Genomic DNA, 57,671 nt, shown 5'->3' with positions numbered 1-57,671 from the left:
CCGGATGACGCTCGAGCTATCCCGGAAATATAATCTAACCGTAGATCCGCATGCCAAAGTAGAGCACTTATCGGTCGGCATGAAACAAAAGGTGGAGATCCTGAAAGCGCTTATTCGCGGTGCCAAAATTCTCATCCTGGACGAGCCGACTGCCGTATTGACTCCGCAGGAAACGGAAGAGCTGTTCCGCGAGCTGAAGGGACTGAGGGCCGAAGGACACACGATTGTCTTCATTTCTCACAAGCTTAAGGAAGTCAAGGAGATTTGCGACCGGATTACGATCATGCGCAGCGGCAGAACCGAGGGCGTGTTCGATACAAATTCGGTAACGGAAAAAGAAATTTCCCGGCTGATGGTCGGGCGGGACGTCGTCTTGAAATATGAGAAAGACATGAAACCTTACGGGGAACCCATTCTTCAAGTTAAAAATGTCTCTAGCGGGGATGAGCAGGGTAAGCAGGTATTATCCCGCGTTCAATTTTCGGTAAGAGCCGGGGAAATCGTCGGCATTGCGGGAGTGGAAGGCAACGGACAAGCCCAATTGGTCGAAGTGTTAACGGGAAGTTTGCCTGCTTCAAGCGGAATGGTCCTCATCAGCGGTAAAGATATTGCCGCGAACAATATTCGGGAAATCCGGAAGATGGGCGTTTCCTATATTCCGGAAGACCGGATGCGCCAAGGAGCCGCCAAAGAGGCAAGCATTTCGGACAACCTGATTTCGACTCGATATAGAAGCAAGGAATGGAACAAAAGAGGCTTTATGGACGGGCGAAAGATCAGGAAGCTGGTCGATGATTTGATTTCCGATTACAAGGTTAAATGCTCGGGGCCAGCCCAGGAAATCGGGATGCTGTCCGGAGGCAACATGCAGAAGGTCGTCGTGGCCAGGGAATGTTCGACGAATCCGAAGCTGCTCATCGCGGAACAACCGACTCGTGGCGTTGATATCGGAGCCGCGCAGTTTATCCATCAGAAGTTGATCGAAATGCGGCAGGAAGGCTGCGCCATCGTGCTGGTCTCGGCTGATTTGAACGAAATCATGGAGCTGAGCGACACACTGTTGGTCATGTACGGAGGAGAGGTCGTAGCCTATATCGATCGTCCTTCGGAAGTGTCGGAAGAAGAACTTGGACTTTATATGCTGGGGTTGCAGAAACAGTCCGAGGAAGAGGTAAGGAGGGCTTCTCATCTTTAAGTCAAAATATTTCGAAATGTTCCGAACATCAGCCGTCATTCTGATCGCTCTGATCGTTGCGTTTCTTATCATTTCGCTAGTCAGCAGCCAACCCTGGCATACGATTCAGATTTTTATGTTCGAGCCGGTGTCCTCCAAAGCCCATATCGGCAACGTGATTGAAATGGCAATACCGCTCATGTTCTCGGGACTGGCGCTTTCCTTATTGTTCAAAGCCAATTTATTTAATCTGGGAGCGGAAGGGATCTTCTATTTCAGCGGCGTTGTGGCCGCTTCGATCGCCATTCACGCGCAACTGGGAAACTGGCTTCATCCAGCCGTTGCCGTCCTCGCGGGCGGACTGGTCGGTGCGCTGCTCTCTGCCATTCCAGGCATTCTGAAGGCCAAATGGAACGCAAGCGAGCTCGTAACCTCGCTCATGTTCAATAGCATTCTTTTCGGTGTCGGACTGTACCTCCTTAATTATAAATTAAGAGATGCCAAGGCGTTCGCGACCGTGTCCTACAAATTTCAACCGACCGCCATACTGGACAAGCTCGTACCCGGAACCCGTATTCATACCGGTTTGATTGTAGTGCTAGTGTGCATCGTGGCCGTACACTTCTTCTTATACAAGACGAAGTGGGGTTACGAGCTTAGAATGACCGGCATCAATCGGAATTTCGCCGAGTACTCGGGCATTAAGACGGCCAAGGTTATCATTCTCGTCCATCTGATCGCAGGATTCATCGCGGGTATGGGCGGTTCCATCGAAGTGCTGGGGATGTATAATCGATTTCAGTGGACGGCATTGCCGGGTTACGGTTTCGACGGGGCGCTCGTGGCGATGCTTGCCAAGAATAAACCGTTCGCCGTCATCGGCGGCGCTTTCTTCCTAGCCTACATTCGGATCGGCGCAGACCAGATGGCTAGAATGTCCGATGTGCCTTCCGAGATGATCGCGATCATTCAAGCCGTCATTATTTTGCTGATCTCGGCCGAACAATTTTTGAAATTTTTCAAGAACAGGATGCTGTTAAGGGAGGCGGCCAAAGATGCATAGCTTGCTGGATGTCATACTGACGACGGATTTCGCTTTTTCCGTTCTTCGTGTCATGACCCCTATTTTGTTTGCCGCTCTCGGCGCTCTCATCTCCAACCGCGCGGGTATTATCAACATCGGATTGGAAGGCATCATGCTCGTATCCGCGTTAACCGGAGTCGTCGTAAGCGCCTATACCCACAGCGCTTGGGTCGGATTGCTGGCCGCCGCGATGGGGGGTACTCTCATCGCCGGTATACTTGCCTTTTTCACGCTGCAATTCAAGACGCACATCATTCTCGGAGGTATCGCCATTAACCTTTTCGCTTCGGGCGGAACGGTGTTCATTCTTTATTTGCTTAGCGGAGACAAAGGCTCGTCCACTTCGCTGCCAAGTAAAGTGCTTCCCTCGATCGACATTCCGTTAATTAAGGATATTCCCGTTCTCGGACCGATCTTGTCCGGACATCATGTGCTGACTTACGCGGCGATCCTTGCTGTCTTCGTGGTTTACTATTTGTTGAACAAGACGCCGCTTGGCCTTCGGATCAGATCGGTGGGCGAGAACCCGCATGCGGCTCAGTCCGTAGGGGTAAGCGTTATGAAGACGCAATACATCGCGCTGCTGCTGAGCGGTTTTTTCGCAGGGCTGGGCGGCGCCTACATGTCCATGGGATATCTCTCGATGTTCAGCCGGGACATGACCGCCGGCAGAGGATGGATTGCGTTAGCCGCGGAAGCGATGGGAAGAGGAACTACGCTCGGAACTAGCCTGACATCTTTGTTGTTCGGAGCCGCTGACGCCTTGTCCAATGCGTTGCAGGTGTTGAAAATACCGGCTGAGCTTATTGGAACCGTTCCGTATATCGCCACGTTGGTCGGACTCGTGGTCTATGCGATCAACGAGACTCGGCGCAAAAACAATAAGAAACTCAAGTCCAAGTCGCAACCTTCTGCGAAATGAAACGAGGAGATACCGTGAGACAAATTATTATCGACTGCGATCCGGGGCATGACGATGCCATCGCCATTTTATTGGCCCTTGCCCATCCGGACGAGCTGAAAATATTGGGTATGACTACGGTTGGCGGAAATCAGGTGCTGGACAAAATTACCGACAACGCATTAAAGCTGCTCAGCTACGTTGACGCACCTATTCCGCTTGCGAAAGGCGCTGCCGGACCTTTATTAGGCAAGCTAGTCACAGGCGAGGAGGCGCACGGGGAAACGGGGATGGACGGTCCGATTCTTCCGTCTTCCCGCTATAAGCCGCTTGATGTCCATGCCGTGGAATTTATGCTGAACCTGATCCGCAACGCCGAGGGCAAGGTGACGCTCGTTCCGTTGGCGCCGCTCACTAACATTGCATTGCTCTTGACCGCATATCCTGAGGTAAAAGACAAGATCGATTGCATCTCTTTGATGGGCGGCGGAATTGGAGAGGGCAACGTAACCGCAACAGCCGAATTCAACATCTACGTCGATCCCGAGGCGGCACAAATCGTATACCAGTCGGGAATTCCTATCGTAATGAGCGGTTTGGACGTCACCAACCGGGCACAGATCCATGCTGTGGAAATCGAGGAGCTTAAACGGCGCGGCAAAGCATCCGTCCTTGTCGGAGAACTGCTAGATTTCTACTCGATCTATTCGAAAGTGCTAGGCTATGATGGAAGCGCCCTTCATGATCCTTGCGCGGTGGCATGGCTGTTGAAGCCTGAAATATTCCGTTCCGAAGCGTACCATGTCGAGGTCGAGACGAAAGGGGATTTAACCCGTGGCATGACTGTCGCCGATCGCCGGAAAAAACCGACGCAAGAGGCCAATGTCCGAGTGCTGCTCGATGTGGACCGGGATGCTTTTATCCGGATGATTACGGAAGCATTGGACGTTCTGGACCGAAGGCTCGCCGCGACGAACTAATATCTTCTTTTTGAAAGGAACGCAAGGATGACAAAGCCTAATATATTGGTTGTCGGAAGTTTGAACATGGATATTGTCGTACAGGCGCCGCGATTTCCGAAACCGGGAGAGACGCTGACCGGCAAGGACAGCCATTTCATTCCGGGCGGGAAAGGCGCTAACCAGGCAGTGGCCGCTGCCCGCCTCGGGGCGCAAACCTCGATGCTGGGAGCGGTCGGAGACGATTTGTTCGGACAAGCGCTGCTTGAATCATTGCAAATAGACAAGGTTGGATTTCAAACGGTCAAGAAGGTCAAGGAAGTTCCGACCGGCATAGCAGCCATTACGCTGACCTCTACCGATAATCAAATAATCGTAGTGCCCGGTGCCAATGAATGGTTAACGATTGCCGATATCGCTGCCAATGAGGCCATATTCGCCGAAGCGGATGTAGTACTGCTGCAGTTGGAGGTACCGCTGCCGACCGTTATGGCCGCTGCCTCGATGGCGAAGAAACACGGGAAAATCGTAGTTCTGAATCCTGCGCCAGCGCAAAAACTGCCGGATTCCTTGCTTCGGAACGTGGATTATATAACTCCTAATCTAACGGAACTGGAACAACTGACGGGAATCGATTCGAGCAAGCACGGCTTGGAGAAAGCGGTCGATGAATTGCTGCGGATGGGACCTCCTCAAGTCGTTACGACATTGGGCTCGGAAGGCACGGTGTATAAGCAGGCGGGCGGTTCCCTCGTGCAAGTTCCCGCTTACCGGGTTCCCGTGGTGGATACGACCGGAGCCGGAGACTCGTTCAATGCTGCATTGGCGGTGCAATTAGCCAAGGGAGCTGATTTGCACGAGTCCATCCTTTACGCTGTCAAAGTATCCGCGCTAGCGGTTACCCAATTCGGGGCGCAAAGCGGAATGCCGACAAGTGAACAAGTAGACACTTTTGAAGCTTCTTTACGCGATAAAGAACAAACAAATTGAGACGAATCGGGAGATCGGGATGCCAAACAACATTGTTCGAGTAATCATTGACGTCGATACGGGCATCGACGATGCGCTTACTATTCTTTATGCATTGAAGTCTAAGGAAATCCGCGTGGAAGGGATTACGACCGTTTTCGGAAATATTGATGTGGACCAGGCTACGGATAACACGCTGCGAATCATTCAATTGGCGGATCCGGGATACGACGTTCCGGTCGCGCGCGGTGCCGACCGCCCATACAAACGTTCTTTGACCGGATTCGCCGATTCCGTTCATGGGGAGAACGGCATCGGCAACGTTAAGTTGCCTCCTGCCTCTCAAACTGCGGTTGCTGAATCCGCCGCCGAATTTATCGTCCGTATGGTCAATGAAAATCCCGGAGAAATCGTTCTGGTCGCGACAGGCAGAATGACCAATTTGGCGTTTGCTCTTAAGTTGGATGAACAGCTTCCTTTCAAAGTGAAAAGCGTGGCGATCATGGGCGGAACTGTACATGCGCCGGGAAACGTAACTCCCGTGGCGGAGGCCAACTTTTGGGGCGATCCCGAAGCCGCGGATGCGGTCATGCAGTCCGGGCTTCCGATCACGATGGTTGGATTGGATGTGACGATGCGCACGCATATTACTCAGCAGCATCTGGATTTGCTGAATCGCTTCGGCAAAGAGGAGAACAAGGCCATCATCGCGTTCATGCAGCAAAGCCTTGCGCATTATTTCGGCTTTTACACGGACTCTAACAATTACATCGGCTCAGCGCCGATGCACGACCCTCTGACTTTATTGGTTGCCGTCGATCCCGGACTGGTTAAGACGCAAACGATGAAGGTGAGCATCGATTGCGGGGATTCGATAAGCGCAGGCATGGTGGTGGCCGATTTGCGGACGAAACCATCCATGGGCCGGGACATCCAAGTTTGCGTCGATGTCGACGCGCAGCGGGCTGAACGTCAATTTTTGTCCGTTTTCATGTAGTGATACGAATCGATAAGGATCATGCCATCATAAAATGCAGCAATTGCCTGTTCGAGGCGGTTGCTGCATTTTCTCTTGTCCGCTCAGCCTTCATTTCAAGCCGTTTATAACCGATATCAAGGATAAGATAAGTTAGCCTAATCTATTATTCTTAAGCGAGGAAATCGATGAATCATATACATGGAACTTATGATATATCGCTTGTCATACTGTCTTATTTAATCGCGGTTGCAGCTTCTTATGCCGCGCTTGATTTGGCCGGTAGGGTTAGCGCGGCTAGAAACGGCAATAGTCGAGCCTTATGGCTTATTGGCGGAGCGATTTTCATGGGATTCGGGATTTGGGCGATGCATTTCGTAGGCATGCTTGCATTTAACTTGCCTATCCCGGTCTCTTACGATGTTGTTTTGGTCATTATTTCCGTATTGGTTGCCATTCTGGCTTCGCTTATCGCTTTGCATGTCGTCGGAAGAAAGCAGCTCCGGCTCAAGCGGTTGATTGTGGGCGGATTTTTGATGTCGGTTGGAATCTCAGCTATGCACTACATTGGAATGACCTCGATGAGGGTTGGCATTTATTATGTGCCAGGATTATTTATCTTGTCCGTCGTCATTGCGTTTGTTGCGTCGATTGCTGCACTATGGCTTTCGTACTATTTTCGCATGGAGCATTCTTGGAAGGGTGTAGGATATAAGCTGGGCAGCGGATTGGTTATGGGGGCAGCGATCGTGGGCATGCATTACACGGGAATGGCTGCGGCTCGCTTTCATACCGGTAATGGATTGGAAATATTGTCCGGAATGAGGGTGAACCAACAATGGCTCGCTTATGCGATTGCCATCGGTACTTTCGCTGCCCTTGCTTTCGCATTGTTCGGGGTTTTTATCGACAAACGTCTCTCTCGGAAAAACGACGAGATCATCGAACACGAAAAATGGTATAAATCGCTATACGAGAATCACTTAGACGGCATTATTAGCGTTAACATTCAAGGTAAGATTATCGATATCAATCCTTCGGCTATTCGAATTACGGGCATAGAAGCTGCGGACTATCTTCATCAGCCTTCTTCTAAACTTTTGGAAATTCATGTTGAGGAGTATCGCGAGAAGTCCAATCAAGTGTTTCAATCCTCTTTAAAATACGGTCAGGTGAAGATAGCTGAAACGGTTATTATCCATAAAGAGGGCCATCATATCCACTTAAGCACGATGAGCGTTCCCGTAACCATCGACGGGGCCGTCAGAGGGACGTATCTTATATTCAGGGACATAACCGAGGAGAAGCGGACAAAAGAAACGATTCAGCACATGGCGTATCACGACGATTTGACCGGTCTGCCTAATCGTCGTTTATTGAAGAGAACGCTAGAGGAAACGATTCGTCACAGCGTTCCGGGAGATTCCCGATTTGCCGTGCTGGTAATGGATATCGACCGATTCAAAATGATCAATGATTCGTTAGGCCATGCTTTTGGCGACCAGTTTCTGCAGTTGGTTACCGATCGTCTGCACCATGCGGCGGTCGGCATACAAGTAACGATCGCCAGAATGGGCGGAGACGAGTTTACTTTGATCTGCCACGGAAATCCGATCGAAGACGTGACTAAACGGCTCGCGCAAAGAATAATCGATCTTATTCAGATCCCGTACAGATTAAAAGATAACGACTTCTACGTATCAGCCAGCATAGGCATCGCCTTGTATCCGGAACATGGTTTGGATGCGGAGCAATTGCTCAAAAATGCCGATACCGCAATGTACGAAGTGAAACGAAACGGCAAGAACGGCTTTCAATATTATTCTAGCGTACTGGATGAACACGTGATGAACAATATTGAGCTTGAAGCGGCATTGCGCAAAGCCGTGGATGGAGAGCAGCTCATTATCCACTATCAGCCGCAAATCAGCTTGCATAATCAACAGGTCATTGGAGTCGAAGCTTTATTAAGGTGGATTCATCCTGAAAAAGGGCTAATCGAGCCGGGAGTATTCATCCCAATTGCCGAGGAAACGGGACTAATCGGAGAGATCGGGACCTGGGTGATGCGCGAGGCGTGCAGGCAAATGCAACAATGGCAGCAGCAATACGGTTGGAACATCCCCGTGTCGGTTAATCTGTCGACCCAACAATTTCATCAGGAGAAGCTCGTAAGCGCCATCGAGAGCATATTGCGCGAAACGGGGTTGCATCCTCAATACTTGGAATTGGAAATAACCGAGAGCATGATGATGGATGCTTCGAGGTCGGGTCAAATTTTAAGAGAGCTGACGAGGCTTGGCATACAAATTAGCATGGATGATTTTGGAACAGGCTACAGCTCGCTTAGTTATTTGAAATTATTCCCGATTCATAAGCTCAAGATCGACCGTTCATTCATTAAGGACATAACAAGCAACGAAGATGATAAAGCGATCGTGTCTTCCATTATCGCGATGGCGCATAACCTGAAAATGAATGTCATAGCCGAAGGCGTGGAGACGAGAGAGCAGCTGCAAATTCTTATGGATAACGGCTGCGACGATATTCAAGGTTATTATTTCAGCAGGCCGATTCCGGCAAAAGAAGTCGAGCAGATGTACTTAAATCCGCTGAAGGCGGCTGTCGAGGAAGGATAGCGGCTTATAGCGCTTAACGTATTCTCTAAGTCCACTTAGCTGCCCAAAGCTTCATCTCTTTGACAATTTGATGCAGGTCTTCTCCTTTGGGGGTCAACGTGTACTCCACGGTCACAGGTACGGTAGGAAACACGGTGCGGGTTAACACGCCTTTCTCTTCCATATGCCGAAGAGTGCTAGTTAACGCTCGTGGGCTTACTTGAGCAATACGACGCTGAAGCTCGCCAAACCGCCGCGTACCGCAAAATAACTCCCGCAGCACGAGGAAAGCCCATTTGCCGCCAATAACGTCCAGTGTTTTCTCAATAGAGCATTCGATGATTACCGGGTCTTTCGGAATGGTGTAAGATGTGGTAGATGGGGAAGACATGCTCAAATGACCTCCTAAATATGAATAATGTAGATGATATATAAAGTATAGCTAAGTGCATTATAGCTTATTGAGAGACAAAACACACATTTCTTATTACGAGATGCATTATTGGCCTTGGTGATGGCAGCGGGCCGTACCTGGGTACTAGAGTGACTAAAGCGGCAAAAAGCGGTCTAGCAAGAGGCGTACCCTCTTGTTAGACCGCTCTTCGTTTGCTGAACAGTTACAATCGTTAGCGCTGAATAACAAGAACGCCGTAAGCTTCTAATTCTATATTCCCGAACAAGCTTCCGGAGCGCAGCAAATCGTTGACCTGCACCAGGAAGTTCAACCGAACCGGCTCATGGCTGTAGTTGAGCAGGAATACGATGTCTCCGCGGATGGCAATCTCCACTTGCTTTGGCAAGTCGGCCCAGCCGTCAGCGGGAGAAGGAGTGCCCATTCGGTCGAGAATACCGTGGACGGCTTCCTCGGTGAAAGCTGAACCGAGATACCAAGACCAGCCGTCACCATGCCGGTTACGGGTTAATGCCGCTCCGCCGGAATAGTATTGCGAAGTATACGAAGCCATTATTTCCGCCGTTTCCGACTCGACGGTCAACACTTCGTTAAACAAGGCCGTCGGTAAGGCCGAATCCTCATCCGTCCACTGTGCCGAAGCGGCGGGGAAATTAGGATTGCATAGAGTGAAGTCTTCGACGGTTATTCCGCACCAATTGGCGGCAAATCCCGGGAACGGGATCATGCGGCATTGGCCGCGCTCATCCTTATAGCCGGTGCGTGCTCCCATGATTAATGTGCCTCCGCCCCGGACATAGGCATCGAGCAATGCGGCTCTATTTTCCGTAAGGATGGTGGCATGCGCATAGACAAGCACAGGATAACGCAGCAGATCCTCCAGCTTCGTGCCTTCACGCATATAGACGATATCGACCGGGATGTGCCGCTCCTGCAGAGCTTTGGACCAAGACTCTTTGCTTTTCCAGCGCAGCGGTCTTACCCAGGCATCGAATTCCGCATCCCAACTATTATCGTAATCTTCAAGAATCGCAAACTGAGCCTGAAAGCTTTTCCCAGTAATAAGGTTGCCGATCCGGCCAAGCTCTTCACCGACTTGCGCAACCTCGTGTAGCCTTCGATTTGGGCGGTTATGATAGTCATTGATACCGTGCCAGTAGATTTCCGTGCCCATTGTCGCCGTTCTCCAGCGGAAATATAACAGCATATCCGCTCCATGCGCGATAGATTGGTAAGTCCACAACCGCATTTGACCAGGTCGCGGTGCCGGCATATCCATCCGGTTCACCCAGCCGCCCGGGCCCGATTGCTGCTCCATCACGCAAAAGTGAGCGGAAATCGAACGTGTTTCGCTAAGAGAAAGACTCCATTTACGATCGCGCAAGGAGCTCGTGTTCTCGGGATCTTCAAAGGCGCTGAATTGCGGATAGGAATCGTATGAAAAGAAATCGAGCAGCTCGCTCGTCATCGCATGATTGTCTAAGTGGCCGAAAAGACCGTTGGTCGTAACCCACTGACGAGGCGCGCTCTCGCGAATAATATCGGCTTGCAGTCGGGCGAACGAAATGGTGTTGTCGGAAATAAACCTTTTCTCATCCAGCAACTGATGGGGATTGGGGGAGTCGGATGGATTCGGGCGGGTCAAATACACTTGCTGCCAATCGGTGTAAGTCTGGCTCCAGAACACGGTGCCCCAAGCTTCGTTCAGCTTGTCCAACGTCCCGTATTTAGTTCTAACCCACTGACGGAAAGCGATATGATCCGCATCGGAATAAAACTCGTTCGTTTCGCAGTTCAGCTCGTTGTCGATTTGCCAACCAGCGACCGCAGGATGATTGCCGTAATGCTGAGACATTTTCCTTACGATTCGTTCGCAGTAGAAGCGGTAAACCGGACTGCTGTAATTGTAGTGCCGACGTTGTCCATGCCGGTAGACTACGCCATCTTGACGCGCATTGAGCGCTTCAGGGTAACGTTCGGTCAGCCAAGCGGGCGGTGTGGCGGTCGGTGTTCCCATGATGACCTTCAAGCCATGGCGGTGAGCCTCGTCTAACGCACGATCGAATAAATCGAAGGAAAACTTGCCGTCTTCCGGCTCGAATATCGTCCAAGCGAATTCCGCGACCCGAACGATACTGAATCCAAGCTCTTTCATGCGGCGGAAATCGTCTTCCCACAGCGATTCGTTCCAATGCTCCGGATAATAACAGACTCCTAATTGAAAAGAGTCGGAACTTCTAGAAATGGCGGACATGAGACACTCTCCCTCATTACGTTAGTAATAATATTATGTGATCCATTTATGATCTGAGATTATTGTATTCCTTTTCAAAAACGTCTTAAATAACATATTATTATCATGAATAGTAATATCTTATGAAAGTTGGCGATTAATCCGATGAGGCTCCATCATTATTTGCCGAAGCCTGGATTTGAGCGATATATCGTTTTTCCGGAATCCTGCGGCCGTTATCATGAAGATTCCGAACATGCGGAATACCGCCCGAAAGGGGGGCTCGGCTACTACAACATCCATTTGTTGTTCGAGGGCAGGGGAACGGTCACCCATAACGGGGTGGCGACGGAGCTTCAAGCGGGAAATGGGTTCTTGTACGCGCCGGGGGAACTTCAGCAATATAGCTCGGATCGGTCTGAGCCTTGGGACGTATATTGGGTGCACTTTTACGGGGCGGGAGCGGACGCTTTATTGGAGGGCCGGGGGCGGGGAGAGCCATGGTTGTTTACGTTCGGACGCAAAGAGCGGATCCGATCGTTACTGGATCATTTATTACGGCTTTCTTCTTCTTACGAAAGCGGAAATGAGACGACGATATCGGCGGTACTGTATGAGTTGTTGATCGAACTGTTGAGAAACTCGGAGGGACTGTCTGCGTCGCCGGGGCTGGATTACCAGGAAAGAATCCGCAAAACAGCCGACCGGATGTCCGAAAAATGCGGCGAGGTTTGGGATTTGGATCGAATGGCGAATGACGCGGGGTACAGCCCGACTTATTTTTGCCGACTGTTTCAACGGGTATTGGGACGGACTCCGGCATCCTTCCTCCAAGAAACAAGATTGACTAGAGCTAAGCAGCTGCTGGTGCTTGGAGGGTTGCCGGTTAAGCAAGTGGCTGAACAATCGGGGTATGCCCAGAGCAGCTACTTCATCCGCCGGTTTCGGGAACGGGAAGGCATGACTCCCGAGCAATACCGGCTTCTATATTCAAAGTCGAGGATTGCGGAGAAGCGCTAGTCGCACAGCATCAAGGATTTAAGCCGTTAAATTCTTTCTTGATCCGATGTAATAACCGAGCGTCCGTGAGTACATCGCAGGCGGTATAGGCGAGCATGGTTGCGCCGAACACCATCGCTTTGTAGGCGGTATCGGTTTGCGCGGCATCTCTGAACTCCTTCGTGTGGAGTTGGTAAGGTTCGTTTACTGCTTTAATGTAAGGGTGAATGACGGGACAGCGAAGCGAGACGTTACCCAGATCCAAGGAGCCGTTATCATGGCCGACCCGAATATCTTCTTCGGCGATTCCATCAGCGATCATATTGGCCGTAAACGCATCGGACAAAGTTTCGTTGGTCCGCAATTCATCATAAGAGTATTCGTAATTGCTCGCCGTTAGCTTACAGCCGGTCGCAATGCCGGCTGCCTCAGCGCAGGCTGTCACTTTACGCGCGAGTTCGTCGGTGTAAGCACGCGACGCCGATCTTACATAAAATTGGGCAGCGGCATAATCCGGAATAATATTCGGAGCTTGCCCTCCGTGGGAGATGATGCCGTGAATTCTGGCATCGTCTTTCGTTTGCTGACGCAACGCGTTAACGGCGTTGAATATAAGGATTATCGCATCCAATGCATTGATGCCAAGATCCGGATTAGCGGCAGCGTGCGCGGCTTTACCATGATACTCGAATTGCAAGGCATCCATGGCCAGGGAAGCTCCGGAACGTTCATAGCTATGATAAGGGTGCGCCATAATCGCAATGTCGCAATCATCGAACAAACCTGCGGCTGCCATATCGATCTTGGCACCTTTTGTTTCTTCGGCAGGCGTTCCGTATACGCGGATCGTTCCGCCAGTTTCATCCGCGATTGCACGCAATCCTGCGGCTGCGCCAAGCGCCATCGTACAGATGAGATGATGCCCGCAAGCATGACCCAGCTCCGGCAGGGCGTCGTATTCAGCGAGCAAACCAATAAGGGGGCCGGGTTTGGATGAGCGATATTCCGCTACGAACGCGGTTTCCAAGCCTAGAACGGCTCTTTCGACTTGAAATCCTAAAGCCTCCAATTCGGAGGAAAGCATGGCCGACGCTTGCCTCTCTTCGTGTCCGAGTTCTGGATGGGATCCGATAAAAGCAGCGATTTCTATTAAGCGAGGCGAATAAGCCTGCAGAGTATCGTGAATGATTGTTTTTAAGGCGGTCATGGAGAGTTCTCCTTTAAAGATGATTTTGTCATACAACTATCGTATCCGTTCAACGGTTTGCAAGCAAGCTGCCCTTTCGAGATGAGAATGATGTCGTAATTTCATAGTTTAAATGGCACTTAAACTCATTATAAAGCAATAATAAGTTGTGTAATCTGTACATGTTGTCGTATATTTTAAGTTAATTAGCTAGGGAGGCAATCTCATGATTCGGATAGGTAAAATTAGTTATTGGCACGTCCACGCAGATGAGTACACCGGGTATGCGCTAGCGAATCCGTCCACGCAGCTGGCTGCGATTTGGGACGAGGTACCGGCACGGGGCAAGGAAAAGGCAGCCGAATATGGCGTCCCTTATTACGAGTCGCTAGACGAGATGCTGGCGCAAGACGATATCGATGCCGTTATCGTCGATGCACCTACGAATATACACCATGAAGTCATGGTGAAGGCTGCCCGCGCCGGCAAACATATTTTCACGGAAAAAGTCGTCGCACCCACAAATAAAGAAGTTCAGGAAATCGTTGCTGCGGTTAAGGAAGCAGGCGTTAAGTTCACGGTTTCTCTTCCTCGCCTCTATGCGGGATCCACGCAGGTCATTCAGAAGGTTATTAAAGAAGGAACGCTTGGCAAGTTAACTTTGGCGCGTGTCCGTTTGTCGCACAACGGAGCGACTGAGAATTGGCTGCCTGCCCATTTCTATTCCAAAGAGCAGTGCGGCGGCGGAGCTTTGATCGATCTTGGCTGCCATCCTATGTATCTAGTTCGGTTATTTCTGGGTATGCCGGAGAGCGTCAGCGCGAACTTCGGTTACGTGACAGGTAAGGAAGTCGAGGACAACGCGGTTGCCGTTCTTCGTTATTCCGAAGGGGCTCTAGGTATCGTGGAAGCGGGATTCGTGAACAGCCACTCGCCATTCTCTATCGAACTTCACGGTACGGAAGGAACGTTGCTGTTCGGTTTTCCGGAAGAGGTTGCCGTCTTGCGCAGCAATAGCGGGAGCGGGCAATGGGAGAAGCTCGAAGCGGGCCAACCGCTACCAATCGCGTTCGACCAATGGGTGGAGCATATCTCGAATGATACTGAAGCAACGGAAAATGTAGCCCTCGCGGTGGATCTGACCAAGTTGATGGAAGCTTCTACGCGTTCTGTAGCGGAAGGCCGTCCGGTTCGCATCGACGAGTTGGTTTGATATTTGCGATAGGATTCGGATAGCGTGAAAAGAGGGGTAGGATTGGCGGCAGACGACAGGAGCATTCAGGACGCCGGTATTAGGACGCATAAGGATAGGAAGCTTGCCGGAAGCACCGGTCCCTTTCCTTATGCCCGGATGGCCAACAAGGCCGATGCTCTTGATCGTCTGGATCTGCAGTTCCGTTGGGGCTCCTACGGAATTCGGGTGCTTCGCTGCCATCTGGCTGTTTTTCAGCCGGGATATATCATTAACTTTCATAAGCATTCCGAATATGAATTTCATTATATCGCCAAGGGCAAAGGCAAAGTCATTCTCGTCGATCAGACCTACGATCTCCATGAAGGATTGTTTTACTTGACCGGACCGGAATTGATGCATTATCAAGAATCGGACTCTGACGAACCGATGTATGAGTTGTGCTTGCATTTAGACATCGTTCCCCTCGCGGCGGAGACGGATAAAGCCGGCTGGGGAGACGAGTTGGAGGCTAACGAAGCTAAGGAATGCATTAACATTCTCGATCGCATTCCAGCCGTTCCGGTTGTCGATCGTTATCACGCGATGAACGGATTTTTGGATGCCTATCGGGTATGGGAGGAGCAGCCTTCCGGGTTTTACACGTTGATGAAACAAGCGATCGTTCAAATCCTTCTGCGTACGACCCGCGTGTTCGACGGACCAGCGGGCAAACCGGGAATACCGGAGCGGGATATGAATTTTCATAGGTATCAGCTTGCCACCCAATATATTTTAGACAATGAAAGCTTGCCTATTTCATTAGAGCAAGTAGCGGAAACGATCAACATAAGCCCGCGGCAGCTTCAGCGAATATTCCGAAGCGAGGGCGAGACGACCTTTCGCGATTACTTGGAGCATGTGCGCTTAACGGGAATTTGTTTCGAGCTTATTCACACCGACAAGCCGATTGAAGAAATCGCGATCAACCACGGATATGCGAACCCGAATTATTTATATCCGGTGTTCAAAAGTAAATACGATATTACGCCAACCGCTTATCGCCGGCTGCATGCCGGCGAAGCCCGCGGGGCGCTTAATCCATTAACTAGAGAGAAGGAATCGGATCACCATGAGTAAAAATTTAAGAATCGGCATTATCGGAAGCGGCGGTATCGCCAGAGCCCACGTATCGGCATACAGAAAACTGCCATTCGTGGAAATCGTAGCCGTTGCGGATGTCATTCCAGGCAAAGCGGGAGAGTTTGTTGAAGCGGAGCAACTGGTAGGCGCTGCGGCGTACGACGGGCATCAGAAGTTGTTGGAGCAAGATTTGGATGGCGTAAGTATTTGTACTCCTAACGTCTCTCATCACATTACGACTGTTGATTCGCTTCGCGCGGGCAAACAAGTGTTATTGGAAAAGCCGATGTCCGTCACGCTCCAAGAAGCGCTAGAGATGACGCAAGCGGCACGCGAAACGGGCAACATGCTGACCCTTGGTTTTCAACCGCGTTACGATCCTAACATGAAGCTGCTGCAAGAAATCGTACAATCCGGTCGGCTAGGCAAAGTTTATTATGCAGAGACGGGCGGCGGACGCCGCCGCGGCATGCCTGGAGGAACCTTCATCAGCAAGAAGCTGGCGGGCGCAGGCGCAATGGCGGATATCGGCTGTTATTCTTTGGATATGGCGCTTAACGCGATGGGTTATCCTCGTCCGTTGACGGTATCGGCGTACACCTCGAACTATTTCGGACGCAATCCTCTATATCATCCCGAAGCAAGCAAATTCGAGGTTGAAGATTTCGGCGTTGCGATGGTCCGCTTCGAGAACGACCTCGTGCTTCAATTCAAAATCTCTTGGGCGATGCATATGGACACGCTGGGCGCGACGATGTTCCTTGGAACCGATGCCGGTCTGAAAGTAACGCCTGCGGGAAGCGGCCCATGGTCCGGCGTTTGGGACGGGGCCATCGGCGCAATGACGCTATTCCACGATGAATACGGCGGTCACACGAATACGGCGATCCCGCTTGTCGAGCATAAGCTGAACCTGTTCGACGAGAAGGTTAGAGACTTCGCCGAGGCCGTACGCGATGGACGCCCGGCTCCAATTCCGGGTGAACAAATTCTAATCCAACAAGCGATTATCGATGGCGTGCTTCGTTCCGCCGATCTGCGCCGGGAAGTATCGGTCGAACTTCCAAGGTAAATCAAACTCAAACGTGGATAACATGACCCGTAAAGGGATGTTATCCACGTTTTTTTGTAACTCCTATATCAACGCCATCTCACATCGATGTACCTCTGGCAGGCATTTTATTGGAAAAACTCCATCTAGTTTCACTTAATATCTTGTTTTGTAAGACTAACTGGAAAATGTCCGTCTAATTCTCTCGAAATGGCCCATTACAGGCTAAGGGGTACAAAATAGTGTGAGGAATTCCTCTTAGTTTGCCGAAGACAGAAAAAAATTGAAAACTAGATGGAGGAATTCCCACTAGCTCCGTTAAGGATTCAGAATGGAGTGTCCTTACCTGCTTCCTCTTTTATTTTCTCGCAATTATCATGAAACGTTTGGAATTGGTCATTATCCCCTTACTGGTTCGGTTTTCTTCGATGAATTTATCAAGTAAAGCAAAGTCATCATCGCTTTTGCCGAAGTTCGGAATGATCGGAGTGTGTTTTAACAGAAACACTAGATCCTCGTATGTTTTGTAGTATTCCTTGGCATCAAATTCGAATGATTGGATATCGCTAAACCCCGACTCATTTAATTCCGAAATAAATTTATTTTTTAATGTCCCGTCCCGCAAACCCGATGACTGACCTCTTCCAAAAACTTGTTTGATGTTGAATTTATCATCTTCACTTACTTGTTGCGTAAGAAAAAAACCATTTTGCTCTAATACTCTAGCTGCTTCATTCGTGTTAAAGGGGCAATGCCGATTAGATACGATACTAAAAAAGTTCTCAGGGAAATCGATTTTATCAGCATTCATTTGCAAAAAACGTACATTCGATTTCTTTGATTTATATAAATTAGCATTTGCGGTTTGGATCATTCCAACTGAATCGTCAATACCCACTAATAGTAAAGCCGACCCTGCTATCGATAATAAAGCTTCCCCTCCGCCGGTACCTATATCCAGCAAAAGGTCGGATTTCCTGCATCTTTGGGTAACTTCATAGTAAAAACTCCATTTTACTCCTTCGGATATACATTTTACTTTGCTAAAGTCCCATCCGTTTAATTTTCCAACGCGTTCGTAAAAATTTTTATATTCTAACTCGTTCATAGCCGTTACCTACCTCTTCAATGTACAAATCATTTTTTGCTGCATATGTCTAGAAACAGTTGCTTACGCATCTCCGGTTCCTTTTCACGTGCTGTTATACTTGGCCCTCATTCAACATGCTAATTGCTTTGGCAATCCGCTTCTCCCGAGTTTCGGCAGTTTTGGCTTCCTCGATCGAGATTACAAAACGCTTTTTGTTGCTGTAGGACAGCCCGTCGAAAAACATTTTTGCATCCGCATTACGCTCAAGCACTTCCGAGAAGTCTGATGGCACGGCAATCTCGCGAGGCTCGGTATCAAGTTCGATATCTACGTCCACTTCGTCACCAGCGGCTACACCAGAACCTGCACGGTGTTCAGCGCTGAGTGGGATCATAAACCGCCCGCCCATAGGCGCCACGGTACTGCGATAGGAGTAGCCTCCTATCGTGACGAGAACCGGCGGACGTTTGCTTGCCCCGAGGCTCGCAATGACCTCCTCAGGAACTTGAATACCTGTAGCAGTTTTACCTCCGAGTTCAATGACTGCACGAAATTTCATAAGGCACCTACCTCCGTTTTAATAGCTAAACTTGTAACCGTCTAACCTAACATTTAACCAAAAAACTCAACTAGCATCGGAGCTAAAGCATCCGGTTTTACAATGTGTGTCTGACCTTCCAAAGTTTGATGCTTTGCATTGGGAAGCACACTCGCAAGCGTTTGCATGGCGTTTCGCATCCATGCCGGGCTTTTCCCGCCAACCGCAACGAGCGTGGGTACAGCGATCAGAGGACCACCGATTGGCTGACAGAGATTTGCCTCTCTGATTGTCTAACCCGGCTATCAAGTTAACTCAGGGTGCTACGAACTCAGTTATCATGCAGTAAGAATTAATCGAAGTGATTTGATATAGCGGCAAATCCTGCCGTTATATCACCGTTGCCCTTTCCCATACTCATAGCGGCAATAATTGCCGTTATTCAAGGAATTCTTAATGATTTCGAGGCATAATTGGATCGATAACGGCAATCGCTGCCGTTATCCCTGTGAAAAATGACATTTGTGATGAGATAGCGGCAAATCCTGCCGTTAAATCTAGTAAGCGGTCTCGATGTTCTTGGGCAACTGTATACGTTTGTAGCCTGATCATTCGATTCCCGTCCACCTGAGCTAACTTGATAGCCATATTGTCTAATGTAAGGATCGTATCGTAAGGGAGCGTATGCGCAACAGCCTTTAACTTGGACCACGCAGGCATGAGCGGCATCAAGGCAACGAATAAGGCCTAATCGCCGATCCCTTTCCTGCCTTATCGTAAGCAATGGAGGTGCCGTCTTCTGAGACTACTTTATCCATGGAAATCTCCTTTAAATAAAATGTGCTAAAAGTTGTTATATTTATGGTCTAAACGTACCCAAAAAGGAATATTCCTGTCAATGGATGTAATCAAAATAGATTTCTTGGTGCAATTAACCCGGCCAGAGCGGGCTAAAGTTCCAACGACGCGGAAACGGCTTAAACAACTGTTTTGGCACCAATAGCATTATGAGCTATTCCATTCTTCAAGTCAGATGCTCATTACAATATCGGTTAGGGCAATTGAAATAAAATACAAAAACCAGTTGTGAAATGAAATCAAATTCAGTAAAATCGGATATAGCGCTTAATCTTATGTTGAAAGCATATTAAGCGCCATTTATTTAATGATAGGTATAGCGCTTAACCCGCTTAACCTATCCAAAGGAGATTAAACCGGATGAGCACGATTCGACTTACGATGGCGCAAGCTCTGCTGCGTTTCCTCGACAATCAATACGTTTCCGTTGACGGCAAGGAGATTAAATTCGTCAAAGGCGTCATGGGTATTTTCGGTCACGGCAATGTGACGGGTATAGGAGAAGCCCTTGAAAATAGCGCCGGAGACCTCGCCTACATTCAAGGAAAGAACGAACAAGGCATGGTTCATGCCGCAGCCGCCTTCGCTAAGCAAAGCAACCGACATCAGATCTATGCTTGCACATCATCAATCGGCCCGGGGGCCTTGAACATGATTACCGCCGCGGCTACCGCAACGGTGAACCGTATCCCGGTTCTTCTGCTGCCGAGCGACAATTTCGCGAGCAGACAGCCCGACCCGGTGCTTCAACAGCTTGAGGTGGCAAGCGATTATACGGTTTCCGCCAACGAACCCTTCAAGCCCGTAAGCAAATATTGGGATCGCATCGTCAGGCCGGAACAATTGATGACTGCCGCCGTTCAAGCCATTCGGGTGCTTACGGATCCTGCTGAAACGGGAGCCGTAACGCTCGCTCTTCCTCAGGACGTGCAGGCGGAAGCCTACGACTATCCGGCAGCGTTCTTTGATCGCAAGGTTCACTATATCGATCGGAAACCGCCATCAATGGATGCCATTCAACGCGCTGTCCAATTGATGAACATCAAGAAGAAGCCGCTTATTATCGCCGGTGGAGGCGTCCTTTACTCTTCCGCGACAAGGGAGCTTACAGCATTCGCGGAGACATTCCATATTCCGGTGGCGGAAACTCAAGCCGGCAAAAGCGCCTTGCCGTGGAACCATCCGCTTAATACAGGAGCTGTCGGCGTGACCGGTACTTTGGCAGCCAATCGGTTGGCCCGTGAGGCGGACCTCATAATCGGCGTCGGCACCCGTTATTCCGATTTCACGACATCGTCCAAATCCGCCTTCGGCAACCCGGACGTCCAGTTTATCAACATTAACGTCAGCGGTTTCGATTCGTTCAAGCTGAATGGTGCCGCGATTACTGCCGATGCCAGAGAGGGACTGCTATCCCTTCATGCCGCTCTTGAGGCAGATCAGTACCGGAGCGGATACGATTTGTCCGACATTCAAACGCTGAAGCAGGAGTGGGATCGAGAGGTTGATCGCCTTTACGCCGCGGAAAATGAAGCTGGCTTCGCGCAAACTCGTGCGCTCGGCGTTATCCAAGAGTCGCTTGATCCTTCGTCGATTATCGTATGCGCGGCCGGAAGCCTTCCCGGTGACCTGCATCGGCTGTGGAGACCGGCGGAGCCGAAAACCTACCACATGGAATACGGGTTTTCCTGCATGGGATATGAAATTGCCGGCGCTTTCGGGGCCGCCCTAGCCGAGCCTGATCGCGAAGTATATGCGGTCGTCGGTGACGGAAGTTACCTGATGCTTCATTCCGAGTTAGTTACAAGCTTGCAAGAGGGACGGAAAATCACGGTTTTGTTGTTCGATAACCACGGCTTCCAGTGTATTCACAATTTGCAAAGAGGCCATGGCAGCGACGGGTTCGGCAACGAATTCCGCTTCCGCTCCCCCGAGACGGGCAAGCTCACCGGCAATTACATGCCGATCGATTTCTCGGCTCACGCACGCAGCCTTGGGGCTAAATCCTACAAAGCCAATAACGCGCTGGAGTTAAAGGATGCACTAAACAAGGCGAAGCGGGAAACGGTCACAACGCTTATCGAAATTCCCGTCTTGCCGGGTACAGGTACGGTCGGCTACGAGTCTTGGTGGAACGTCGGAGTTCCCGAAGTATCCGTCAGCGACAAGGTGACCAAAGCAAGCGAAGAGATGAATGAACGTATCCGAAACGTCAAACTCTTGTAAACGATGGAGGAGAGATTGCTCATGAATAAGCTGCCTTTTCAACTTGGCATCCATCCGATCAATTGGGTCGGAGAAGACGTCAAGGAGCACGGGGAGGATACAACCTTCGAGCGCATTGTCGACGATATTCAAGCGCTTGGATTGACGGGAACGGAGATGGGACGTAAATATCCAACTGATCCAGAAATCCTCAAGAACGAATTAGCCAAACGCGGCATCCGCCTTACGTCGCAGTGGAAATCCGTATTATTTTCCGATCCGGCTTACCTCGAAGATGAACTTAACGCCTATCGCAAGCATGCGCAATTTCTGAAGGAAATGGGAAGCACGGTCATCAGCACATGCGAGGTTGGGGGATCGCTGCATTTCGACCCGCGCCGCACCCCGAACGAAAAAGAGGTGCTGCGGTTAAGCGAGGCAGAGTGGCAGTGCTTGGCTAAAGGGCTTAACGCCGCTGGCGCCATCGCCAAGGAGCATGGGTTGAAATTAACCTACCATCATCACGGAGGCACAGCGGTGGAGCAGCCCGAGGAAATCGATCGCCTAATGGAGTTGACCGACCCGGAACTGGTCTATTTGCTGTTCGATACGGGGCATGCTTATTACGGTGGAGCCGACCCGCTGACCGTCCTCAAGAAGCATTATGATCGCATAGCATACGTTCATCTTAAAGATATTCGCCCGCAGGTGTTGGAAGAAGCCCGTGCCGAGAAAGCGGATTTCGTGACCTGCATCCGCAAAGGCGTGTTCACGGTACCGGGTGACGGCTGTATTGATTTCGGACCGATTATTAACGAGCTCATGAGAAGGAATTACAACGGCTGGGCGATCTTGGAGGGGGAACAGGACCCCGCGGAACATCCGGCATACGAATATGCCAAGAAAGCTCTCCTTTACATCGATTCTCTCATTCCCGACAGAAAGTAGGCGACGAGCGCAATGACCTATGTCTCCTTTTCAAAAGATAAACCGCTGGATTTCGTCGCTATTGGCAGGCTTTGCATAGACTTGAACGCCAATGAAATCAATCGGCCGATGGAAGAAACAATGACCTTCACCAAGTATGTCGGCGGCTCTCCCGCCAATATTACGATCGGAATGTCCCGCTTGGGGCAGAAAACCGCCTTCATCGGCAAGATCGCCAACGATCAGATGGGAAGATTCATCGCCGATTACTTGCAACGCAACGGTATCGGTGCCGAGAACGTCGTGATCGACCGTTCAGGCGCGGTGACGGGACTCGCTTTTACGGAGATTAAGAGCCCGACCGATTGCAGCATTCTCATGTATCGCGATAATGTCGCCGATCTCAAGCTTACGGCGGGCGAAGTTAGCGAAGACTTGATCGCGCAGGCGAAAATGTTTCTGATTTCCGGAACGGCTTTAGCGAAAAGTCCTTCGCGGGAAGCGGTGTTTCAAGCGCTGCATTACGCCAAGAAGCATGGTGCCATCATCGTATTCGATCTGGACTACCGTCCCTATACATGGACTTCCGAAGAGGAAACGGCCGTTTATTACAATCTTGCCGCAGAGAAATGCGACATCATTTTAGGGACGCGCGAAGAATTCGACATGATGGAAGCGTTCGAGCATAATCCGGACCATAACGATGACGTAACCGCAGCCAGATGGTTCGATTACTCGGCCAAAATCGTCGTTATCAAGCATGGTAAGGAAGGCTCTATTGCATATACGGATGATGGTGCAAGCCATAAGGCCAAGAGTTTCCCGGCAAAAGTAGTCAAGACGTTCGGCGCGGGAGACTCTTACGCCTCCGGGTTTCTGTACGGGATCATGCAAGGCTGGACGCTCGAGAAAAGCATGGAATTCGGCAGCGCGTCCGCAAGTATCGTGATTTCCAGCCATAGCTGCTCCGATGCAATGCCGACCATCAATCAAGTGCTCGATTATATCGAAAGCTGCAACAGCGGTAAAATCATCTAGGGGGAATTCAAGCATGACGCAATTGTTGAAAAATTGGATCGGCGGAACTTGGGTCGAATCCGCATCGTCCGCAACCGAAGAAGTGTACAATCCGGCAACGGAGGAAGTCTTGGCTTACGTCCCGCTCTCTACCAAGGAAGACGTAGACCGTGCGGTTCAATCGGCCAACACGGCATTCAAAACCTGGAGCACCACGCCGGTGCCGCGCCGAGCCCGGGTCATGTTCAAATACCAGCAGCTGCTGGTGGACAATTGGGAAGAGCTCGCAAAGCTGGTCACGCTGGAAAATGGCAAAAGCTACGGTGAAGCGTACGGCGAAGTACAGCGCGGCATCGAGTGCGTCGAATTCGCCGCAGGAGCCCCTTCGCTCATGATGGGCAAGCAGCTGCCGGATATCGCTTCGAACCTGGAATCCGGAATGTACCGGTATCCGATCGGTGTCGTGGCGGGCATTACGCCTTTTAACTTCCCGATGATGGTGCCTTGCTGGATGTTCCCGCTAGCCATCGCCTGCGGCAACACGTTCGTGCTTAAACCTTCGGAGCGTACGCCCTTGCTGGCGAACCGCCTCGCGGAGCTTTTCAAGGAAGCGGGATTGCCCGACGGGGTGTTCAATATCGTTCATGGCGCACGCGACGTCGTAAACGGAATTCTTGAGCATAGGGATATCGCGGCCGTCTCGTTCGTCGGCTCGCAGCCGGTAGCGGAGTATGTATATAAAACCGCATCCGCCCATGGCAAACGGGTTCAAGCGCTTGCTGGCGCTAAGAATCACTCCATCGTCATGCCGGACGCCGACTTGGACTTAACCGTCAAGGAAATCGTGAATGCGGCATTCGGCTCCGCCGGCGAACGCTGCATGGCTTGCGCCGTCGTCGTAGCCGTCGGAGAAATAGGCGATATTCTCGTGAGCAAGCTAGTGGAGGCGGCGAATCGGATTACGATCGGCAACGGAATGGAAGAAGGTATTTTCCTCGGCCCCGTCATCCGTGGCCCACACAAGGATCGTACTCTCAAGTATATCGAGATCGGCGAACAAGAGGGCGCTTTGCTCGTAAGGGATGGGCGTAAAGACGCGGCGGCCGCAGGTGAAGGATACTTCGTGGGTCCGACGATATTCGACGGCGTACAAAGTGGCATGAAGATATGGGAGGACGAGATTTTCGCTCCCGTATTATCCATTGTGCGGGTCGAAACGTTAGAGGAAGCCATAGGGCTCGCCAACCGTTCGGAGCTGGCTAATGGCGCTTGCCTGTTTACGAGAAGCGGCAGCAGCGTCCGCCAATTCCGGGAAACGATCGATGCCGGCATGTTAGGCGTGAATCTCGGGGTTCCCGCCCCGATGGCGTTTTTCCCGTTCTCGGGCTGGAAGAAGTCGTTCTACGGCGATTTGCATGCCAACGGCAGCGACGGAGTTGAATTTTATACCCGCAAGAAAATGGTGACCGCGCGCTGGTAATGGCAACTGCGGATAACATAAAGGAGCTGTTCAAGCTGAATAACATCAAGCGACAGATCAGAATCGGAATCATAGGCGCGGGACGCATCGGAAAAATTCACGCCGACAATCTGCTTCGCCTGCAGCAGGCGGAGGTTGTGGCGGTAAGCGATCTATTCGCGGGACCGGAATTGGAGGAATGGGCCGTGGCGCGCGGAATTCAGTCGATTATGAAGGACAGCGGCGCCATTATCGCCAATCCGGACATAGACGCGGTGTTCATATGCGCATCGACGGATACGCATGTGCCGTTAATTAAACAGGCCGCGCTGGCGGGCAAACATATTTTTTGCGAGAAGCCGATCAGCATGGACATCCGGCAGACGGAGGAAGCGGTCGAAGCTGCCCGCCAAGCAGGCGTTATGCTGCAAATCGGCTTTAACCGCCGGTTCGACCATAACTTCAAACGGATTCGGGAGCATGTGCAGAGCGGGACGATCGGGGAACCGCATGTTATCAAAATCACTTCGCGCGATCCTAACCCACCGCATCCGGATTACATCAAAGTGTCTGGCGGTATTTTCATGGATATGATGATCCACGACTTCGACATGGCTCGATACGTATCCGGCAGCGAAATCGAAGAGGTGTACGCGCAGGGCAACGTGTTGATCAACCCCGTATTCGCAGAATACGGCGACGTGGATACGGCCATCGTAACGCTAAAGTTCGAGAACGGCGCGCTTGGCGTCATCGATAATAGCCGTCAAGCGGCATACGGCTACGATCAACGGATGGAAGTATTCGGCTCCAAAGGAAATGTTGCGGTTGCCAACGATCACCCGAACACGGCGGAAATCAGCACGGCCGCCGGCGTGTACAAGGACAACCCGTTGCACTTTTTCCTTGAGCGCTATAACGAAGCCTATATCGAAGAAACGCAATTGTTCATCGATTGCATCCTGAACGGCAAACCGGTTCCGGTTGACGGCCAAGACGGCTTGCAAGCGGAACGTACGGCTCTGGCCGCGAAGCTGTCGATGCGACTTAAACGTCCCGTCAAAGTCAGCGAAGTGCTGCAATTGGCAGAGCAATATTCGGCATTTTTATAGATCGGAAGGAGGAAAGCAGCCATGTCGCAACTGATCGTAGCACCTGCAGCTATACCTGACCGCGATGGAAGTCTGATGAATATTACGCCGGAAACGGCTGGTTGGAGTTATGTCGGGTTCCAAGTTATTCGTCTTGCCTCGGGTCAAAGCTTTCAGCTTGAAACCGGTCAATTAGAGATGTGTCTCGTTCTGCTCAGCGGGAAAATGGATGTCCAAACCCGCACGGAACAGTGGCGGAACATTGGACAGCGGATGAACGTATTCGAACGGACCCCTCCCTATTCGGTCTATGTGCCCAATGACGATAGGTTCGAGGTTCGTGCGCTTACGGTAGTGGAATTAGCCGTTTGTTCCGCTCCGGGCCGGGGCAATTATCCGGCGCGGCTAATCGCGCCGGAACAGGTCGGCGTAGAGACGCGAGGCTACGGTAACATCGAGCGTCGGATTCATAACATTTTGCCGGAGCAGGAACCCGCGGACAGTCTTCTAGTGGTAGAGGTATTTACGCCTAATGGGCATTGGTCCAGCTATCCTCCCCACAAGCATGATCGCGACGCGCTTCCCGATGAATCGCTGCTGGAGGAAACCTATTATTTCCGTATTCAACCGGAGACGGGGTTTGCCATGCAGCGGGTTTATACCGATGACCGCTCTCTGGACGAGACGTTAATCGTGAAGGACGGGCAAGCCGTGCTGGTGCCCCGAGGGTATCATCCCGTTTCCGCGCCGCCGGGTTACGATTGTTACTACCTGAACGTAATGGCGGGTCCGACCCGGACGTGGAAATTCCACAACGATCCGGAGCACGCATGGATTATGAAGAAACCAGGCGAATAGCAGGCAACGATATTGTATTGCAACTTTGTTCCCGCCTCTTCATAATAAAGTGAATAATCATCCCTAATCGGGTATGAATCGACAAGCGGGGAACGAAGATGAAGGCAACCATATATGATGTAGCCCGCGAAGCCGGAGTATCGATCGCCGCGGTATCTCAGGTCATTAACGGCAAAGGGAAAATCAGCGGGGAGCGCCGCGCGGAAATCATCCGCGTCATGGAAAGGCTTAACTATAAGCCGAGCTTCATCGCCACCGCGCTGACCGGCAAGAACACTTTCACGCTCGGCTTGCTAGTGCCGGACATTTCCAACCCTTTTTTCGCCGAAATTGCCCGTGCCGTGGAAGATAGGGGACATCATCACGGGTATAGTCTCGTTATTTGCAGCACGGATAACGACGATGAACGGGTGGGTCGGTACTTGTCCCTGCTTCAGCAGAAAAGCGTAGATGGCATCATTATCGGTACGGGAATAGTTGACCGCGAGTTGGTGGAGTCCATCGTGGCCAAGTCTATACCAGTTGCTATGATCGCCCGAGAACTGCCGGGAGGCCGTATAGACGCCGTTATCGTGGACGATTATGCGGGCGGCCGCATGGCAGCCCGCCATCTCCTTGATCTCGGTCACTCCCGATTAGCCGTTCTTTCCGAACATCGCAAAGTCACGAGTTCGCTTGAACGGATCCGCGGCTTTCGCGACCAGATGACGGAAGCGGGTTTGGAGCTGCCGGAGTATTTGGTGAAGGCAAGCGGCCGCGACTTGATTCAAGAGGGCAAACGGAATGCGGCCGAGCTGATGCGTTATGCCGAGCGGCCGACGGCGATATTTTGCTGCAACGACCTGCTGGCGATCGGTGCGCTTCAAGCAGCGAAGGAAATGGGCGTTCGCGTTCCGGCGGACCTCTCCATCGTCGGGTTTGACAATACGATATTAACAACGGTTACGGATCCTCAATTGACCACGATTGCCCAGCCTACGGAGCAGATGGGAAACCTGGTCGTCGACCTTATTCTCGGGAAACAGAAGGTCCAACAGCCTGATCCGGTGAGAACGGTACTTGAACCTGAGCTTATCGTCAGGCAATCGACGGCAGAGCTCCAAGCATAGACAATCGGATTGAAACTGGTGAGCTTTTGTCTTGGATTTATTCCAAGATAAAGCTCACCAGTTCTTATATATGTGGTAATATGGAAGCGATACCAGAATGCAAGGAGGCAAACACGAACATGATCGTCGATTTTCATTTTCATTTGGAGGAAGGCCCTTATTCTATCGATTGGCTTAGACGGACGGCTAAAGCCATCGAGACGATCGAGGATGATCGTCAAGGCTTCCACGCCCGCCGCCACTCCTTGGAGTGGATCGAAGAAATGAATCAAAAGCTGACTGAGCGGTTGGAGCAAGGCTGTTTTACCCAGCAATGGTTATCCCACTATCTCGAACGGGGCAAACGGCAAGGCATCCAAAAGTTCGGCATCGTGGATCATTTGTATCGTTTTACCGAGTTTCTAGGCTATTACGAAAAGCATATGATCGTCGACGACTCCGAATTAGGGCAATTGCAGCAATATTGGCTCGATCGGGTATGTATCGGTTCCATCGAACCGTATTTGGCGGTCGTCCGACAGGCTCAGCGAGACGGTCACCCGATTTCTCTTGGCGTCGAAGCCGACTATTTTCCCGGTGGAGAGCAAGAGTTAGGCGATCTTCTGAGCCGATATGAACTAGATTATGTGATCGGATCCGTGCATTTTATAGAAGGGTGGGGCTTCGATAATCCGCAGACGAAAGAGCTGTTCGAGGGACAGGACCTTGTCGCCATGTACCGCAAGCTGTTCGATCACTTATTGGGCGCCATTCGTTGCGATTTGTTCGATATCATTGCCCATCCGGACAATTTGAAGGTGTTCAACTATCGACCGGAGGAAGCTTCATTGCTGCCCATGTACGAGGAGGTGGCAATGGCAATGAAAGCCGCGGACGTGGCATCGGAAATCAACACTGGCCTAGCCTATCGTTATCCGGTCAAGGAAATGTGCCCGAGCCCGGCGTTTCTGCATATACTTCATCAACATGGCGTTCCCATCACATTAAGTTCCGATTCTCATTTTCCGGATGATATCGGTACGATGTTGGATCAAGCCGCCGAACTTGCCGGTGAAGCGGGTTATAAAGAAGTCGTTTATTTCGAAAGAGGGGTACGTAAATCATTGCCGTTAAAAGGATGAGGCACAATGGGACTTATATATGATCCAACCGTATGGCACATAAGCTTTACCGAGATGACGCTTAGACTGTTGTTGGCGCTGGCGTTAGGCGGGTTGATCGGTCTGGAAAGAGAGCTTGGCGGGCATTCCGCGGGTTTTCGAACGCATATTCTTGTTTGCTTAGGTTCTGCAATCATTGTCCTATTATCGATGTACGGGTTTTCCGAATTCGCCGCGGAACCGAATGTTCGCTTGGATCCGGCGCGATTGGCTGCGCAAGTGATCAGCGGCATCGGGTTTCTTGGCGCGGGCACCATCATGCGGACGGGTCTTGGAGTATCCGGGTTAACGACTGCCGCTTCGTTATGGGTGTCGGCGGCAATTGGACTCGCAGCCGGAGCCGGGTTTTATTATGGAGCGTTCATAGCGACCTTCCTGGTGGTGATAAGTTTGTTTGTATTAAACAAAGTAGAGAAGCTGTTCTCCCGAACGAAAAAGGTGCGCGAGTTGTTAATCAAAATGGAAAAAACGTCGTCGGGCCTCAATCTCGTATTGGCGCACTTGAATCGAAGCGGGTTGCAAATCAATAAGCTTTCGGTTGAAAACGACGAAGCGGGCGATCAACAAACCGATCGGCATTTGGTTATCCGAATTCAGTTGAAGTTAAAGAAAATACAAAATTACGAGGAAGCAATCGCCGCATTGGCTTATATGGACGGGGTCATTAGTTTGGAAACAGAAGGTTTATTGGCGTAAAATGAAAGTGGAATCAATCATTCATTTATTTATCGGAAAGAGGCGACTTCGATTGAGTACGACGATGGTAGCAGCCCATACAGGCTGCGGAATTCATCCTGACAATACGATGGCTTCATTTCTTGAAGGCATTGATCTCGGCGCGGATGTCGTTGAAGTCGATGTTCGAGTAACCCATGACGGCATAGCCATTTTACTGCATGACGATTCGCCCTATCTTTATACGCATACGTACGAACAGTTGAATCATCCCGACGTGCGGCCGTTGCTCGATCCGGTGTATCAAGAGCATGAAATCGCGACATTGGAGCATGTTCTGCAAGTATCGGATCCGCTCGGAATGATATTGAATTTGGATATAAAAACGGCGGGTGCCATTGATTCGACAGTTAGACTTATACGCCGGTTCGGAGCGCAAAAGCGGGTTTTCATTACTGGCTGTTCAGATCGCATCACAGAGCGTTATCCAGATATTCAAGTGATGCTGAATACGCCGGATGAGCTGTCTTCGCAGCATTCGGACCGATACGATGAGTTTGCGGAGTCTATTTGCCGTGAAGCGAAGGAAGGCGGCTATGCCGGTCTCAACATGAACGGATTGACTTGCCGCTCGGAGATAGTCGATAGGGCGCATGCTTCCGGTTTATTGGTTTGGGTTTATACAATCAACCATCGGCCGGCGATGGAATGGTTTCTTTGGCACCAAGTAGATGCCATCACCACGCGAGAACCGAAGATTCTTATGGAACTTATAAATGCATCAAAAAAGCTATAGCATTTAGACAAAAGGTTTGATATAATCGGGTCATGGTAAGCGCTTTCTTTGAAGTCGGCGCCTTTTTTTCTAGTTAACATGGTAACGCTTCCAGAAAACAATGCAATCGACTCTACAAGGAGGTTTAAATTTAACAGAGAATTTACTTTTAACTAACCATTCATGCCTTGTAGGAATATTTTTAAAATTATATGATCACTTCAAGCAATCGCGACACGAGTTCAACCCCATCTGAAGGTAGAAGGACATGTTTAGTATTCCGTTAAGAGGGTGATTGTTAGCAATTTTCAAGGTGTGTTCTATTTGTGGTATCGATACCATACAGTACTGGAAAGAAGGTGATTTCAGTCTTATGAAGCAATCGACAATGCCTCTGAAGCTGAATAATCGTGGAAGCGTTTTATGGAAAAGCATTTTACGGCACCGTTATTTGTACTTCATGTTATTGCCGTGTATTTTGTTCTTCATTATTTTTTCTTACATTCCGATGGGCGGGCTGCTGCTGGCTTTTAAGGAATACAAGTTCAACAAAGGGATTACCGGGAGTCCATGGGTCGGTTTAGATTACTTCAAAACCTTCTTTAATTCATACCAAAGCGCGCAATTGATTAAAAACACGCTTATTATCAGCTGCATGAAGATGTTTCTTTACTTGCCGTTTCCGATCATTCTGGCACTGATGTTTAATGAGATTCGCAACAAATGGTTCAGAAACATTTCGCAAAGCATTCTTTACTTGCCGCATTTCCTTTCCTGGGTCATTGTCGTCGGTCTGATTCAGCGGATTCTTGCTCCGGACGACGGTTTGCTGAATCAAGTCATCTCGAATATGGGCGGAGACGGCAGCACCTTTTTCATGATGGATTCCAAATACTTTTATACGATTATGTTTGGAAGCCATGTATGGAAATCGATCGGCTGGGATTCCATCATTTATTTAGCGGCAATCTCAGGTATTAATCCGGATATGTACGAAGCAGCCAAGATAGATGGGGCGGGCAAATTACGAGAGATTTGGAGTATTACGATCCCTTCCATTATGCCGACGATCGTTATTCTATTCATCTTATCGCTAGGCAACATATTATCGGCCGGATTCGATCAGATCTACCTGCTGCGGACGCCTGGCAACATGAACCTTGCCGATATATTGGACACTTATATTATTCGAACGGGCTTGCAAAGCGGCCAATACGGATACGCTACCGCCGTCGGAATGCTGCAAGGTTTGATCGGGTTAATACTGGTCGTTATTGCGAACCGCATTTCGCGACGCGTTTCTGAGACTTCTCTATGGTAACGATACCATGTAGGACATCCAACCAGCATGGCCATCACTTCGTTGTAAAACGTCAATTGGCGTTTTTCATAAAAATGTTGTAGGGGGAAATCGCATGAACAGGAAATGGATTAAACTGTTTACAATTTCGCTTCTCGTAGTTTTACTGATTTCTGGCTGTACAAGCAACAATTCAAAGAATGGCAGTTCGACGAATACGAAAGAGCCAGCAACAGACAGCAAGGGAAATGTAGCTCCCGAAGGTAAACCGGCAACTTGGATTGCCGACCGGAAGATCAAAGGGCTAGTGTTCATGGGGTCCGACGATTACACCGAAGATATGAACCCGGAGATTAAAGCTAAGGTTAAAGAACTGACCGGTATCGATTTTGAAATTCAAATCATGAAAGCCGATCACTCCATTGACGGCTTGGTGGCTGGACTTGCAGCCGGCGACTTACCGGACTTTATTGCCTTCTACTTAAATAACAGCGGTCGTCCGGAAATGCCGGTAATACTGAAAGCGGCACGCGAAGGCATGTTTACGGACCTGACTCCTCTTATGAAAGATACCAAAGTATACAGCAAGTATTTGGAAAAAGGATTCTTGCCGATCGATACGCAGTATGGCGTTATGTTCCGTCCGGAATTCAACGGATCGACTTACTTCGCCCACATGAACATTAACCGCGAAGCCGGCTATTCGACCAATATTGTCGGCGGACCCTTCATCCGCAAAGATATCGCAGAAGCTTTGAATATTGATCCTCGTACGATCACGACTACGGATCAACTCTATGATCTGGCTAAGAAAATCAAAGCGGGCAACTTCAAAGACAGCAACGGCAAAGACGTAATGCCGATTGGTCCTGCTTACTGGGGTGGCGCAGAGGTCGGCAGATTATTCCAAGATTTGGAGTGGGGTGCCGATGACCAACGAATCAATCAAGACAAAGACGGGAAAATCACCCATGAAGCAGAAACGCCTTACGCGATGAAAAAAGTGGAATTCGTTAAAAAGCTGCTGAGCGAAAAACTAATGCAGCCGGAATTCTTCACGATCGATGAGAGTCGCGCTACGGAAGGCGCAATAAACGGTTCATGGGGAATCATCGCCAATATGCACAGCATGCAGGACTTTAACCAAGATGTGCACTATCTTCCGATCGGCCCGATCAAAGACGTCAACGGCTCTACGCAAATGAAAGTCGATTTCAAATCCGGTTATTCCGGATGGGCCATTCCGTCCACGACGAAAAATCCGGAAGACATTATGAAATTCGCCGATTTCTTAGCGAGCAAGCAAGGCAAGCTGCTATGGAAATATGGCATTGAAGGCCGCGATTATACACTGGATGCAGACGGCAAACCGCTCGTTAAACAAGAAGTACTCGATTTGAAAGCAAAAGATCCTAATGAAGCGAAAAAACTCGGGTTTGACGGCGTAGGCAATAGCTGGGGCAATATACTTGGCAGCACGGATAATGATAATATCGTCGACTTCGGCGAAGAAAATTGGGCGGATAAGTTGAATCAAGGCAAGAGCAAAGGCGCGGATATCGTTGCCGAATACGTGAATTGGAAGGAACAAAGGAAAAATGCAGAAGTTCGAGACGCATACACGCCGACTTCATTCCTGGGCGAGTTCGATAGAGGTACGGAATTGAAGGCAGCGTTGGATAACTACAACGATAGTCTTATCAAAGCTTATTACAGCAAAAGCACGGAAGAAGCGCAAAAAACGCTGGATAGTGCTTTGAAACAAATGAAATCGGCCGGATTGGATGACTATCTGAAGCTTATCACGGAGAAAAATAAGGATCCGAAAACGGTGTTGAAATTCTAAAGATCGATAAGAGGCAAGGCGGTCTACCCGCAGATGCGGATAGACCGCCTTCCTTCTTAGAAGTTTGGGGGAGATTACCATGGAATTTCATAAGTTGAGCGTTGGCGAAATCGTGTTTAAAGTGATTAACTACGTGATTATTATCGTTTTATGCCTGTCCATCATCCTTCCCTTCCTGAACATTATTGCCTTAGCGTTTAATCCCGGCAAAGACGCGGAAAGAGGGGGCATTTTCTTCTGGCCCAGGATTTGGTCATTAGATAACTTTAACCATGCGTTTCAGACGGCTAGTATTGGCACCGCGTTCACTATTTCTACATTCCGTACAGTCGTAGGTACGATTGCTAGCTTATTCCTAACGGCAATGGCGGCTTATGCGCTTAAGAGCAAGACGCTGCCTGGCGGGAAGTTCTTCATGATGATGATTTTCTTCACAATGCTGTTCGGCGGAGGCACTATTCCTTACTATATGCTGTTGAAATCAGTCCATCTGACAGATACCATCTGGGTGTACATCATTCCAAGCTTATACAGCGCGTGGAATTTGATTATATTCCGAACCTTTTTCCAACAGCTTCATCCGAGTTTGGAGGAATCGGCACGTATTGACGGGTATAACGATTTTTCGATCTTCATGCGCATTATTATGCCTCTCAGCAAACCGGTCATCGCGGTTATCGCATTATTTAGCGCCGTCGGCCACTGGAATGATTGGTTCACGGGCGCGTTCTTCGTTCGCAAAGAAAGCTTGCGTCCGCTGTCCACGCTGCTTCAAGAAATGCTGATGAGCGCGGAAGCGATGCGGGATACCTTGAATCAGGCTGCGGGTACGAGATACGATTTGCTTCTGAAAATTCAAATTACGAGCAACTCGCTGAAAATGGCCACGATCGTAATCGTAGTAACGCCTATTATTCTCATTTACCCATTCGTACAAAGGTTTTTTGCAAAGGGCGTTATGATAGGTTCGATGAAAGAGTAGCATCTGTGGGGAGGATGGATGAGCATTGGAGATTATAAATCCATATAAACAAACAGGTTTTTGGCTTAAAGGGAGTTTTCATAATCATACCGACAATAGCGATGGATGGTTTCCGCTTGAAACGGTATACAAAATGTACGGCGGCTATGATTTTCTAGGTATTTCCGATCATGATAAAATTACGAAACATGAAGGTAAGATGGAGATCCCGACCGTTTTTGAAGCGATTGAAGTGAGCAGTCGGCAAACGCATATGCTCCTCGTACAGCCTCCTCATATTATAATGGAGGGATACAGCAACGAATTTACGATTGAAAATTATCAGCGGTTTGTGGATCTGACGGTTCAAAACGGCGGATTTGCCGTTCTCGTTCATCCGAACCGCTATTTCTCGAACTATTGGAACCTGGAAGATATGCTCAAAATGGAACGTTATCTCGGGGTTGAAGTCTATAATGGAGACGGCAATCCGGAGTATGATATTGCTTTTGACAAGTGGGATGCCCTGCTGTCCGCAGGACGCAAGGTATGGGGCTTCGGCAACGACGATTCCCATGTATACGGTCAAGAGAAGCAGGCGTGGAACGTGGTCAAGGCTACAGAAAACACGAATGAAGCTATCATTGATGCGATCAAGGAAGGCAATTTTTACGTGTCTACGGGATATGGTTTTGATGCAATCCGAGTGGAAGGCGACACGGTAGTGGCTGATCTTCGTTCAAATGAATTGCTTGATAAAATGTATAAATACGTTACGTTTTTCGGTAAAGACGGACAAGTGCTGCAAGAAACGACAGGGCGAATCAAACAAGCGAAATATGAGTGCAAAGGCGACGAAGGGTACGTGCGCATCGCGGTTTATTTGGAAGGCGGGTATTCCGCGTTTTCCCAGCCGTTATTTGTCGAAAAATAAGGGCAACTAAAAGGAAATGTCGGGTACGTGGCGAATCCATCTCTTTGGTAGTTTCGTAGTATTCAGATGGGGTGAGTGAGATATGCAGGTCAAAATTAAAGACGTGGCGAAACATGCGGGTGTCTCCGTAACCACAGTGTCCAGGGTTCTGAACGGAGAAAAGTACGTCAAGGACGATCTCAAATCGAGAGTGAACCGTGCTATCGAAGAATTGGGATATGCGCCGAGTCAAATCGCCCGCAGTTTGGTACGTAAAAAAACGAACCTGATCGGCGTTATCGTGCCGGATCTCACCTCAAGTTTCTATTCTACGATTCTAAGCAGTATCGAAGAAATGGCAAGCGCCAACGATTATAATCTTCTAGTCTGCAATATAAGCGAGGATATCGACAAAGAGCTTAAATATTTGAACGTGTTTCAAGAAATGCGGGTCGAAGGCATCATTATTATGCATGAGAAGATAAATGAGCCAATCCGCAACTTTATCCATAAAATCAAAATTCCCGTTATTTTCTCTAGCGTGAAACCGATGGATCAAAAGTTTGTATCGGTCATTATCGACGACTATCAGGCCTCTTATGAGGCGACTAAATATTTGATAGAGCTGGGTCATGAGACGATCGGGTTCATCGGCGGCGATATGCGGGACATTACGTCAGGTCAAAACCGTTATAGCGGGTATCGGAACGCGATGACGGACGCCGGCACCAAACTGGTGTTCGAGCATATTCGTTTTGGCGATTATAAGGTCAAAAGCGGTTATGATCAAATGAAAGAGCTGCTAAGCGTGGAGCACCCGCCGACCGCGGTGTTTGCGGTCAGCGACGATATGGCGGTCGGGGCCATGAACTGCATTCGGGACCATAACCTGCGCGTGCCCGAAGATATTTCCGTTATGGGATTTGACGGCAGCCAGTTGACTGAGCTTGTAAGGCCGACGTTGACGTCAATGGAGCAACCGATTCAACAGATGGGCAAAGTAACGATGGACGTGCTGCTGAAACAAATTGCCGGAGAAACGATCTCAATGAGCGATGTTGTGTTGGAACATCGTTTGGTCGCTCGCGAAAGCTGCCGGAATAGGAATGAAGCAACGAGGATGTGACTAACTATGAAATCATACGATGCCATCGTAATAGGGGATGTCAATATCGATTTAGTCGTCGCGGGCTGCAATGAGTTGCCGGGTCCCGGTCAAGAGGTGCACGTACACAATATGACGCTTCATGTCGGAGGAGGCGCGGCTCTGTTCAGTATGGCTTTGGCCAAACTCGGCATGAAGGTGGCTTTTAACGGAAGTCTCGGGGGAGATGGCTTCGGTCAATTCGTCCGGGATCAATTTATTTTGTCTGGTATCGATACCAGTTTTATTAAGACCAGTAACCTAAACAATACGGGTATTTCCATTGCGATCAACCCGGAGAAAGACCGCTCTTTTATTACCTACTTAGGCTCTAATGCGGAACTAAACCTGCAGCAGTTGGACATGAACAGCGTCGTACTGGGACGGCATGTTCACTTGACAGGTTACCGCGGCAGCAAGAACCATAAGGAATACGTGGAGATGGCACGCAAGTTAAAAGCGCTAGGTTTGACGACTTCCCTCGACGTCGGATGGGATGAAACCGGAGAATGGTATGCCGGCGTAATTGAATTAATGAAAGAGGTAGATATCTTCTTCATGAACGAGGTCGAGGTTCAACATTATACCCGGCGAATACCGATAGAAGAAAGCATCCGGGAACTTTCCAGACACAGCCCGCATTTTGTACTGAAGCTCGGTTCGGCCGGAGCGGTTGCGACGGTCGACGGCGTTACGATGTACAGGTCCGGATTCGAGGTGCCTGTCGTTGACACGACTGGTGCCGGAGATTCATTTAACGCTGGGTACATTTACGGGTTCTTGTCCGGCCAACCGACGGAGCAATGTTTGCTGTTCGCCAACGCGTGCGGAGCGATGTCCATCACTCAGTTCGGAGGAAGCGCGGGGACGCCGGATAGGACCGCCTTAGAGCGGTTTATTGCCGATAACGTTAAATACACAAGCGATCATTGGGCAGCCATTTAATGATTCGAAAGTGAGGAGTTAGAATGAAACACAACAAATTGAGATTCCGATCAGATGGCACGTTTAAGATCGTTCAATTTACCGATATGCATATCAGGGATGGAATTGAACCGGATAAAGATGTTCAATCGCTAACTCTTATTCAGCAAATCATTGCGGCACAAAAGCCGGATTTAATCGTCCTTACAGGTGATGTTATTTCTAGTTATGATGTGGAGGATCAAGAAGGAACATTTCGCCGTGCGATTGCTGGCGTAGTTCATTCAGGAATTCCATTCGCCGTGGTTTATGGCAATCATGACTCTGAGAAAGGAATTTCGCGTCAACGATTGAACGAAATCTTGAAGGAATTCGCTAATAATTTATCTGAAGATGGTCCTGAGGACATACATGGCGTAGGCAACTATATTCATACCGTTGCGGGTTCCGCGAACGAAGAGGATGCGGCTGTTTTGTACTTTTTTGATTCAGGAGATTCCGCACCTAAGTCCATCGGTGGATACGAATGGATTCATCCGGATCAGGTTCATTGGTACCGCCAAGAATCCAGCAAGCTTGCACAGAAGAATGGCAGTCCACTGCCTGGACTCGCTTTCTTCCATATTCCGATTCCGGAATATGAGCAAGTTTGGCAGGATGGTACGATTAAAGGCAATAAAGGTGAGAAGGTCTGCTGTCCAAAGTTGAATAGCGGTTTATTCACGGCTATGCTGGAACAAGGTGATGTTATTGGGACCTTTGCCGGTCATGATCATGATAATGATTATGTCGGGGATCTCCACGGGATTCGGCTATGCTATGGACGTGTTACGGGTAACGGCACTTATGGAGAACTAGAGCGCGGAGCGAGAGTTATATCCCTATATGAAGGAAAGCGCGAGTTCGATACTTGGATAGAGGTAGGAAGCGGATTGGAAATAAACAATTGAGGTGAATTGCTTATGGCTGACGACTTAAAGTTTCGCGAAGACGGAACCTTTACGATCGTGCAGTTTACGGATATGCATTTCGGAGACGGGAAAGAGGAAGAGCGGCAAAGCGATGGTCAAACCGCGGCGTTGGTCGAAAAAATAATCGCGTTTGAAAAGCCGGATCTAGTCGTACTGACCGGCGATATGATCTGGAGCCACGGCGTTGCCGATCCGAAGGCTTCTTTTCGCAGGTCGATCGCGCCGGTCGTTGCAGCGCAAGTTCCTTGGGCTGCGGTATTCGGCAACCATGATGCGGAGGACGGGGTAACGCGAGAGGAACTGCTCGACATTCAGCAAGAAGATGAGAAGTGCCTTTCCGCTGCCGGTCCTGCCGACATTAACGGGGTTGGCAACTTTGTGTTGAAGGTGAAAGATGCCGACGGAAGCGAGGCCGCTGCGGCCTTGTATTTCCTTGATTCAGGCATCAATGCGCCGGAAGCGATCGGCGGTTATGCATGGATTCACCCGGACCAAATTCATTGGTATACGCAGCAATCCCGCCGGTTGGCGGAGCAAAGCGGCGGACCTCTTCCCGCGCTTGCCTTTTTTCACATTCCGGTTCCGGAATATGAAGCCGCATGGAACGGGGAGCGGGTAACCGGCACTAAGGAAGAGAATGTCGAATGCTCTAAAATCAACACCGGATTGTTCGGAGCGATGATCCAAATGGGGGATGTGATGGGCACCTTTGTCGGTCACGACCATGATAACGACTATTGCGGCACCGTACACGGGATTCGTCTGTGTTACGGACGGGTTTCTGGATATAACTGTTACGGCAAATTACAGAGGGGCGCCCGCGTAATCCGTATTTATGAAGGAAAACGGGAGTTTGACACCTGGATCGTTATGGAAGACGGAGGTGTTGTTCGATGAGCGCCATGGAAAGAGCCGATGACTCTGTCCAAACACTCCTATTCCCGGTTTATCAAGAAAGCCTGCAAAGGCTTGCGGAGCTGCCACAAATCGGGCAGCTTTTGCATTCCGCGGCTCTGCGTCCGCATATGGGAGCTAGGAATGCCGTAACTTGGTTCTATGGAAGACAACAAGGAGAACCGGATATCGTTGTCGTTGGTTTAGGCGATAAGGCGTCATTCCATCCTGCGCGTATCCGTGAAGCGGCTGGCAACGCCGGGCGAATGGCTGTCAAGGAGCGACGCTTGTCGGTTAACGTATCTTTTCAAGCTATGTTAAATGAAGAGAAATCATCCGATCTAGAAGCGGAAGCGGTCACGGCATGGGTGGAAGGTTGGAAGCTCGGAACGTATTCTTTCGATAAACACAAGAAGAAAACAGATAAACCGGAAGTCCCGACTCTCCATTTCGAACAGGAAACGAGCACGATAATCCAGGAAGCGATCCGGCTTGGGGAAATCCGCGCGGAAGGCACGATGTGGGCACGCGACTTGGCGAACGAACCTGCTAATCACTTGCGGCCGTTCACATTAGCGGATAAAGTGAAGGAGCGTTTTGCCGGTACGGGCGTAGACGTTAAGGTGTTCGCTGGCGAAGAGCTGGAGCGTCTCGACTTTGCAGGAGTTATAGCTGTCGGTAAAGGAAGCGTTTTCCCGCCGGCTTTCATAGAGCTTCGTTATTGCACGGATGATTCGAAGCCGCTTACGGCTTTGATCGGCAAAGGAATTACGTTCGATACCGGAGGGGTCAGCCTCAAACGCGATAACGACATAAGCGATATGAGGATGGATATGGCCGGAGCGGCGGGCGTGCTCGGAGCGCTGGATATCGTCGTTAAAAGCGGCGCATCCGCTAACTTGGCGGTGTTGGTTCCGACAGCGGAGAACGTCATAGCCGGAAACGCCTTACTGCCAAGCGACGTGATCCGATACGCGAATGGCCTTACCGTTCAAGTCGGCAATACCGATTCGGAAGGACGGCTTATTCTCGCCGACGCGTTGATCCATGCTCATCGCATCGGTGCTGCCGAAGCAATTGATTTGGCCACGCTGACCTACTCGGTTGTCGGAGCGCTTGGCACCAAGATCGCAGGCGTATTCGGTGATGACGAGTTAGCGCTTACCCTCAAACACGCGGGTGAGCCATTCGGTGAGAAAGTATGGCAACTGCCGTTGGTGGATGAATACGAATCATACTTGGATAGCGCCTATGCGGATGTGTGCAATATCAGCAACGGTGATGGCGGGGGAGCGATTACGGCGGCGCTTTTTCTGCGAAAGTTCGTTGATCCTTCGTTAAGATGGGCGCATATTGACATGAACGGTCCGAAAGATTCATCTTCCGCCAAAGGGGAGCAGGCGATCGGAGCGACTGGATTTGGTGCGAGAATGCTGGCTTCATATATTATAGATAGGGTTTAGAAAGGGAGAGAGTTTCATGGATGGATTCGTGAAGGAAGCCGCGCTTGTAAAGCCATCGGAACGTCAGCTCGCGTGGCAGGAGATGGAGTTTTACGGTTTTATTCATTATACGGTCAATACGTTTACTAATAGAGAGTGGGGACTCGGGGACGAGGATCCGACTATATTCAATCCCTCCGAGTTAAACGCCGAGCAATGGGTGAATGTATGCAAATCGGCAGGCATGACGGGATTGATCTTGACTTGCAAGCACCATGACGGGTTTTGTCTGTGGCCGAGCCGGTTTACCGAGCATTCGGTGAAAAGCAGCTCATGGAGAGGGGGCAATGGCGATTTGGTCAGGGAGGTCGCCGATGCATGTCGGTCCGCCGGAATCCGCTTCGGCATCTACCTTTCGCCATGGGATCTTCACGAGCAGACGTATGGAGATTCCGATGCCTATAACCTCTTCTTTATGAATCAGCTCAGGGAGCTGCTGACCCAATACGGCGATATTTTCTGCGTATGGTTCGACGGCGCTTGCGGGGAAGGGCCTAATGGTAAAAGGCAGGTGTACGACTGGGCAAGCTATTATAAGCTAATCCGCGAGCTGCAGCCGGGCGCCGTTATTTCGGTATGCGGTCCGGACGTCCGCTGGTGCGGCAACGAAGCCGGCCATACCCGCGAATCGGAATGGAGTGTAGTGCCTGCTGTCTTGCAGGACAACGAGAAAATCCAAGAGAAGTCGCAGAAAGAAGATAACGGCGAGTTCGCCAAAAGGTATGATTCACAGGATGACGATCTAGGCAGCCGGGAAGTCATTCGCGGCGCGGATAAGCTTGTTTGGTATCCTGCGGAAGTCAACACTTCGATTCGTCCGGGATGGTTTTATCATACTGAGGAAGACGACCAAGTTAAGAGTTTGGATGAGTTGTTGAAAGTATACGTCGGGTCGGTCGGAGGCAATGCCAGCTTTCTGTTAAACCTGCCTCCGGATTGCCGTGGCTTGATTCACGAGAACGATGCTGCTCGAATGAGCGAGCTAGGGCAGGCTATTAAGAGCATTTTCGGGGATGATTTATGCATTGGCGCTAAAGCCGTCGCATCGGCGCAACTGGATGAATCGCATCAGGCAAACCATATGTTCGACGGGAATCCGGAAACCTACTGGTGCCCGCCGGAGGGGACCGAGCAAGCCGAGATCGAAATCGACCTGCAAGAACATCAAGCATTCGATTGCATCGTACTGATGGAACAAATCCGCAACGGTCAACGGATTGAAGGTTTCCGCTTGGAATGGAAAGAAGAAAACGAGTGGAAGCCGCTGTTTCAAGGCACGGTAGTCGGATATAAGCGGATATGCCGATTCGGCAAAGTGAACGTCCGCCACATTAAGCTTACGATAACGGCTTCCAGATGGTGTCCGACGCTTAAGAGCTTTCAAGTGTATTTAAGCAATTAATAAGGGGAAGGTGTCATGAACATCAGCGAAACAAGGGTTCGGCTGTCCGAAATCGTCCCGCGCATTTACCGTGCCGATTATTACCCGTTTCGTCCTCGCGAGCGAATAGGTCCTCGCAGGTCGTTCGTGCACTCGTTTATCTATATTTTCGACGGAAACGGCTCTATGACTATAGGAAACGAAACGCACGACTGCTCGCGCGAGGATCTGTTTTACATACCGCCCGGCGTACCCCATTTCTTTCGACCCGATGATGAAAATCCGATGATCCACGCCTCGATTTATTTTGACTGGATAGAGAGTAAACCCCGTGCTTGGGATATGGTGTTTCAATATGGCGATCTGCCATGTCCCCTAACCTTGAGAAATAGTGTACGGAACTAAACCCGCAATCCTCCGTGATGTCGGTGATCAACCTATAAGAATAACGGGATTTTTCCAGTTATAGTAATGGTTGCGCACAATGATTGAGGGATTAACGGCAATTGTCAGACTGTTGAGAAAGTCCCTTTCAAGCAGTTACAGAGCACCTATTTTTCATATATTTCCAAATATGTGCATTAATAAGTAGGCATTTAAAATGGAGAGATCTGTCCCCACTTTTTCTTGCCAGGTATCGAGCAATTTTCTTGATATTCTGCGCGATAGCTGTCATGAATGCTTGCTCTTGTACCTTAGCTTTGCCACGTAACCTACAACGGCGGTATCCATGTAGTTCTTTGGCATCAGCAAAGCTGCGCTCAATCGTTTGACTGCGCAGGTTGTAGACGGATTCTCCGGATTCACTCTTCCGGTAGCCAATGACCTTTTCTTTGCTCTCTTCCCAAACGTGACGTTGTATCTTTCGCTGGTTACTTTGGTTGGTCGTACATTTAGTCAATAATGGACAATTCACACAATGTGCCGAATCCGATACATACTCTGCGTATCCAGAGCGATTTGTTGTTTGATACTTGAGCTTTTCACCGGCAGGACATAGGTATACATCGTTTGCTGCATCGAAGATGAATTGTTGTTTGGGATAGATGCCAGGCGTCGCAGGTGCTGCACGTTCCGCAATAGCTGCACAAATCTGCATACGCTGGGTTTGTTCACAGATATAAGGTGTCATATAGCCAGAATCCAGTGCAATGGCTTCCAGCGTGTCTGCAAATCCGAATGTATCGAGTTGATGCTTCAAGCGCGCTATATACACGGCTGAATCATTAACGTTACCGGGAGTTACGAACACATCTGTAATGATATTGTACTTGTGATCCACCGTGCGGTGATCCAAATTGAAGAAACCTTCCGGCTTGTTCTTACGCGCCATATAGCCGCATTCAGGATCCGTCACGCTCACTCTTGTTTTCTTCGTTTCCACTCCCTCCTCTTGGGGAGGCAGTGGCTTTTTTCCATGGGCTTCACGGCTTTCATTGACGGCCTTTTCCAGTTCTTCTACATACGATTGCGGTGTGTCTTCGACAACTTGCATCGTATAGCGATTTTTGTTTGCATTCGCTTGCATGTGTGTAGAATCTGTTATCAAAACGCGACCCGCCACCATGCGGTGTGTTATGGCTAGACGGACGACTTCGTCAAAAATATCTTGGAACACAGTTGTTCCTTTGAATCGCGTGTTACGATTCCAGCTTATCGTAGAGTGATCCGGCACCTTATCGTTGAGGCCAAGCCCCAAAAACCAACGGTAAGCGGCATTCGGAATGATTTCCTGCTCTAACTGACGCTCTGAACGGATTCCGTATAAATAACCAATGAGCATCATCTTAAACAAACGAACGGGGTCGATCGGCGGTCGCCCTTGGCTTTCGCTATAGAACGCACGGACTTTATCCATGATAAAAGAAAAGTCGACATTCTCATGTATTACCCGAAGGAGATGACTTTGAGGCACGAGTATATCTATACATGCCAGTTCCATTTGGTAAATTTCCTGAGCGTCTAATTTCTTGTTCTTTAGCAAAAGTACCACCGCGCCTTCCAAATCATTTACTTATATTATATCACATTAACGCGTTAATTGAATGAATTATAGGACTTTCTCAACAGTCTGAATTGTCCATTTATTTCTAAAAAGATATTAGGAGAAGGTAGAGGAATGGGGTAAATAAATGGACTTTTACAGTAAAATCGATAAACCTGCTTTAATTTACCCTAATTAACGGGAGATTTGCAGTTATTTACTGTCTGCTATTCTGCAACATAATTAGGCGGTTAAACTTCCATTAAGGAGAAGCCGTCAAATCTGCCGAATAGTCTAACGCCGAATAGCCTGACAAGGTGCGAGAAAGTTAATAATGTTATTGAAATTCGATGAGGCTGTCCACGGGTCATTCATGACCTCAGGACAGCCTCATTCAATCGTTGACGCTGAATCAACCTTCCATCGCTTTAACTAAAGCACCGAGCTTAATTATCGTGTTCCAGTTGCGCGAAGTTACCGTTGAGCCAAGTTTCGCGAGATTTTTCGCCAACTTCGAATCCAATACGCTTTGCCGGAACAGAAAGTAAATCTCTTCCCCGCTTATTTGATACTCGTCTTTTTCATCGCTGCTCACCGACAAGATGTCGATCGCCTTCTGCGAAGGCGCTTCAGTCAGCACGGAAACCTGTATGCTCTCTCCTTCTAGCAAGGAGTCGGCCGCGTACGGACATCCTTCAATAATCCGCTCCAGTTGCTCGGCCGTTCTCAAGACAACGGTTGCCGTAACGCCGAAACTTGCTTCGATCGCTTGCTCGATCCGCCCCCGCAACTGTTCCGCTCCATCTTCCGATTCAAACAGCACATTGCCGCTTTGAATATAGGTTTGCACATTATTTAGGCCGATTGCTTGCAGCGAAAGCTTCAATTCCGCCATCGGAACCTTATTTTTTCCGCCTACGTTAATTCCTCTTATTAGTGCGATGTAAATCGTCATCCCAATGTCCTCTCCCTCGTTACCCGCTTTGTCCGTGGGACTGTTCCATTAATAATCATTATAAAGAATCAGCTTTAACTTGTCTGTAAGCCAAGCTGGAGCTAGTCTGCATAATTGGTCAAGTCCCCTCATAGACATGAAGCATGGAATTATTAATGTGCAGAGGGGTGGATCGCATGCGTCGTCGGATTTCATGGATCACCGCTGTTGCTCTTTTCTCGGTCATCTTCTTGGCCGGTTGCGGGAGCAAAAATGCGGATTCGATCGTGAAGGACCTGGACAAAGTCGTCGGTAAGATGGAGAGCTATGAAGGCAGCGGTACGATGATCTTACATACGGGACAGCAGCCGCTGGAGTACAAAGTGGAAGTGTGGTACCAGAAGCCGCAGCTATACCGGATTTCATTGACCAATGCCAAACGGGACATTACGCAAATCGTGCTCCGCAACGGAGAAGGGGTATTCGTTCTCACCCCGCAGTTGAACAAAAGCTACAGGTTCCAAAGCGATTGGCCGGACAATCAAGGACAGGTTTACTTGTACCAGACTTTGATCCAGAGCATCTTAACGGATAACTCCAGGCAGTTCACGAAAGACAAGGATACCTACGTATTCGATGTCATGGCGGGCAATTATCAGAATGGCTCCTTCGCGCGTCAGAAGATTTGGCTGGCACAGGACAATTATGCACCGAGACATGTACAAGTTTCAGACGCTAACTCCAACGTCATGGTAGAGGTCAAATTCGACTCCTTCGAATTCGGCAAGAAGTTCGATAAATCGGCCTTTGACATGGACAAGAACATGGGGATCGTCCCTAATTCGAAGCCAACTGATTCGTCGGCGGAGGGAAGCGCAAGCCCTGATGCGACGACGGCTCCGGATGCCAGCTCTACTCCAGACGCAACTGCTTCGCCGGATGATGAAACGTCCGCGGAACCGGATCAAGGCGGCGTGAAAGGCGAAGGCGACGGCAAAACCGGGGCAATAACGGATCAGAAGGTTACCGTCATTGAACCGGACGTGGATGCATTGCCTGTAGGCGTTGAACTTAAGGACACCAGCGACGTAGATCTTGGAGATCACCAAGGGGTAATGCTTCGTTATTCGGGAAGCTACGATTTCACCATTGTCGAGATGGTGTCCAAGGATAGAGCCGTTTCACTTACCGAGGGAATCGCGCTTGATCTCGGCTTTACTTTAGGACATTTAACCGAAGGCGATACAAAATCGCTTACGTGGAGCTACGATGGCGTTGAATACCGACTGAGTACCGGGGATCTGCCGCATGAAGACATGATCCGCATTGCGCAATCGATGGTAGAGTCTTCAGGTAAATAAAAAAAAAGGGCCGATCGCTTAGTGATCGGTCCTTTCCACAACCGCAGAGACCATCCCTCGGACAGAGAAGCTATTTAGCTAAACACGATAGGAAAAGGTTGCCTGCCTGATTAACGTTGACAGCACAGCATCCTCCCGGTAACATTACTTTAATGTAGTATTAGCAGCAGGGTAGGTGACCGGTCCGTGGACTGTTATTACCGGCCGACCGTGGCCGAGATTTCCCTTGATGCCCTTGGATCCAACATCGGAGCGTTCCGCGAGCATCTGGCTGACGGCACGAAGGTGCTGGCATCCGTCAAAGCGAATGCTTACGGGCACGGGGCAGCAGAGATTGCGCGAAGAGCGGTGGAAGCCGGTGCGGATTATTTGGGCGTAGCGTTCCTCGATGAAGCGTTGCAACTGCGCGCGTCGGGAATCGACTCCCCTATTCTGGTTCTAGGCTATACGCCTCCAGCGGGGTTTCTACTTGCAAGGGAGAAAGGCATTACCTTAACTTTATATCGCAACGAGATGCTTGACGATGTGGCGAATCTTCCCGCATCCGGCAACAAATTAAAGGCTCACATTAAGATCGATTCGGGTATGGGCCGACTTGGCTTGCTTCCCGGGAAGGAAGCCGAACAGTTCTTGGAACGGGCTTTCACGCTTCCCCAGCTTATCGTGGAAGGGCTTTTCACCCATTATGCGCGAGCGGACGAAGAAGATAAGGGCTACACACACCTTCAAATAGAAAGATTCGGCAGCGTTGTTGATTATGTTCGCCGTTCTGGAATGCATATCCCCATCGTTCATTCGGGTAACAGCGCCGCAGGCATTGATTTACCCGCGCATGTCGGCAGTATGCTTCGTCTGGGCATAAGCATGTACGGCTTGTATCCGAGCGCGGAAGTGAATACCCGTCAGGTTCAATTGGAGCCTGTGCTCACATTGAAGACGGCGGTCGTTCATGTTAAAACCTTGGCAGCTGGAGAAGGCATAAGCTACGGGACGCGTTACTTTACCAAGGGTCAAGAATCCATCGGTACGCTGCCGATCGGTTATGCGGACGGCTTTAGCCGAATGCTGAGCGGGAAAGCGGAGGCGTTAGTCAGAGGGCGAAGGGTTCCCGTGCTGGGCACGATCTGCATGGATCAATGCATGATCCGGTTAAACGATGCGGAGGTCGACGGGCAGCCGAAAATAGAGCCGGGCGAAGAAGTGGTGTTGATCGGACGGCAAGGAGATGAGTTTCTCTCCGCGGATGAAGTCTCATCAAGGCTCGGAACGATTAATTATGAGTTGATCTGTATGCTGTCCGCACGGATTCCGCGAGTCTATAGAAGCAACGGAGATGTCGTCTCGGTATTTAATCCGCTTCTAGGATAATAATGGAATCGATTTTTTTGCTGCGAAGCGGCAGGAATGTCTAAAGGAAATCTAGAATAATTAATAGTGGAATTGTATGGAATCGTATATTTCTTTGCAGACTCATGCATACTGGGAAATAGGTTGCTTGTTGGAAAATCTTTGGGGGTGTCTGTTCGGTGGCCAATTTACACAATACGAAACGCATTATGATCAGTCTTCCGGATCATTTGCTGCGCGAAGTCGACTTTGTCGTCGCCAAGGAAAATACGAACCGCAGCGAGATTATTCGCCAGGCCATGAAGCATTACCTGGTCGATCGAAAGCAACGGTTAATTCGCGACGCGATGCAGCGCGGGTATTTGGAGATGGCTAAGATTAATCTGAACATGGCATCGGAAGCGTTCCACGCTGAAGGAGATGCCGAAAGCACACTCGAACGCCTCGTAAGCGGGGTGTAGAATTTGATTGTTAAACGTGGGGATGTTTTCTACGCGGATTTGTCGCCGGTAGTCGGTTCGGAGCAAGGCGGGGTGCGTCCCGTTCTTGTTATTCAGAACGATATCGGCAACCGCTTTAGTCCGACGGTTATCGTAGCTGCCATAACGGCGCAAATCCAGAAAGCAAAACTGCCCACGCATGTGGAGATAGAAGCTAAGGTCCATGGAATGGAGCGCGATTCGGTCATTCTGATGGAACAAATCCGAACAATCGACAAGCAACGGTTAACGGATAAAATCACGCATTTGGACGATGAAACGATGCGAAAAGTGGATGAAGCTTTGCAGATCAGCGTAGGTTTAATTGATTTCTAAAATAAAGACAGGAGCTGCATGAAGCGGTTGCCTGTCGTTTTTGTGATTATATATAGGGGATTGGGAGCGTGTTTTAACGATGACAAAATGGAATGAACAATTGGAGAAATACGCGGAGTTGATCGTGAAGGTCGGCGTAAACGTGCAGCAGGGACAGGAAGTATTCATTACCGGATCGATCGAGATGGCATCCCTCGTCCGGCTGGTCGCAAGCAAAGCTTATGCATCGGGAGCGAGCAACGTACACGTCGATTGGACGGATGAGGCATTATCCCGATTGAAATACGAGAAAGCGGCGGATGACGTGTTCACGCGGTTCCCGGAATGGGAAACTGCTAAGAGAGGCGCTTTCGTAGCAAGCGGCGCGGCATTTATCTCGATTATTTCACCGAATCCGGATTTGCTTAAAGGCATCGATTCGAAGCGTATCGGCAATTATCAGAAGGCATCGGGTCAAGGGCTTGCGGAATTCAGACGCGCGATCCAAGCGGACAAAGTAAGCTGGACGGTCGTCGCGGCGTCGACGAAAGATTGGGCGGCCAAGGTGTTTCCCGACAGCGACTCGGATCAGCATGCCGTAGATCGGCTTTGGGAAGCGATCTTCCAGTCGGTTCGCTTGAACGCGGCCGATCCGGTCCAAGCGTGGGAAGAGCACAATGCGACGCTTCATCGGAAGAGCGATATCTTGAACGAGAGGCATTTCCGCAAGCTGCAATACCGGGCTCCCGGAACGGAGCTGACGATCGAGCTGCCGGAGAAACACATATGGGTCGCCGCAAGCAGCACGAACCAGAACAACATTCCTTTTATGGCGAATATGCCAACGGAGGAAGTGTTCACGGTACCTTTGAAAACCGGAGTGAACGGTTACGTATCGAGCACGAAGCCGCTAAGTCACGGCGGGAATATCATTGACGGCTTCAAGCTGACGTTCGAGAACGGCCGGATCGTTCAAGTGGAAGCGGAGAAAGGACAGGAAATTTTACAGCAGCTCGTCGATACGGACGAAGGCTCGCATTATTTAGGCGAAGTTGCGCTAGTGCCTCACGAGTCCCCGATCTCTCAATCGAACGTGCTGTTCTTTAACACGCTGTTCGACGAGAACGCATCGAACCACCTGGCGATCGGCAGCGGGTACGCCTTTAACGTCGAAGGCGGCAAACAAATGTCCCCTGAGGAGCTCGCTAGCAGCGGCGTTAACTCCAGCATTACGCACGTCGACTTTATGATCGGCTCGGCGGAGATGGATATAGACGGCGTTCTTGACGACGGGACGGTTGTTCCGATTTTCCGTAAAGGGAACTGGGCGATTTAAGCGAATTTTAGGAGCGTCAATTTATCGTCTCTCTGCCGGCTTCAGCCGTGGGGAGGCGTTTTTTACGTGGGCTAAGCGGCATTCAGGCTTGCTTATGAGGGCGGCAAACTACATAATAATAGGATGTAAAACGCAACGGGGGGCACTTATTGATGAGCGTGAGCAACGAGACGACGGCAGCGGCAGGGAACGTGCAAGAGAGAATGATTAAGCAAATCGCGTCGGAGCTGGGCATCGGCCCTGGTCAAATAAGGACGGTAGCGGCTTTGTTGGACGATGGCAATACGATCCCTTTTATCGCTCGATATCGCAAAGAAATGACAGGCGAGTTGGACGAGGTGCAGCTTCGCGCTATCGACGACCGGCGTACTTATCTTAAGGGGCTGGAGGATCGCAAAAGCGAGGTGATCCGGCTCATCGAGGAACAAGGCAAGCTGACTCCGGAGCTTCAGGCCGCGATCGAGAAATCGGTTAAGCTGCAGGAGGTGGAGGATCTCTATCGACCATACCGGCAGAAAAGAAAAACGCGCGCGAGCGTCGCCAAAGAGCGGGGCTTGGAGCCGTTGTCGCAGTGGTTGCTGTCCCAGCCTCGGCAAGGTGACTTGATCGGGGAAGCGGCTAAATACGTAGACGCCGAGAAGGGCGTGAACACGCCTGAAGAAGCGATACAAGGCGCGTCGGACATTGTTGCAGAAGGGCTTGCGGATGACGCGGATATTCGCCGCTGGGTACGCAGGTTTACGTGGGAGCAGGGCGTGCTCCACAGCAAAGCTAAGGACGCGGATGCAGAATCCGTGTACGAAATGTACTACAAATATTCCGAACCGCTTAAACGGCTGCCGCCCCATCGCGTACTGGCAATGAATCGCGGGGAACGCGAAGAGGTTCTGGCCGTTTCCATCGACGTTCCGATCGAACGGATTGTCGAAGAGCTGAATCGCAGAACGTTGAAAGGGCCGTCCGTGACGCGCGATACATTGGCGGCTGCGGCTGAGGATGCTTACAAACGGCTCATTTCCCCATCGATAGAGCGAGAGCTGCGCGGCGAGTTGACCGAGAAGGCAGAGGAGCATGCGATTAGCATCTTCTCCGAGAACCTGCGCAACCTACTGCTCCAACCTCCCGTCAAGGGACGTGTCGTGCTCGGCGTCGATCCCGCTTACCGGACAGGCTGCAAACTAGCCGTCGTTGACGATACCGGCAAGCTGATGGAAGTAGCGGTTACTTATCCGACTCCTCCGCATAATAAGAAAGCGGAAGCCGAAGTGGTATTCCGGCGGCTCATCGTCCAATATGGCGTTCAGTTGCTCGTCATCGGCAATGGTACCGGCTCCCGGGAAACGGAGCAATTTGTCGTCGGCATTATCCATAGTATGCCGGAACGCAGCCTGCAATATTTGATCGTCAACGAGGCGGGTGCAAGCGTCTACTCCGCTTCCAAGCTGGCGGCGGAAGAATTTCCTGATCTGGACGTTTCCGAGAGAAGCGCGGTTTCCATCGCTCGACGATTGCAGGATCCGTTGGCCGAGCTCGTAAAAATCGAACCGAAAGCGATCGGTGTCGGTCAATATCAGCATGACGTTACGCAGAAAAGGCTTGACGAGAGCTTGTCGGGCGTCGTGGAATCGGCGGTTAACCACGTCGGCGTAGACGTGAACACGGCATCCCCGTCGCTGCTCTCTTATGTGTCGGGAATCAATGCCACGATGGCTCGTAATATCGTTAAGCTTCGCGAAGAAAAAGGAAAATTCGTCGAACGGTCGCAAATTCAGAAGGTGCCAAGGCTTGGCGCCAAAACCTATGAGCAATGCGCAGGGTTCCTGCGAATATCGGACGGTAAAAATCCGTTAGACCAAACTCCGATTCACCCGGAATCTTACGAGGTTGTCGGGCGTCTCTTCAAAGATTTAGGCTTGAAGCTGACGGATATCGGCACGGAATTGCTAAAGGATAAGCTGAAGGAAATCGAGCTCGGGGAAGTGTCCGACCGACTCGGTGTCGGCGTACCGACCCTTCGCGATATCGTGGATAGCTTGCAGCGTCCGGGACGCGATCCCCGCGACGAGCTGCCGCCTCCGATTTTCCACACGGACGTGCTGGATATCGAGGATTTGAAGCCGGGAATGGAGCTGAAGGGAACGGTTCGCAACGTGGTCGATTTCGGCGCTTTCGTCGACATCGGCATCAAGAACGATGGACTCGTTCATATTTCCCAAATCAGCAACAAATTCGTCAAGCATCCTACCGAGGTAGTCGCGGTCGGCGATACGGTTACCGTATGGGTGCTCGGCTCAGATCTTAAGAAAGGCCGCGTCAGCTTGACGATGCGCCAGCCCTAATCATCGTGTAAGCCCGAACGGATTTATCCGTTTCGGGCTTTCATTGACCAATCATGATTAGTAGTTTCACGCATTTACCTCTTGCCCTAATGTACGGAGTTCGATACAATTTTAGCTACTGGAGGCGATAAAATGAACCCGGAAAAATGCGTCGGATCCCATCATCCCAAATGGTTTGGATTAGCGTTGCAAGCGCTTGTCATTTTATCGAAAGACAGAGTTCAGACTTGCCCTAGCGCCGAGCTTGCCGTTCTCCTTCAATCGGAAGCAACGCTGCTTAGGCGTATTCTCGCTACTCTCGTTAAGGGGGGTATTCTGGAAACGCGCGAAGGGCGGGACGGGGGATACCGGTTAAGAAGAGATCCTTTCGAGATAACTTTAGCGGAGGTCTATACGGTTCTGCAGGTGGGAGATCCGCTTAGCTTCGGGATTAAGGAAACGACGGGCACGCATACGTTCGGCAAAGAGATGAAGGCGATTTTCTGCGAGCTTACGGCAGAGATGGACCGTTCTTTGTTAGAAGTACTCGGGCGTTATACGGTTGGTCAGATTGCGGAACGAGCTCATGATTGCAAGGGAAGCTCGCTCGCGAGCTTAGGGATTTCGGGTAGTTGACTTTTATTTTTATTGGTCTTATACTGTGCAATATACGTAACAGTTAATTCGTTTTTTATTTGAGTTATACTGTGTGATTATTAACACAGATAATTCTAGGGAACAATGATGGAGTGCAGTTAGGTGTACTCATTCGAAGCAATACCTGTCTTTATGGCTTCTTTTCCGCTAAACTGTGTAAATTTTACCTCAGATTAATCATCATCAAAATGGAGGAATTAAAATGTCATTAACTCAAACCGCGCAAAACCCAGCTTTTTCGACCGTTGTCCGGGAACGCCATTCCGTAAGAAGTTACGATCCAACGTTTAAGATTTCCAAAGAAGAAATGACCGATCTGCTGGCAGAAGCAATATTGGCTCCTTCCTCTTCCAATGTGCAGCCATGGCGCTTTCTCGTAATCGATTCGCAGTCTCTCAAAGAAAAGCTGCTCCCGATCGCCAATAACCAACAGCAAATCGTGGAAGCTTCGGCGGTCATTGCGGTATTAGGAGATCTAGAAGGCTACAAGCTGGTCGAGAAAATCTATAATCGCGCACACGAAGCCGGATTCATGCCGGAAGATATCAAGAATACGTTTATCGCCAACACGACGAAAATGTACTCTTCTCTTCCTCACGAAGTCGCGAGCAGAATTATCTATACGGACGGCGGACTTGTTTCCATGCAGCTGATGCTGGCAGCTAAAGCGAGAGGTTACGACACGGTGCCAATGGGCGGTTACAACCGGGAGAAGTTCGTCGAAGCGTTCAACATCGGCGAGCGTTACGTTCCGATCATGCTGATCGCGGTAGGCAAAGCGGCCAAAGAAGGACATTCTTCCGTTCGGCTGACGGTCGACGAAGTGGCGAGCTGGAACGAGTTTACTTTAGATAAATAATCAATTACGCAAAAGGGATCTTCTCATCCAGCCAACATGGCGGACGGAAGATCCCTTTGTCGATCTTTCAAGGGCTAATCCCTGCGGTATCTTTGGTTTTCTCGGGTTTGGCGCGGTAATAAAACCAACAATCGTTTAAAAGACGAATTTGCCGGCGATCTTTTTTCTGAAACGCGGACATCAACTGGTTGCAAAGCCACTGCGGCATCGGAATCGTCCTCCTCCCATCGCATGCTGTATCAATAGCATATGGGGATAGGCGGATGGCCGTGCAGGTCCGATAACAGTTTGGTTGTTACAGCATATCCTCTTCTTCGTACCATTGCTCCAACTGGGCTTGAAGCGCGCGTATTTCCGTCAACAGCGAGATAAGCGGATAGGAGCCCTCGCGGATGGAGGCGAAGGTTTGCTCCAATTCGTTCACGTATTGCAAGCCGCCAATCGGAGATTGATTCTCGTCAAGCAGATCGAGCGCGCGGAATTCGGCAATCGCCTTAGGAAGTAGCGGTACGTTATCGGCGGTTAATTTGGATAATTCTTTATGAAGGCGTAAATTCAATGCGCTTAGTTGGTAAGCATGAGATGCAGGCATTTCCACGAATTGAAGATTTCCTTGTTGCTCCTGCAAAAGAATATAAGACATTTCCGGCATAACATTTGGTCTCCCCTCAACCATTTCTACTTGACAGTGTAGCCCAATGTCGGACTACAATTCAAGTAGGCCAAGTCGATCTGGATGCCGGTAATGTCTTGGCTGGATATAAGGAGGGCAAGTTATGAACGATCAGGAGTTGCAGCAATGGATTGAACGGGTGTCTTTGACGTTCTTCGGACGGCCCTTCCTGCATAAAGCTTCCTTTAATCCGCGGTTGCGGACGACGGGCGGACGTTATTTTACGAAAAGCCATAATATCGAGATAAGCCCGCATCAGTTGACCGTTCATGGCGCCGAAGAGACTGAAGCCATTATCAAGCATGAGCTATGTCATTATCATTTGCATTTGCAACGGAAGGGATACCAGCATCGCGATGCCGACTTCAAGCAATTGCTCGCCCAAGTCGGTGCGACGCGGCATTGTCGAGCGCTTCCTGGCGCGGCTAGGAGCCTCCCGGTTAAGTATCTGCTTGTTTGCCAGGCATGCGGCATGAACTACCCTCGCAAGCGGCGCACAGACCCTCGGAAGTACGCTTGCGGCCGTTGTCGAGGAAGGCTCAAGTTGCTGCATGCGCAACCTGAGCCTGTTGGCGTCGGATCAGATCGCTGAATCAGCGGCTTTTGTTGGTTGCAAGGATTTGGCGGCCTGGGATTGCGGTGGAGTCGACTTGTTCGCTTTATTTCTTACGAATAACGCGATTCCAAGAAGGGCGACGGCCATCATGAGGGCGCCTACTCCAAGGCTGGGAATTACGTGATCGGCGAAATCATCGGGAGAAGCGATGGCGGAACCGGATTGGAAAATCAACCCGCTGATCGCGATGCCGAATACGCCGCCTAACTCCCGGGTAGCATTGCCGATCCCGATCGCTTCACCGGAAGCATCTTCGGGAACGGAGGATATCAAGCCATGGGATAACGGCGTGAAACTTAGCCCCATTCCGGTTCCCGCGAGCATCATTGGAGCTAACATATACGTGAATGGAAAGTCGAATCCCTGCGATTGAATAAGCAAGGCAAACCACGCGAGCGCTATGCCCTGAATGAAGAGTCCGGTAAGCAGCACGTTCTTGTTGCCCAATCGGTTAATGGCCAAACCGGCCAGCGGGGCTGCGATCATCGTCATTGTCGTCCAAGCCATCTCTCTGACTCCGGCTCCCAGCGGTGAATTGCCTTGTGCTTGCTGGAGAAATAGGGTCAGAAGAAAGATGGCGCCGAATACGCCAGCATTCATCCAAAAGCCGGCAAAGACGTAGAAGGTATATTCCTTGCGACGGAATAAGTCGAAGCGAATGAATGGATTGCTGCGAGTTCTCTCCCATAGGTAGAACAGAATGAGCAGTAAACCGCCAAGCGCCAAGGAACCGACGACGATCGCAGAGCCCCATCCCTCGGTATTCCCGCGCTCCAAGCCGAAAATCAAACCGAACAATCCCGATGTCAGCAATAGAACGCCGATAGGATCCAGAGGTTTGCGGATACCTTTCGACTCCGTGAGCCATTTTAACCCTAACAAGAACGCGATCACGCCGACAGGAACATTAACGTAGAAGATCATCTGCCATGGAGCGCCTTCCATAATCAAACCGCCGACAAGCGGCCCGATGCTGAGGCCGAGACCGGAAATTCCGGACCATAAGCCAATGGCTGCGGCTCTTTTTTCAACCGGAAATGCAGAATTAACCAGCGTGAGGCTGAGCGGCACGATTGCGGCACCCCCAATGCCCTGAAGGGCTCTGGAGAGAATTAATTCTATGGACGAATCGCTTAAACCCGATAATAAAGAGCCGATCGTAAATACGACAACTCCCCCGAGAAATACTTTCTTCCTGCCGATCGAGTCACCTAAGACGCTGAAGGGAATAAGCAGCACGGCAAAAGCAAGCGTGTAGGAATTCATGAACCATTCCAAATCCGACAGCGTTGCGCCAAGATCCTTCTGGATGGAGGGGAGCGCAACTCCTAGCACCAAATTATCGAGCATGGCCATGAATAAGGCGATGCAGGTGACGAGTAATAAACGAACGCGAGCTGGGGTAAACATGTTAGATCTCTCCTTGTGGTTTTGTATTTTATTTATTGATAAATAAATGTTGGGTAAAATGAAACCCCGATTAATCGAGGTCGTCGCACCACGGTGACAATTTCGGCATCTCCAATACCTCAGAGAGAGTAATAATGAGGCCGCAGGAAATAAAAACGCTCGCCTCGCGACTGGCGTTCGGAACGCCGGCTTTCTCGAATCGTTCCTTCACTCTTTCGTAAATCAGAGAAAATTTCTCCTTTGAAAATTCCCGCACTCCGGGCTCGGGAGTCGTGAAGCATTGCATGAGCAGCAGGATCTCGTTCCTGTGGGTTTGGAGCAGGTCGTTGAATGCTTCGCCCATCTGATTGCTTAGCTGCTCCGGAGGCGCCTCCACGGAGACGAAAGCATTCAGCATTCGTTGATAAGCCCGATCTAATACTGCGAGATACAATTGTTCTTTGGTTTTGAAGAAATGAAATACATAAGGCTGCGTAACGCCAACTGCTTCAGCAACGTGCGCGGTTGTTGTTTTGTAGAAGCCCTGAGAAGCGAACAAGGCTGCGGCGCTATGCATGATCTGTTCTTTACGGCTTGCTGCGACTTCCTCCTTGGGGCTCACGGGAGCATCGTCTCCTTTTCATCTGGCGAGTTGAAATGATTTATTAATAAATAAATAACATTTGAACGGCTAGTCTGTCAATCGTTATTTTAAACATTTATTAATTTAGGGCACGTTGGCAAGAGATATGCATGCCATAAATTTCAAGTGAAAAGTCGGTACAATTTCGTCGTGAAATGCTGTCAATTTGCTGAGAAAATGTCACCTTAACTCTTCCGAGAAAATGTCACTTTTACGGTGTTTCCAAACCACCGTTAGGTGGCTTGGACTGTCGTTGATTTTGTGGTATTCTTTACTTGCTTTTGAT

The 57,671-nt window shown here is 50.0% G+C and carries 52 protein-coding genes and 1 pseudogene (1 of these 53 running past the window's edge); 41 read left to right on the top strand and 12 right to left on the bottom strand.

What is annotated here, in order from left to right; all coding sequences use genetic code 11:
- The 7 genes from K7P76_RS17405 to K7P76_RS17375 form a co-directional block, all read left to right on the top strand.
- On the top strand, positions 1-1,195 hold the 3' portion of the coding sequence (locus K7P76_RS17405) for an ABC transporter ATP-binding protein (protein WP_232186591.1). The gene continues 359 nt to the left of window position 1, outside the view; the window shows 1,195 of its 1,554 coding nt (coding positions 360-1,554); the start codon falls outside the window, past its left edge; the stop codon is at positions 1,193-1,195.
- Positions 1,196-1,211: 16 nt separating this feature from the next.
- The gene (locus K7P76_RS17400) at positions 1,212-2,237 is read left to right on the top strand and encodes an ABC transporter permease (RefSeq protein ID WP_232186590.1); all 1,026 of its coding nucleotides are present in this window, start codon (positions 1,212-1,214) and stop codon (positions 2,235-2,237) included.
- The gene (locus tag K7P76_RS17395; protein ID WP_232186589.1) at positions 2,230-3,180 is read left to right on the top strand and encodes an ABC transporter permease; all 951 of its coding nucleotides are present in this window, start codon (positions 2,230-2,232) and stop codon (positions 3,178-3,180) included. Before K7P76_RS17400 ends, K7P76_RS17395 begins: the two co-directional genes overlap by 8 nt.
- A 14-nt stretch (positions 3,181-3,194) precedes the next feature.
- Complete coding sequence (locus K7P76_RS17390; RefSeq protein WP_232186588.1) at positions 3,195-4,139, top strand: nucleoside hydrolase; 945 nt, start codon at positions 3,195-3,197, stop codon at positions 4,137-4,139.
- A gap of 27 nt (positions 4,140-4,166) precedes the next feature.
- Positions 4,167-5,108: a ribokinase gene (gene rbsK / locus K7P76_RS17385; protein WP_232186587.1), complete on the top strand. Its 942-nt coding sequence runs from the start codon at positions 4,167-4,169 to the stop codon at positions 5,106-5,108.
- A gap of 19 nt (positions 5,109-5,127) precedes the next feature.
- On the top strand, positions 5,128-6,084 hold the full coding sequence (locus K7P76_RS17380) for a nucleoside hydrolase (RefSeq protein ID WP_232186586.1): 957 nt from the start codon (positions 5,128-5,130) through the stop codon (positions 6,082-6,084).
- 167 nt (positions 6,085-6,251) lie between these two features.
- Positions 6,252-8,702, top strand: a complete 2,451-nt coding sequence (locus K7P76_RS17375) for an EAL domain-containing protein (protein ID WP_232186585.1) — start codon at positions 6,252-6,254, stop codon at positions 8,700-8,702.
- A gap of 25 nt (positions 8,703-8,727) precedes the next feature.
- Here the strand turns inward: K7P76_RS17375 and K7P76_RS17370 are convergent, their stop codons facing one another.
- Together K7P76_RS17370 and K7P76_RS17365 are read right to left on the bottom strand one after the other, a co-directional pair.
- On the bottom strand, positions 8,728-9,072 hold the full coding sequence (locus tag K7P76_RS17370; protein WP_232186584.1) for a winged helix-turn-helix transcriptional regulator: 345 nt from the start codon (positions 9,070-9,072) through the stop codon (positions 8,728-8,730).
- Between the two features lie 235 nt (positions 9,073-9,307).
- Positions 9,308-11,347, bottom strand: a complete 2,040-nt coding sequence (locus K7P76_RS17365; RefSeq protein WP_232186583.1) for a beta-galactosidase — start codon at positions 11,345-11,347, stop codon at positions 9,308-9,310.
- A 144-nt stretch (positions 11,348-11,491) separates the two neighbouring features.
- On the opposite strand from K7P76_RS17365, the gene K7P76_RS17360 reads away from it, so the two are divergent.
- Complete coding sequence (locus K7P76_RS17360; protein ID WP_232186582.1) at positions 11,492-12,346, top strand: helix-turn-helix transcriptional regulator; 855 nt, start codon at positions 11,492-11,494, stop codon at positions 12,344-12,346.
- Positions 12,347-12,356: 10 nt separating this feature from the next.
- Here K7P76_RS17360 and K7P76_RS17355 read toward each other — a convergent pair whose 3' ends face one another.
- Positions 12,357-13,532: a M20 family metallopeptidase gene (locus K7P76_RS17355; RefSeq protein ID WP_232186581.1), complete on the bottom strand. Its 1,176-nt coding sequence runs from the start codon at positions 13,530-13,532 to the stop codon at positions 12,357-12,359.
- 205 nt (positions 13,533-13,737) lie between these two features.
- Between K7P76_RS17355 and K7P76_RS17350 the strand changes: the two genes are divergently transcribed.
- Genes K7P76_RS17350 through K7P76_RS17340 form a run of 3 tightly spaced genes read left to right on the top strand, consistent with a single transcriptional unit; the run spans position 13,738 to position 16,897 of the window.
- Positions 13,738-14,724 carry a Gfo/Idh/MocA family protein gene (locus tag K7P76_RS17350; protein ID WP_232186580.1) on the top strand — a complete coding sequence of 329 codons (987 nt, stop codon included), beginning with the start codon at positions 13,738-13,740 and terminating at the stop codon, positions 14,722-14,724.
- A gap of 24 nt (positions 14,725-14,748) precedes the next feature.
- Positions 14,749-15,822: an AraC family transcriptional regulator gene (locus K7P76_RS17345; protein ID WP_232186579.1), complete on the top strand. Its 1,074-nt coding sequence runs from the start codon at positions 14,749-14,751 to the stop codon at positions 15,820-15,822.
- Positions 15,815-16,897 (top strand): Gfo/Idh/MocA family protein, encoded by a 1,083-nt coding sequence (locus K7P76_RS17340; protein WP_232186578.1) that lies wholly within the window; start codon positions 15,815-15,817, stop codon positions 16,895-16,897. The genes K7P76_RS17345 and K7P76_RS17340 overlap by 8 nt, the downstream gene beginning before the upstream one ends.
- Positions 16,898-17,234: 337 nt before the next feature.
- On the opposite strand, the gene K7P76_RS17335 is transcribed toward K7P76_RS17340, so the two are convergent.
- The 3 genes from K7P76_RS17335 to K7P76_RS17325 all read right to left on the bottom strand — a co-directional run bounded on the left by K7P76_RS17335 (position 17,235) and on the right by K7P76_RS17325 (position 19,224).
- Positions 17,235-17,984, bottom strand: coding sequence for a class I SAM-dependent methyltransferase (locus K7P76_RS17335; RefSeq protein ID WP_232186577.1), 750 nt, complete (start codon positions 17,982-17,984; stop codon positions 17,235-17,237).
- 94 nt (positions 17,985-18,078) lie between these two features.
- On the bottom strand, positions 18,079-18,525 hold the full coding sequence (locus K7P76_RS17330) for a YdeI/OmpD-associated family protein (protein WP_232186576.1): 447 nt from the start codon (positions 18,523-18,525) through the stop codon (positions 18,079-18,081).
- Positions 18,526-18,957: 432 nt separating this feature from the next.
- Positions 18,958-19,224, bottom strand: a complete 267-nt coding sequence (locus K7P76_RS17325) for a hypothetical protein (protein ID WP_232186575.1) — start codon at positions 19,222-19,224, stop codon at positions 18,958-18,960.
- A 498-nt stretch (positions 19,225-19,722) separates the two neighbouring features.
- Between K7P76_RS17325 and iolD the strand changes: the two genes are divergently transcribed.
- The 21 genes from iolD (at position 19,723) to K7P76_RS17220 (ending at position 42,879) form a co-directional block, all read left to right on the top strand.
- The gene (iolD, locus tag K7P76_RS17320) at positions 19,723-21,588 is read left to right on the top strand and encodes a 3D-(3,5/4)-trihydroxycyclohexane-1,2-dione acylhydrolase (decyclizing) (protein WP_232186574.1); all 1,866 of its coding nucleotides are present in this window, start codon (positions 19,723-19,725) and stop codon (positions 21,586-21,588) included.
- 21 nt (positions 21,589-21,609) lie between these two features.
- Positions 21,610-22,515, top strand: a complete 906-nt coding sequence (gene iolE, locus K7P76_RS17315; RefSeq protein WP_232186573.1) for a myo-inosose-2 dehydratase — start codon at positions 21,610-21,612, stop codon at positions 22,513-22,515.
- Positions 22,516-22,527: 12 nt separating this feature from the next.
- On the top strand, positions 22,528-23,532 hold the full coding sequence (gene iolC, locus K7P76_RS17310) for a 5-dehydro-2-deoxygluconokinase (RefSeq protein ID WP_232186572.1): 1,005 nt from the start codon (positions 22,528-22,530) through the stop codon (positions 23,530-23,532).
- Between the two features lie 13 nt (positions 23,533-23,545).
- Complete coding sequence (locus K7P76_RS17305) at positions 23,546-24,991, top strand: CoA-acylating methylmalonate-semialdehyde dehydrogenase (RefSeq protein WP_232186571.1); 1,446 nt, start codon at positions 23,546-23,548, stop codon at positions 24,989-24,991.
- Positions 24,991-26,082, top strand: a complete 1,092-nt coding sequence (iolG, locus tag K7P76_RS17300; RefSeq protein ID WP_232186570.1) for an inositol 2-dehydrogenase — start codon at positions 24,991-24,993, stop codon at positions 26,080-26,082. Before K7P76_RS17305 ends, iolG begins: the two co-directional genes overlap by 1 nt.
- Positions 26,083-26,103: 21 nt before the next feature.
- Positions 26,104-26,919: a 5-deoxy-glucuronate isomerase gene (gene iolB, locus K7P76_RS17295; RefSeq protein ID WP_232186569.1), complete on the top strand. Its 816-nt coding sequence runs from the start codon at positions 26,104-26,106 to the stop codon at positions 26,917-26,919.
- A gap of 98 nt (positions 26,920-27,017) precedes the next feature.
- On the top strand, positions 27,018-28,028 hold the full coding sequence (locus K7P76_RS17290; RefSeq protein ID WP_232186568.1) for a LacI family DNA-binding transcriptional regulator: 1,011 nt from the start codon (positions 27,018-27,020) through the stop codon (positions 28,026-28,028).
- Between the two features lie 119 nt (positions 28,029-28,147).
- Positions 28,148-29,149 (top strand): PHP domain-containing protein, encoded by a 1,002-nt coding sequence (locus K7P76_RS17285; RefSeq protein WP_232186567.1) that lies wholly within the window; start codon positions 28,148-28,150, stop codon positions 29,147-29,149.
- A 6-nt stretch (positions 29,150-29,155) separates the two neighbouring features.
- Positions 29,156-29,884 (top strand): MgtC/SapB family protein, encoded by a 729-nt coding sequence (locus K7P76_RS17280; protein WP_232186566.1) that lies wholly within the window; start codon positions 29,156-29,158, stop codon positions 29,882-29,884.
- A 52-nt stretch (positions 29,885-29,936) separates the two neighbouring features.
- A complete protein-coding gene (locus K7P76_RS17275) occupies positions 29,937-30,659 on the top strand; it encodes a glycerophosphodiester phosphodiesterase (RefSeq protein WP_232186565.1) in 723 nt (240 codons plus the stop codon).
- A gap of 352 nt (positions 30,660-31,011) precedes the next feature.
- Entirely contained in the window at positions 31,012-31,959 is a 948-nt protein-coding gene (locus tag K7P76_RS17270; RefSeq protein ID WP_232186564.1) for an ABC transporter permease, read from the top strand.
- A 94-nt stretch (positions 31,960-32,053) separates the two neighbouring features.
- Positions 32,054-33,784 (top strand): extracellular solute-binding protein, encoded by a 1,731-nt coding sequence (locus tag K7P76_RS17265; protein WP_232186563.1) that lies wholly within the window; start codon positions 32,054-32,056, stop codon positions 33,782-33,784.
- Positions 33,785-33,863: 79 nt separating this feature from the next.
- Positions 33,864-34,766: a carbohydrate ABC transporter permease gene (locus tag K7P76_RS17260; protein WP_232186562.1), complete on the top strand. Its 903-nt coding sequence runs from the start codon at positions 33,864-33,866 to the stop codon at positions 34,764-34,766.
- Positions 34,767-34,791: 25 nt separating this feature from the next.
- Positions 34,792-35,679 (top strand): CehA/McbA family metallohydrolase domain-containing protein, encoded by an 888-nt coding sequence (locus K7P76_RS17255; RefSeq protein WP_232186561.1) that lies wholly within the window; start codon positions 34,792-34,794, stop codon positions 35,677-35,679.
- Between the two features lie 82 nt (positions 35,680-35,761).
- Positions 35,762-36,784: a LacI family DNA-binding transcriptional regulator gene (locus K7P76_RS17250; RefSeq protein ID WP_232186560.1), complete on the top strand. Its 1,023-nt coding sequence runs from the start codon at positions 35,762-35,764 to the stop codon at positions 36,782-36,784.
- A gap of 6 nt (positions 36,785-36,790) precedes the next feature.
- The gene (locus tag K7P76_RS17245) at positions 36,791-37,747 is read left to right on the top strand and encodes a carbohydrate kinase family protein (protein WP_232186559.1); all 957 of its coding nucleotides are present in this window, start codon (positions 36,791-36,793) and stop codon (positions 37,745-37,747) included.
- A 23-nt stretch (positions 37,748-37,770) separates the two neighbouring features.
- Entirely contained in the window at positions 37,771-38,676 is a 906-nt protein-coding gene (locus tag K7P76_RS17240; protein WP_232186558.1) for a metallophosphoesterase family protein, read from the top strand.
- Between the two features lie 12 nt (positions 38,677-38,688).
- Positions 38,689-39,594, top strand: a complete 906-nt coding sequence (locus K7P76_RS17235) for a metallophosphoesterase family protein (RefSeq protein ID WP_232186557.1) — start codon at positions 38,689-38,691, stop codon at positions 39,592-39,594.
- Positions 39,591-41,054 (top strand): leucyl aminopeptidase family protein, encoded by a 1,464-nt coding sequence (locus tag K7P76_RS17230; RefSeq protein ID WP_232186556.1) that lies wholly within the window; start codon positions 39,591-39,593, stop codon positions 41,052-41,054. Before K7P76_RS17235 ends, K7P76_RS17230 begins: the two co-directional genes overlap by 4 nt.
- 16 nt (positions 41,055-41,070) lie before the next feature.
- Complete coding sequence (locus tag K7P76_RS17225; RefSeq protein WP_232186555.1) at positions 41,071-42,495, top strand: alpha-L-fucosidase; 1,425 nt, start codon at positions 41,071-41,073, stop codon at positions 42,493-42,495.
- A 15-nt stretch (positions 42,496-42,510) separates the two neighbouring features.
- The gene (locus K7P76_RS17220; protein WP_232186554.1) at positions 42,511-42,879 is read left to right on the top strand and encodes an AraC family ligand binding domain-containing protein; all 369 of its coding nucleotides are present in this window, start codon (positions 42,511-42,513) and stop codon (positions 42,877-42,879) included.
- A gap of 217 nt (positions 42,880-43,096) precedes the next feature.
- Here the strand turns inward: K7P76_RS17220 and K7P76_RS17215 are convergent.
- Together K7P76_RS17215 and K7P76_RS17210 are read right to left on the bottom strand one after the other, a co-directional pair.
- Positions 43,097-44,416, bottom strand: a pseudogene (locus tag K7P76_RS17215) (IS1182 family transposase); the annotation flags it as partial.
- A 454-nt stretch (positions 44,417-44,870) separates the two neighbouring features.
- Entirely contained in the window at positions 44,871-45,413 is a 543-nt protein-coding gene (locus tag K7P76_RS17210; protein ID WP_232186553.1) for a DUF1697 domain-containing protein, read from the bottom strand.
- 176 nt (positions 45,414-45,589) lie between these two features.
- Between K7P76_RS17210 and K7P76_RS17205 the strand changes: the two genes are divergently transcribed.
- From K7P76_RS17205 to K7P76_RS17170, 8 genes are all read left to right on the top strand, one after another.
- A complete protein-coding gene (locus tag K7P76_RS17205; protein ID WP_232186552.1) occupies positions 45,590-46,753 on the top strand; it encodes an outer membrane lipoprotein-sorting protein in 1,164 nt (387 codons plus the stop codon).
- A gap of 186 nt (positions 46,754-46,939) precedes the next feature.
- Complete coding sequence (gene alr, locus K7P76_RS17200) at positions 46,940-48,121, top strand: alanine racemase (RefSeq protein WP_232186551.1); 1,182 nt, start codon at positions 46,940-46,942, stop codon at positions 48,119-48,121.
- A gap of 158 nt (positions 48,122-48,279) precedes the next feature.
- A complete protein-coding gene (locus K7P76_RS17195) occupies positions 48,280-48,561 on the top strand; it encodes a CopG family ribbon-helix-helix protein (protein WP_232186550.1) in 282 nt (93 codons plus the stop codon).
- 3 nt (positions 48,562-48,564) lie between these two features.
- Entirely contained in the window at positions 48,565-48,915 is a 351-nt protein-coding gene (locus K7P76_RS17190; RefSeq protein WP_232186549.1) for a type II toxin-antitoxin system PemK/MazF family toxin, read from the top strand.
- A 79-nt stretch (positions 48,916-48,994) separates the two neighbouring features.
- On the top strand, positions 48,995-50,230 hold the full coding sequence (locus tag K7P76_RS17185; protein WP_232186548.1) for an aminopeptidase: 1,236 nt from the start codon (positions 48,995-48,997) through the stop codon (positions 50,228-50,230).
- A gap of 152 nt (positions 50,231-50,382) precedes the next feature.
- Positions 50,383-52,569, top strand: coding sequence for a Tex family protein (locus K7P76_RS17180; RefSeq protein ID WP_304518409.1), 2,187 nt, complete (start codon positions 50,383-50,385; stop codon positions 52,567-52,569).
- A 132-nt stretch (positions 52,570-52,701) separates the two neighbouring features.
- Positions 52,702-53,184 carry an Rrf2 family transcriptional regulator gene (locus tag K7P76_RS17175; protein WP_232186547.1) on the top strand — a complete coding sequence of 161 codons (483 nt, stop codon included), beginning with the start codon at positions 52,702-52,704 and terminating at the stop codon, positions 53,182-53,184.
- 223 nt (positions 53,185-53,407) lie between these two features.
- A complete protein-coding gene (locus tag K7P76_RS17170; RefSeq protein ID WP_232186546.1) occupies positions 53,408-54,064 on the top strand; it encodes a nitroreductase family protein in 657 nt (218 codons plus the stop codon).
- Between the two features lie 67 nt (positions 54,065-54,131).
- On the opposite strand, the gene cmpA is transcribed toward K7P76_RS17170, so the two are convergent.
- Both cmpA and K7P76_RS17160 read right to left on the bottom strand, forming a co-directional pair.
- The gene (gene cmpA, locus K7P76_RS17165; protein WP_232186545.1) at positions 54,132-54,272 is read right to left on the bottom strand and encodes a cortex morphogenetic protein CmpA; all 141 of its coding nucleotides are present in this window, start codon (positions 54,270-54,272) and stop codon (positions 54,132-54,134) included.
- A gap of 87 nt (positions 54,273-54,359) precedes the next feature.
- Positions 54,360-54,716: a hydrolase/acyltransferase gene (locus tag K7P76_RS17160; RefSeq protein ID WP_232186544.1), complete on the bottom strand. Its 357-nt coding sequence runs from the start codon at positions 54,714-54,716 to the stop codon at positions 54,360-54,362.
- A gap of 124 nt (positions 54,717-54,840) precedes the next feature.
- Between K7P76_RS17160 and K7P76_RS17155 the strand changes: the two genes are divergently transcribed.
- Positions 54,841-55,329: a SprT family protein gene (locus tag K7P76_RS17155; protein ID WP_232186543.1), complete on the top strand. Its 489-nt coding sequence runs from the start codon at positions 54,841-54,843 to the stop codon at positions 55,327-55,329.
- On the opposite strand, the gene K7P76_RS17150 is transcribed toward K7P76_RS17155, so the two are convergent.
- Together K7P76_RS17150 and K7P76_RS17145 are read right to left on the bottom strand one after the other, a co-directional pair.
- Positions 55,318-56,763, bottom strand: coding sequence for an MFS transporter (locus K7P76_RS17150; RefSeq protein ID WP_232186542.1), 1,446 nt, complete (start codon positions 56,761-56,763; stop codon positions 55,318-55,320). The two genes, K7P76_RS17155 and K7P76_RS17150, sit on opposite strands and share 12 nt — an antisense overlap.
- Positions 56,764-56,833: 70 nt before the next feature.
- Positions 56,834-57,364 (bottom strand): TetR/AcrR family transcriptional regulator, encoded by a 531-nt coding sequence (locus K7P76_RS17145; RefSeq protein WP_232186541.1) that lies wholly within the window; start codon positions 57,362-57,364, stop codon positions 56,834-56,836.
- Positions 57,365-57,671 lie beyond the last annotated feature (307 nt).

The organism is Cohnella silvisoli, from assembly GCF_021190915.1.
GTDB classification, from domain to species: Bacteria; Bacillota; Bacilli; order Paenibacillales; family Paenibacillaceae; genus Cohnella; species Cohnella silvisoli.
This window is presented reverse-complemented; position numbering and strand designations above follow the sequence as displayed.

Coding starts and splice junctions, on each gene's coding strand:
- K7P76_RS17400 (WP_232186590.1), top strand. CDS start 1,212: ATGTTCCGAACATCAGCCGTCATTCTGATCGCTCTGATCGTTGCGTTT.
- K7P76_RS17395 (WP_232186589.1), top strand. CDS start 2,230: ATGCATAGCTTGCTGGATGTCATACTGACGACGGATTTCGCTTTTTCC.
- rbsK (WP_232186587.1), top strand. CDS start 4,167: ATGACAAAGCCTAATATATTGGTTGTCGGAAGTTTGAACATGGATATT.
- K7P76_RS17380 (WP_232186586.1), top strand. CDS start 5,128: ATGCCAAACAACATTGTTCGAGTAATCATTGACGTCGATACGGGCATC.
- K7P76_RS17375 (WP_232186585.1), top strand. CDS start 6,252: ATGAATCATATACATGGAACTTATGATATATCGCTTGTCATACTGTCT.
- K7P76_RS17370 (WP_232186584.1), bottom strand. CDS start 9,072: ATGTCTTCCCCATCTACCACATCTTACACCATTCCGAAAGACCCGGTA.
- K7P76_RS17365 (WP_232186583.1), bottom strand. CDS start 11,347: ATGTCCGCCATTTCTAGAAGTTCCGACTCTTTTCAATTAGGAGTCTGT.
- K7P76_RS17360 (WP_232186582.1), top strand. CDS start 11,492: ATGAGGCTCCATCATTATTTGCCGAAGCCTGGATTTGAGCGATATATC.
- K7P76_RS17355 (WP_232186581.1), bottom strand. CDS start 13,532: ATGACCGCCTTAAAAACAATCATTCACGATACTCTGCAGGCTTATTCG.
- K7P76_RS17350 (WP_232186580.1), top strand. CDS start 13,738: ATGATTCGGATAGGTAAAATTAGTTATTGGCACGTCCACGCAGATGAG.
- K7P76_RS17340 (WP_232186578.1), top strand. CDS start 15,815: ATGAGTAAAAATTTAAGAATCGGCATTATCGGAAGCGGCGGTATCGCC.
- K7P76_RS17335 (WP_232186577.1), bottom strand. CDS start 17,984: ATGAACGAGTTAGAATATAAAAATTTTTACGAACGCGTTGGAAAATTA.
- K7P76_RS17330 (WP_232186576.1), bottom strand. CDS start 18,525: ATGAAATTTCGTGCAGTCATTGAACTCGGAGGTAAAACTGCTACAGGT.
- K7P76_RS17325 (WP_232186575.1), bottom strand. CDS start 19,224: ATGCCTGCGTGGTCCAAGTTAAAGGCTGTTGCGCATACGCTCCCTTAC.
- iolD (WP_232186574.1), top strand. CDS start 19,723: ATGAGCACGATTCGACTTACGATGGCGCAAGCTCTGCTGCGTTTCCTC.
- iolE (WP_232186573.1), top strand. CDS start 21,610: ATGAATAAGCTGCCTTTTCAACTTGGCATCCATCCGATCAATTGGGTC.
- iolC (WP_232186572.1), top strand. CDS start 22,528: ATGACCTATGTCTCCTTTTCAAAAGATAAACCGCTGGATTTCGTCGCT.
- K7P76_RS17305 (WP_232186571.1), top strand. CDS start 23,546: ATGACGCAATTGTTGAAAAATTGGATCGGCGGAACTTGGGTCGAATCC.
- iolG (WP_232186570.1), top strand. CDS start 24,991: ATGGCAACTGCGGATAACATAAAGGAGCTGTTCAAGCTGAATAACATC.
- iolB (WP_232186569.1), top strand. CDS start 26,104: ATGTCGCAACTGATCGTAGCACCTGCAGCTATACCTGACCGCGATGGA.
- K7P76_RS17290 (WP_232186568.1), top strand. CDS start 27,018: ATGAAGGCAACCATATATGATGTAGCCCGCGAAGCCGGAGTATCGATC.
- K7P76_RS17285 (WP_232186567.1), top strand. CDS start 28,148: ATGATCGTCGATTTTCATTTTCATTTGGAGGAAGGCCCTTATTCTATC.
- K7P76_RS17280 (WP_232186566.1), top strand. CDS start 29,156: ATGGGACTTATATATGATCCAACCGTATGGCACATAAGCTTTACCGAG.
- K7P76_RS17270 (WP_232186564.1), top strand. CDS start 31,012: ATGAAGCAATCGACAATGCCTCTGAAGCTGAATAATCGTGGAAGCGTT.
- K7P76_RS17265 (WP_232186563.1), top strand. CDS start 32,054: ATGAACAGGAAATGGATTAAACTGTTTACAATTTCGCTTCTCGTAGTT.
- K7P76_RS17260 (WP_232186562.1), top strand. CDS start 33,864: ATGGAATTTCATAAGTTGAGCGTTGGCGAAATCGTGTTTAAAGTGATT.
- K7P76_RS17250 (WP_232186560.1), top strand. CDS start 35,762: ATGCAGGTCAAAATTAAAGACGTGGCGAAACATGCGGGTGTCTCCGTA.
- K7P76_RS17245 (WP_232186559.1), top strand. CDS start 36,791: ATGAAATCATACGATGCCATCGTAATAGGGGATGTCAATATCGATTTA.
- K7P76_RS17240 (WP_232186558.1), top strand. CDS start 37,771: ATGAAACACAACAAATTGAGATTCCGATCAGATGGCACGTTTAAGATC.
- K7P76_RS17235 (WP_232186557.1), top strand. CDS start 38,689: ATGGCTGACGACTTAAAGTTTCGCGAAGACGGAACCTTTACGATCGTG.
- K7P76_RS17230 (WP_232186556.1), top strand. CDS start 39,591: ATGAGCGCCATGGAAAGAGCCGATGACTCTGTCCAAACACTCCTATTC.
- K7P76_RS17225 (WP_232186555.1), top strand. CDS start 41,071: ATGGATGGATTCGTGAAGGAAGCCGCGCTTGTAAAGCCATCGGAACGT.
- K7P76_RS17220 (WP_232186554.1), top strand. CDS start 42,511: ATGAACATCAGCGAAACAAGGGTTCGGCTGTCCGAAATCGTCCCGCGC.
- K7P76_RS17210 (WP_232186553.1), bottom strand. CDS start 45,413: ATGACGATTTACATCGCACTAATAAGAGGAATTAACGTAGGCGGAAAA.
- K7P76_RS17205 (WP_232186552.1), top strand. CDS start 45,590: ATGCGTCGTCGGATTTCATGGATCACCGCTGTTGCTCTTTTCTCGGTC.
- K7P76_RS17185 (WP_232186548.1), top strand. CDS start 48,995: ATGACAAAATGGAATGAACAATTGGAGAAATACGCGGAGTTGATCGTG.
- K7P76_RS17180 (WP_304518409.1), top strand. CDS start 50,383: ATGAGCGTGAGCAACGAGACGACGGCAGCGGCAGGGAACGTGCAAGAG.
- K7P76_RS17175 (WP_232186547.1), top strand. CDS start 52,702: ATGAACCCGGAAAAATGCGTCGGATCCCATCATCCCAAATGGTTTGGA.
- K7P76_RS17170 (WP_232186546.1), top strand. CDS start 53,408: ATGTCATTAACTCAAACCGCGCAAAACCCAGCTTTTTCGACCGTTGTC.
- cmpA (WP_232186545.1), bottom strand. CDS start 54,272: ATGCCGCAGTGGCTTTGCAACCAGTTGATGTCCGCGTTTCAGAAAAAA.
- K7P76_RS17160 (WP_232186544.1), bottom strand. CDS start 54,716: ATGCCGGAAATGTCTTATATTCTTTTGCAGGAGCAACAAGGAAATCTT.
- K7P76_RS17155 (WP_232186543.1), top strand. CDS start 54,841: ATGAACGATCAGGAGTTGCAGCAATGGATTGAACGGGTGTCTTTGACG.
- K7P76_RS17150 (WP_232186542.1), bottom strand. CDS start 56,763: ATGTTTACCCCAGCTCGCGTTCGTTTATTACTCGTCACCTGCATCGCC.